This window comes from Sphingomonas eleionomae (assembly GCF_049889035.1).
Taxonomy (GTDB): domain Bacteria; phylum Pseudomonadota; class Alphaproteobacteria; order Sphingomonadales; family Sphingomonadaceae; genus Sphingomonas.
Map to the genome: position 1 here is coordinate 110,551 of NZ_JBLTWP010000003.1, position 55,272 is coordinate 165,822.

Genomic DNA, 55,272 nt, shown 5'->3' on the forward strand with positions numbered 1-55,272 from the left:
CGAGATGGCGGCGACGGATCCCCATCCCGATGTGCGTGCCGCCGCGCGGGCAACTCTGGCCGCCACGCTGCGGCGGGCCGCCTGATGCCGGTGATCCTCGATCCCGGCGCAGGCGATGCCATCGACCTGCCGCAGCTGATCGACGCGCTGGGCCAGACGCGGGTGGACGTGCGGGACGAGGCGGCCTTTGCGTCGCTGGGGCCGATCCTTGCCCGGCTGGGCCGTAACCGGGATTTCCTGGGCGATCTGGCGGTCGATGCGCTGAAGCGGCGCTATCGCGAGGATGCGGCCACAGCGGCAGTGCCGGCGGCAGGTGGATATGGCCCGCAGGTCATGCTGCTGATGCCGCCCGATGGCCGCTATGTCGTGCGCGCCAATTTCTGGCCGGCGCGGGACGATCAGCTCGTCCGGTCAAGCGGCACGGATGCGTTCTTCTATGACCTGCCGCACGATCACAATTTTCCGTTCCTGACCTATGGCTATCTCGGCCCCGGTTACTGGAGCGACTATTACACCTTTGACGCCGATGCGGTGGTCGGCCTGCCCGGAGAGGCGGCGGGGCTGTGCTTTCAGGGGCGGGCGCGGCTGAAGCCGGATCAGCTGATGCTGTACCGGATGCGCCGCGACGTTCATGCGCAGCTGCCGCTCGATGATTTTTCGGTGTCGCTCAACATCCTGGGCGTCGATGCCGAACAGCCATGGGTGAACCAGCATCGGTTCGATCTCTGCTCGGGCCGGATTGCCGCGCTGCTGACGACGACACCGTCGGAAGCATTGCTGCGGATCGCGGCACATCTGGGCGGCAATGGCACCGATCTGGCGGCGGATTTCGCTGTCCGCCACCCCCATCCACGGATGCGCGCGGCGGCCATCCAAGCCCTTGCCGCAGCTGCGGACAGCGCACGGGCGGCCATGTGCTGGCTGGCAACCGGCAGGGCGGACCCGCACCCCTTTGCCGCTGGCATGGCGGCGGCAACGGCGCGGCACATGGCCGACAGTTGCAACCAGAACGGAGCCGGTTGCGCGCCGCAATCCTGTCCGCCCGGATAATCCGGGATCATGGGGGTGGCGGCGATCCGGGATGCGCCAGACGGGCTGGCAGACGCGCTGGCCCGGCGTGGGCATCGGCTGGCGGATGCAGACGCGTCGCACGATCTGGACGGCGTCGGGCTGCTCCTGGCGCGATGGACCCCGGCGGCGCTGCCTGCCGCTGGCCGGCTGGCCGCCTTTCGCGCGCTGGGCTGGCACGGGCCGGTCATGCTGATCCTGACCGCGGGCGGCGGCGATGCTGTTGCCGAGGCGATCGATGCCGGCGCTGCCGACGCGGTGCTGCCCATGGCGGACCCGGCGGAGGTTGCGGCGCGCGCCTCCGCGATCCTGCGCACGCCGCCATCGCCGGTCATCGGGCTGGGGGGGCTGACCATCGATCCGGTCAGCCGGGCCGCCAGCCGGGACGGCCGGCCGCTCGACCTGTTGCCCCGCGAATATGCATTGCTGCTGCACCTGGCGCGCCATGCCGGGCAGTGCATCGAACGCACGGCGTTACTGGCGCAGGTGTGGGGACTGCGCTTCGATCCCGGCACCAACGTCGTGGCGGTCCATGTCTCGCGCCTGCGCGCCAAGCTGGACCGCCAGTTCGACCGGCCGATGCTGCTGACCGAAAAGGGCAGGGGATATCGGCTGGTTGCCGATTGACGCCCCTATTGCTCCAGCTTGATTTCGGCCGCGTAGAAATAGGGCAGGGGGTCCGGCGTCGCGTTCTGGATCCAGAACCCGTCGATCATCCGGTTTGCCGCGCCCAGCTTTTCCAGCGGGATCACCACCTGCGTCCAGCCATTGGCGGTCAGCGTGACCGGATGCCCGGCCTCGTTGATCGGCTTGCCATCCGAAATGGCCACGATCTTCAGCTTCTGTCCGCCGACGCTGCGCCCGTGCAGCAGCATCGATATGCCGCGATAGGGGGTGGTGTCGAACGGATCGTGATGCAGGAACAATGCCTGCCATCCGGCCTGGGGATCGACCAGGATCGGCCGGCGGCTGCTACCGTTCAGTTCGACGCTCAGCTCCGTCTTGGCCCAGCTCCAGTTCTGCCACCCCTCGCCAAGCGCGTTGCCATAAATGTTGGCGACCCCGGTGGCCGGTGCCGGCTGGCCGGACGGCGCTGCCGCCTGTTGCCCGCCCGCGGGTGCCGCTACCGACAGCGATGCCAGTACCGACAGAATGATGATGTGCCTGATCATGGTGCGATGCCCCTCCTTCACCTTTGCCATGCGCCGGTGATCCCGGCTTGCGGCGGGATCATGGCCCGCGCTAGCGATGTCCGCAAGACAGACCGATGCGCGGGAAAGGACGTCTGCAATGGGCGAGGAACGGGTGACGATCGCAGTGCGCGACGGCGTGGCGGATGTGCGGCTGGCACGGCCGGACAAGCTCAATGCACTCGATCCGGCGATGATCGATGCGCTGGTGGCGGCCACGGATCGGCTGGCGTCCGATCGCGGCGTGCGGGCCGTCGTGCTGTCGGGTGAGGGACGCGGGTTCTGTGCCGGGCTGGACATGGCCAGCATGGCAGCCATGGGCGGCGGTATGGACCTGATGGCCCGCACCAACGGGATCGCCAACCGGTTCCAGCAGATGGCATGGGGATGGCGCGCATTGCCGGTGCCGGTGATTGCCGCCGCGCATGGTGTGACGCTGGGCGGGGGACTTCAGATCCTGTCCGGTGCGGACATCCGGTTCGCCGCGCCCCAGACGCGCTTTTCGATCCTGGAAATGAAATGGGGGATCGTGCCGGACATGGGCGGCTTTGCGCTGTGGCGGGGCCTGATCCGCGACGATGTGCTGCGCGAGCTGATCTATACGGCGCGTGAGTTCGACACAGCAGAGGCCAGCGCCTGGGGGTTCGTGACCCGAGTATCGGACGACCCGCATGGCGACGCCATGGCGCTGGCGCGGGACATTGCCGGCCGCAATCCCGATGCGGTGCGCGCTGCCAAGCGGCTGGCCAATGCCATGCCGGATCAGCCGGCCGACGCGCTATTGCTAGCCGAAAGCCGGGAGCAGGCCGGGTTGATCGGCACCCCCAATCAGATGGAGGCGGTGGCGGCCGGGCTGGCACGGCGCAGCCCGACCTTTACCGACTGAACCGTCAGGCGCCCGGGCGCTGCTTGCGCAGTTCCTCAAGGATGTCGCGCAGCAGGACCACGTCGGCCGGATCGGCGGCGGCGGGTGCTTCCGCCTCCACCTTGTCGCGTTCCGCGGCGGCGACGATCCTGTTCACCATGCGGACGAACAGAAAAATGATGAAGGCGAGGATCAGGAAGTTGATGCCGACCGTCACGAACTGGCCATAGCCGAACAGCGGCACGCCCGCGGCCTTCAGCGCGGCGTAATTGGTCGGCGATCCGGCATAGCCCGCCGGAATGTCGCCCAAACGGACGAAGTAGCTGGAAAAGTCGAACCCGCCGAACAGCCAGCCGACCACGGGCATGATGATATCGTCGGTCAGCGATTTGGTGATGGTGGCAAAGGCCCCGCCGACGATCACGCCGACGGCAAGGTCGATGACGTTGCCCCGCGCGATGAAGGTCCTGAATTCGCTCATCATCCCCATGTTTTGGTGTCCCCTGTTCCGATTTCGCTTCAACGCACCGTATCGCTCCGCTAATACGGTGATGCCCGATGGTGGAGGAGGATGGAATGCGGTTCAAGGCGGTGATTGCACTGACGGCGGCGGCGATGCTGTCGGCTTGCGGGCTGAACAGCGTGCCCACGGCAGAGGAAAACGCCAAGGCGCGCTGGGCCGATGTGGAAAGCGAATATCAGCGCCGGGCCGACCTGATCCCCAACCTGGTCAACACCGTTAAGGGGTTTGCCGCGCAGGAAGAGCGCGTGCTGACCGAGGTCACACAGGCGCGGGCACGGGCGACGGGCATCAATGTCAGCGCCGATGACCTGACCGATCCGGCCAAGCTGGAACAGTTCGAGGCCGCGCAGGGAGCGCTGAGCGCGTCGCTGGGCCGGTTGCTGGTGGTCAGCGAAAATTACCCGACCCTGACGTCGAACGAGAATTTCCGCGCGCTGCAGAACGAGCTGGCGACGACCGAGAACCAGATCAATATCGCCCGGCGCGACTATAACAGTGCGGTCCAGAGCTATAACACGACCATCCGCACCTTTCCCGACGCGATCGGTGCCAAGGTCATTTACGGATCCAAGCCGATGGCGACGTTCAAGGCGACGACGCCTGGTGCCGATACGGCGCCCAAGGTGAATTTCGAAGCCAAGTGATCCGCCGGCTTTTCCTGTTCTGGGCGATCCTGTGCGCGCTGGCGATGCCGGCGGCGGCACAGGATTTTCCCAAGCGGACGACCGAACCCGTGGTCGATGCGGCCAATATCATTCCCGACGACGAGGAAGCGGCCCTGTCGGCCGAACTGGACAAGTTCGAGGCGGAAAAGGGCCAGCAGTTCGTGGTGGCGACCATCCCCGACCTGCAGGGCTATTCCATCGAGGATTACGGATACCGGCTGGGTCGCGAGTGGAAACTGGGCCGCAAGGATGTGGATGACGGCGTCATCCTGATCGTCGCGCCCAACGAGCGAAAGGTGCGGATCGAGGTCGGATACGGCCTGACCCCGGTGCTGACCGCCGGCCTGTCCGGGGCGATCATCGGCGATGTCATCACACCGCGGTTCAAGGCGGGCGACCTGCCCGGCGGCATCCGTGCCGGGGCCGACGCGATCCTGGAGCAGCTTCGCCTGCCGGCACCGCAGGCGGAGGCGCGGGCCAAGCGCATCCTGGGTGAAAAGGCGGAGAAGAAGAAGCGCCGGGCCAGCGTGTTCGGCGTGGTGATGCTGGTCTTCTGGATCCTGGTCATCGTGCTGATCGTGCTGCCGTTGGTCTTTGGCCGGGCAAAGGGCACGAAATATCGCGGACGCAGGCGGCGCGGCGGCGGGCCGGTCATCATCTGGGGCCCCGGCTGGGGCAGCGGTGGCGGCGGCGGCTCCTCCTGGGGCGGCGGCTCCTCCTGGGGTGGCGGCGGCGGTGGCGGCTGGGGCGGCGGCGGCGGATTTTCCGGCGGTGGCGGGTCGTTCGGCGGCGGCGGCGCATCGGGGGGATGGTGATGGGTCCGATCCTGAACGAGGCCGATCACGCCCGTGTCACCGCCGCGGTTGCGGCCGCCGAAGCGGGGACGGATGCGGAGATCGTCACGATCGTCGCGCGCCGGTCCGATGCCTATCACGACGTGGCGCTGTATTATGCGGCGGCGGCGATGCTGATCGTGCTGGGCGCGCTGGTCGTCGTGCCGGGCGTGCTGCCGGCAAAGCTCGACTGGCTGGCAGGCGGGTGGAACAGCGAGAGCGTCGATCCGCGCGTCATCCTCGCGGTGCTGTTGGTCGGACAGGCGGCGGCGTTTTTCCTGATCCAGTTCGCGCTGATGCGGGCGGGGCTGCGGGCGCGGCTGGCCCCGTTGCCGGTCCGGTCACGCAGGGTGCGGCGGCGGGCGATCGAGTATTTCCGGGCAAGCGCCGAAAAGCGCACAGTCGCGCGGGTCGGCATCCTGATCTATCTGTCGCTGGACGAACACCGGGCGGAAATCGTTGCAGATGCCGCCATCACGCCGCATGTGACCCCCGAATGCTGGGGAGACGCCATGGAAGTGCTGATCGACGCGGTAAAGGACGGGCGCATCGCCGACGGCATGGCCGGGGCGGTGACGGAGGTTGGCCATGTGCTGGCCCGGCACCTGCCCAAGACCGAGGGGGACCGGAACGAATTGCCCGACCGGCTGATCGAACTGTGACCCTGCCCCCCGATCATGATGCCCCCGCCGAGACGATGTGGGAGGGCCGGTTCATCGTCGCCAAGAAGCAGGGGCGATGGGAATATGTCGCGCGGGCGCGGGGCATCCGCGCGGCGGTGATCCTGGCCGTGCAGGACGGTCATGTCCTGTTGGTCGAACAGTATCGCGTACCGCTGGGCTGCCGGTGCCTGGAATTGCCCGCCGGGCTGATCGGGGACGAGACAGAGGGCGAGGATGCGTTGGAAAGCGCGGCGCGCGAGCTGGAGGAGGAGACCGGCTGGCGGCCCGCACAGGTGGAATCGCTGGGCGAATTCTATTCATCGCCGGGCATGGTGTCGGAAAGCTTCACGCTGGTGCGGGCGAGCGGCCTGACCCGCGTGTCCGATGGCGGCGGGGTGGAAGGAGAGGGGATCACCCCCCATCGCGTGCCGCTGACCGGACTGATCGACTTCATTGCCGGACGCCGCGCGGCGGGTGTGGCGATGGACGTCAAGCTGATGATGCTGCTCGGCCCGCATCTGCTGGGCTGAGGTCGAGCGGGGTCGGTATCGGTCAAGTCAAAGCGCGGCGATCCGGTTAGCCATGCGGCCCCCGTGTAGGACAGCCTATTTGAAATTGTCGGCGTACGCCTGAAGCTTCAGCGTCTTTTCCGGTGCGGGGATGACGCGGGCGGGGATGCCGTAGCGGTCGGCATAGGCCTGGGCCGCGGGCAGATCGGGGAATGTCAGCTTGACCTGTGTCTGCGTGTTGCCGGATCCGGCCCAGCCGGTCAGCGGATCGGGGCGCTGCGCCTCGGCCGGGTCGAATTCCAGCACCCAGCTATTGGTGCGTGCGCGGCCGGACTGCATCGCGTTCTTGGGGCGCTGATAGATGCGGGCGGTGGGCATGGCTTTCGAGTCCTGGCTGAACGGTCACATTCGGTGTGCGACCTAGGGAAAGTGTGGCGGTTCGACAAGCGGGGGATCACCCGCCGCGCCGCCGGGCATCGGCATTTTTCGTGCGCAGCGTGGCTGCCGCCCCGGCCGGATCGTCGGGCCAGGGGTGGCGGGGATAACGGCCGCGCATTTCCTTTGCCACCGCCGCCCAGCTGCCCGCCCAGAAGCCGGGCAAATCGCGCGTCGTCTGAATGGGCCGGCCGGCGGGCGAGGTGAGGCTGAGCACCAGCGGCACGCGACCGCCGCCGACCATGGGATGGGCGGCAAGGCCGAACAGCGCCTGTGGCCGACATTCGACGCGGGGGCCGCCCTCTGCGCCATAATCGATGGCGTGGCTGGACCCGGCGGGGGTTTCCAGCCGGGCGGGGGCGAGGCGATTGATCGCCTGAAGCGCGTCCCAGCCCAGCAGCCCTTCCAGCACCGTCATCAGCGCGCCGGGGGAAACGGCGTCCAGCCGCCGCTTGCCCGCCAGCAACGGGGGCAGCCAGTCGTCCAGCGAGGCGAGCAGCGTCGCATCGTCGATGGCGACGGCATGGCCGCCCTGTTCAGCCGCGAAACGCGCGCGTTGACGCAGCGCCTGTGCCGTGTCCGGCCAGGGGAGCAGGTCAAGCCCATGGCGGCGAACGCCATCGATCAGCGCGGCGGCGATGGCGTCGGCGGGGGCATCGCTGTCCGGCCCGGAGGACAGGCGCAGCGCGCCCAGGCGACGCTGACGGGTGGCGGTGACGCCGCCGGTGGCCGGATCGAAGCGCACATCGCGCACGGTTTCGATGCGGTCGCCATAAAGCTGTTCGATCGTGGCAAGGTCGATCGGGGCGGCGGACAGGATGCGCGCGCCCGCCGCCGACCCCTGGGTTTCGCCCACCGCCAGCCATTCGCTGCCCGCGAGCGACGATGCGGGATCGAGCCGGAACCCCCGTCCGCCGACACTGGCCCATTGTTCGCCCGTGGCATCGCGGCGGCGGGCGATGCGATCAGGGAAGGCGAGGGCGAGGGGGATAGCCGTTCCATCACCGGTTGCACCTCCGTCTGTTCCATCCACCATGGAGGCCCATCTTTTCGCCAGTTTGCGCCCCGATTCGGCTCTTGGGCCGCGTTCGGTGCGCCAGCGGCGCAGGCGCAGATCCAGATCGGGGTCGGCGCCGCCAAGGCCGCGTTCGGACATCAGCACCGCAACCTCAGCCGCGCGCCCGGCCAGGCCAAGCTCGCCCGCAGCGATCAGCATATGCGACAGGCGTGGGCTGAGCGGCAGGCGGGCAATGGCGTGGCCATGCGGCGTCGGGCGGGCATCGCCGTCCAGCGCCCCCAGCGCCGTCAGCCGCGCCCGCGCCTCTGCCACCCCTGCTTCCGGCGGGGGATCGAGCCAGGCAAGGGTGCGCGGATCGGCAACGCCCCAGATTGCGCAGTCGAGCAGCAGCTGACTCAGATCCGCCTCAAGGATTTCGGGCGGATCATAGGGCGGCATCCCGGCGGTGGCCGCGGCCTCCCACAGGCGATAGGCGACGCCCGGCCCCTGACGCGCGGCGCGGCCCGCGCGCTGGGTAGCGGCGGCCTGACTGGCGCGTTCGGTGACAAGCCGGGTCATGCCAGCGGCGCGATCATAGCGGGGCCGGCGGGCAAGGCCGCTGTCCACCACGATCCGGATGCCGTCGAGGGTCAGCGAGGTTTCGGCGATGCTGGTCGCCAGCACCAGCTTGCGCATCCCGTCCGGTTCGGCGGCGATGGCCGCGCGCTGATCGCGGGGGTCAACCTGACCGTGCAACCGGTGCAGGCGGATGCCGGACAGGCCCGCCAGCCGATCCGCCGTCCGTTCGATCTCCGCCACGCCGGGCAGGAAGGCGAGGAGGCCGCCCTCTGCCTCCGCCAGCGCGCGACGGATGGCGGCGGCCATGCTGTCCTCGATCCGCGCTTCTGCCGCCCGGCCCAGATGGACGAGATCGAGGGGGAAGCTGCGCCCTTCGGACCGGATCACCGGCGCATCGCCGAGCATCGCGGCATAGCGCGCACCGTCGAGCGTGGCGGACATCGGCACGATGCGCAGGTCCGGCCGGAACGCAGCCTGCGCATCCAGCGCAAGGGCGAGGCCGAAATCGCTGTCGAGGCTGCGTTCGTGCACTTCGTCGAACAGGACGGCAGAGACGCCCGTCAGTTCCGGATCCGATTGGATGCGGCGGACGAAGATCCCCTCTGTCACCACGGTCACGCGGGTGGCGGCGGACCGTTTGCTGTCCATGCGCGTCGCATAGCCATAGGTACGGCCGACCGGTTCCCCGGCCAGCGCGGCCATGCGTTCGGCGGCGGCGCGGGCGGTAATGCGGCGGGGGGAGAGCAGGATCACCTCTCCGTCGCACCAAGGCCGTTCGAGCAGGGCGGGGGACACCGCCGTCGTCTTGCCCGCGCCGGGCGGGGCGACCAGCACGGCGTTCGATCCGGCATCGAGGGCGGCGACAAGATCGGGCAGGACAGCGTGGATGGGCAGGGTCATTTCAGGCGTTCGCAGGCGCGGAAGGTGGCGAAGGTGATGCCATGTCGGCATGAAAATGCCTGCCGTGCGATCCGCGCACAGGGGTGTACGGGATCGGGCCGGGTGCGGACGGTTCGGGACATGGACGCGCTTATGACGGAATATGCCGGGGCAGGACAGGCCGGGGCGGGCGAACCCGGCCGTCCCCTTCCCCCCTATTTCAGCGGCGGGACCATCACCGGCTTGCCATAGCCAAGCGCCTCCAGCCGCCCGGCCTGGGTCGCGGCATCGCCGACCACGACGACGATCATCTTGTCCGTATCGAGATAGGTCCGCGCAATCCGCTGAACCGTCGGTTTGTCCAGCGCGGCCAGCGCCGCATTTTCCCGCGCGATGTAATCGGCGGGCAGGCCGTCATCGCCGATCCGGGCGAGCAGGCCGAGCTTTGCCGCGGGCGTTTCGAACGATCGCGCCCGCGCCTTGGCCAGCGATTCGCGGGTCAGGGCAAGGTCGGCATCGGTATAGGTCGCGCCATAATCGCGCATGAGGTCGCGCATCAGCGTGGCGGATTCCAGCGTGACGTTCGCGCGGACGGGCGCGCTTAGCTGAACCCGGCCGCCGGTGCTGTCGCCGTCAAACCGCGATCCGGCGGAATAGGTATAGCCTTTCCCCTCCCGCAATTCCTGGGTCAGGCGCGAGGCAAAGCCGCCGCCGCCGAGAATGAAGTTGCTGGCATAGCCGGGGAAGAAATCCGGGGCGCTGCGTGCGACGCCGGGCCGGGCGAACAGGATTGCGGACTGTTTCGCGCCGGGCACGTCATAGAAATAGACCTGCGTCCTTGCCGGTGCGGCAAAGCTGATGCTGCCCAGCGGTTTTGGCGCGGCGGTTGCCGTCCATGCTGCGGCGAGCGGGGCAAAGGCGGCGGTCACCTGACCCTGGGTCACGGCACCCGTCACGCGGATGCGCGATGCGCGCGGCGAATAGGTATCGGCCATGAAGCGTTTCAGATCGTCCATGGTCAGCGCTGCGACCGAGGCGGGGGTGCCACGCACGTCGTTGGCCAGCGCGCCCCGGCCATAGATCACCTGCCGCGCGACCAGTTCGGCCAGTTCCTCCGGCTCTGCCCGCGATGCCTGAATACCCGCGGTTGCAGCGGCCCGGGCCAGCTCCAGCTCCGCCGCGTCCCAGCGCGGCCGGGTGAGCATTTCGCGGACCAGCGCGGCGGTGGCGTCGAAATTGCGGGCCAGCGTCGTGCCGGTGATGACCGTGCGTTCCTGATCCACATCGACGGACAGGCTGGCCCCCAGCGCCTTCAGCGCATTGAGGAATTCCTCGCGCGTCCGGTTCTGGGTCCCGCGCATCAGCATGTCGGCGACCAGGCTGGCCGCACCGGGCTTTGCCGGATCGTCGCGCAGCTGGCCGCCGTCGATCGCGATCTGGAACGCAACGACCGGCAGCTCGCGGTCCTCGATCCCCGATACGCCCATGCCGTTGGCCAGCGTACCGCTCCAGATGGCGGGGGTGGTGACCACGGGCGGCGAGCCAAAGGGCGGCTCCACGCTGCGGTCGATGCGCGACGGAGTGCGGGGCACCTCGGCACGGTCGGCGGTCTGATCCACGGCGGCTTCCGCGCCCTGAACGATCGCCTCCTCCGCCTCCACGACGGCGGTGGATGCGCCGGTCAGGGCCAGCTTTTCCTGCCCCTTTGGCACGGAACCGATTTCCAGCCGGGGGCGGCCGGCGATGTAGCGATCCAGCGCGGCCATGATGTCGGCCGGTGTCGTCGCTTTCAGCCGGGCGAGGTAGCCATCGACCATGTCGGGACGGCGCGACAGGGTTTCGGATTCGGCGATCATCTGAACCTTGCCGCTGACGCTGCCGATCTGTTGGTACAGGCCCGCCTCACGCGTCGCCTTGATCCGCTCCAGGCGTTCGGCGCTGATCCCCTCGCGCTTGAACCGGGCGATCCCGGCGTCGATGGCGGCGGACAGCTTGTCCAGCGGCACGCCGTCGAACCCGCGCGCGATGATGATGGCCATGCCGGCCATCTGATTGTCGAACACAAAGCCGTCGATCGATTCGCTCAGCTTCTGTTCCTCCACGATCGCGCGATAGATCGGGCCATCCGGCGCTTCGGTCAGCGCGGCGAACATCAGCTCGCTGGTGGCGGTGTCCGGCGTTCCTTCGGCCGAGGTGGGCCAGAATACGGAAAGCTGGGGCAGGGGCGCGAAATTGTCGACATGGGTCAGCCGCTTTGTCGCGGGCAGCATGGCAAGCCGCGGCTGCGGAATGTCGGTCGCCTGGCCGCGCGCGATTTCACCGAAATAGCGGTCGACCCAGACACGGACCTGCGCGGGATCGAAATCGCCGGAGATGACCAGGCTGACATTGTTCGGCACATACCAGCGGCGGTAAAAGGCGCGGACATCGTCGATCGTGGCGGCGGACAGATCCGCAAGCGAGCCGATGGTCGTCCAGCTATAGGGATGGTCCGGCGGGAAAAGCGCGGCCTGGGCAATCGGCAGCACCTGACCATAGGGGACATTGTCGTTGCGTTGCCGCTTCTCGTTCTTGACGACCTCGATCTCCTTGGCGACCACGGCGGGGGTCACGGTGTTGATGAAGAAACCGAGCTTGTCCGCCTCGGCCCACAGCATCTTTTCGAGAGCATCGCTGGGCACCGTCTGAAGATAGACCGTCTGATCGAGATTGGTGTAGCCGTTCGCGCCTTCGCCGCCGACCCGCGCCGACAGCTTGTCGAGGCCGCCCGGACCCAGATTTTCGGAATTGAGGAAGAACAGATGCTCGAACAGATGGGCAAAGCCCGTCCGGCCGGGCACTTCGCGCCCCGAACCGACATGGGCGACCAGCGCGACGGCGACGACAGGGTCGGATTTGTCGACATTCATCACGACGCGCAGCCCGTTGGGCAGGGTGTAGCTTTCCGTCGGGATCAGCGCGGAGGTTGCCGTAGCTGCTGGCGGCGTTGCGGTCTGGGCGAGAGCAGGCTGCGCGGCCAGCGCGGCGGCAAGCGCCAGCAGGGCGGCGGAACGACGATAGGACATGAGCGACTCTCCCCTGGCGACCGGTCGCCGATGGCGGGGACGCTATCGGGCGGTTTCGGACAAGTCGAGCAGGGAAGGGGGAATGTCGCCGCGGCAAAGCCGGGCCGTCGATCATTGGCTTTGCCGATGTCGGCCGCATCCGGCGCGCGACACGAAACAGCGTTGCGGTTTCGCTCTCCGGACTGGTGGGCGCTGACGGGCTCGAACCGCCGACCCTCTCGGTGTAAACGAGATGCTCTACCAACTGAGCTAAGCGCCCGGCCGTGCCGGAGGGGCGTCCCTTAGGCCAAGCGGCGTGCGGCGGCAAGATGCCGGGCGGGGATCAGGGGATCGGCAGCCCCTGTTCGGCCAGCGTACCGAGCAGTCGGCGCAGCCGGATGCCCGTATCCGGGCTGAGCGTGATATAGCTGCGCCGCCGGTCAAGGGCATCCGCCTCGCGCACCAGCAGGCCCTGCTGAGTCATCTGGCCGATCCAGCGCAATGCGGTGGTCGACGGGACGGCAGCAGCGATGCACAGGCTGGAAACCGGGACGCGGCGATGCTCCAGCTCCGCCAGCAGCAGGTCGAGCATCATGTCCCATGCCGGATCGCCGAACAAATCGGCCGGAAAATAGCGTTCGCGAAGGCGGCGGGCGCGGATCGCGGCTTTCAGGTCGGATGCGGTGATCGCGCGCACGGGGGCGATATCCGCATCGGGCGGCGGGCCGGCATAGTCGCGCCGCCGGTCGGCCAGCGCGTCGCGTTCCTGAGCCAGGTCGGCCAGCACGCGGGCCATGCGCGCGACCTCTTCATTCAGGCGGCGCAGCTGCGCCTCCATATCGTCGCCGCCTTCGCGAACGGGGGTTCGCCCGTGCCACATGGCCAGCTGGATCGCCGCCATCCGGTCCGCATCGTCCGGATCGCACAACAGGGCAGCGCCGCTGTCCCCCGCCAGCGTCATCATGTGATCGATGGCGTCCAGCGGGGCGGACATTACCCAGCCGCGCCCGGGCGTGCCCGCCATGGCCAGCATCGCATCCGCCGCATCCGGCGACAGCCCGGCAATATCGATGAAACAGGGCGCGCCCGGCGGCACCGGGCCATCGCCCACCGTCCGGGCGACCGCGTCGATCCCGGCACGGGCCAGCAGATCGACGGTCAACCGAACCTCTGCCGACGGGCCAAGGACATGAACCCGATCCGCCGCGTGCAGATCAGCCGCAAACAGGGGCGCACCCCTCATGCGTAGATTTCCGCCAGATCGTCATGGTCGTCGGGCTTTGCCTGAACCAGCGCGTCGGAAATCCCGGCCGCCATCGACACGATCCACGCGGTGCTGACGATGCCGCCCAGCACCCAGGCAATGACACTGACCATGGTGACCGACGAAAAACGCTCGATCAGCAAGTTCTGCATCTGTTGCGGGTCGCTGCCGGGCACCAGCGCGGTCATCAGGCCGCCGAACTGGATTGCGCTGACAATCTGTCCCGCGACGCTAAGGCCGATGACAAGGACCAGCGCGGCCCCGAACATTGGCCAGAACCGCCCCTTTGACAGCCGCCATGCCTCTCCCAGCGCAATCCGCCGATCCGCGACCACCATCGGCCAGGCGAGCGCGAACCGGACGCCGATGAAGATGACGGCGACAAAGGCGAGCAGCATGGCGCCAATAGTCAGCAGCACCGCGCCAGCCCCGGGCGATCCGCCGGACGCGCCGGCAATGCCTGCAGTGATGCCAAGCGGCAGGAAAATGCCGATCATCAGCGCCCCGGAGATCAGCGCCGTGACAATGCCGAGCAGCAGCAGCCGCCCTTCATCCGCGCCAAGGCGCAGAAAGGCAAAGGCGCTGTTTTCGGGATAAAATACCGCGCGATAGGCCGCGGCCCAGATCAGCAGCTGAACGATCATCACCCCGAACTGGACCGCATACAGCGTACCGACACCGCTGAACACCGCCATCGGATCGGCACCCGGATTGCCGGCGGACAGGATCGATCCGAACATCGAAGCCATGCCGAACTGCGAGATTGCCGCCAGCGCGATGTTGATGATGACCCAAATCGCCACCGCAAAAGGCTGTGCCTGAACCAGCCGAAACCCGGCGCCCAAAATCCTGCCGACGTCCATCATTCCCCCCGATGCTGCTGTCCGTCAGGCTAGCAGCAGAGGCGGCCGGGGCAAGCCGGATATGCGCGTCAGTCCAGCGACTTGACGATTTCCTCAACCATCTTTTTCGCGTCAGCCAGCAGCATCATGGTGTTGTCGCGATAGAACACCTCGTTATCCACCCCGGCATAGCCGACGCCGCCCATGCTGCGCTTGATGAACAGCACCGTCTTGGCCTTTTCCACGTCCAGCACGGGCATGCCGTAAATGGGGCTGGACTTGTCAGTCTTGGCAGCGGGGTTGGTGACGTCGTTCGCGCCGATGACAAAGGCGATGTCGGTCTGAGCGAACTCGGAATTGATATCCTCCAGCTCGAACACCTCGTCATATGGGACGTTCGCTTCGGCCAGCAGGACGTTCATATGGCCCGGCATCCGGCCTGCGACGGGGTGGATCGCGTATTTCACGCGGACGCCATGTTCCTTCAGCTTGTCGCCCATTTCGCGAAGGGCATGCTGAGCCTGGGCCACGGCCATGCCGTATCCGGGGACGATGATGACCTGTTCCGCCTGGCTCATCAGGAAGGCCGCGTCCTCGGCGCTGCCGCGCTTCCACGGCCGGTCGACCGCCGCCGCGCCGGCAGGGCCGCTGTCGGTCGCGCCAAAGCCGCCCGCGATCACGCTGATGAAGCTGCGGTTCATCGCCTTGCACATGATGTAGGAAAGGATCGCGCCGGACGAGCCGACCAGCGCGCCAGTGATGATCATGGCGGTGTTGCCAAGGGTGAAGCCCATCGCGGCGGCGGCCCAGCCGGAATAGCTGTTCAGCATCGACACGACGACCGGCATGTCCGCCCCGCCGATCGGGATGATCAGCAGGAAACCGATGGCAAAGGACAGGACGAGGATGGTCCAGAACACCCACTGGCTCTGGTCCTGAGTGAAATAGCCGACCAGCGCGACAATGGCCGCAAGCGTGCCCAGGTTGATGACATGGCGCGCGGGCAGCAGGATCGGTTTGCCGCCCATATTGCCGTTGAGTTTCAGGAACGCGATGACCGAACCGGAAAAGGTGATCGCGCCGATCGCGACGCCAAGGCCAAGCTCGATGCGGCTGACCGTGGCGATCTGACCCGCGGCATCGGCAATGCCGAATGCATCGGGATTGAGATATGCGGCAGCACCGACAAGCACTGCGGCAAGGCCGACGAGGCTGTGGAACCCGGCGACAAGCTGCGGCATGTCGGTCATCGCGATCTTGCGCGCGGTGACGATGCCGATGGCTGCACCGATGCCGATGGCGATCAGGATTTCAGGCAGCGCGGCGACCTCATGCGTGATCAGCGTGGTGACCACCGCGATCGTCATGCCGATCATGCCATAGCGATTGCCCGCGCGGCTGGTCGACGGGCTGGACAGGCCGCGTAGCGCGAGGATGAAGCAGACGCCCGCCACCAGATAGGCGAGCGCGACCCATGGATTGATTGGTGCGGCCTCGTGCATGGGCTCAGCCCTTCTTCTTGTACATGGCGAGCATCCGCTCGGTGACGGCGAACCCGCCGAAGATGTTGATGCTGGCCAGCACCACGCCGAGCAGGCCCAGCCATTTCGCGACCGGCGAACCGGCAGCCGCCGCCGCGATCAGCGCGCCGACGATGATGACCGAGGAGATCGCGTTCGTCACCGCCATCAGCGGCGTGTGCAGCGCAGGCGTGACCGACCAGACGACATAATAGCCCACGAAACAGGCCATGACGAAGATCGACAGGATCGAGATGAAGTCCATGGGCTTTCCTTAATCCTCCCCGGAACGGCTCTGGGCCATGTTGGCGAGATCGATGACAACAGCGTCCAGATCATTCAACACGTCGCAGGCCGGATAACGGATCACTGTCAGGCCGCGTTCTGCAAACCATCGGTCCCGACTGGCGTCGCGTGCCTGACGATCGCCCCGTTCATGAGCTTCGCCATCAATTTCAACGATCAGTTTCGCCTGATGGCAATAAAAGTCCGCAACATAGGGGCCGGACGGATGCTGGCGGCGGAATTTAAGGCCAGCGGGACGTCGCCGAAGCGCCTGCCATAGCAAAACCTCTGGCAGCGACATCTCCCTTCGCAGCGCTGTAGCCCGCTGATTGATTCCGGCTGATCCTTGCAGCACCTTCAAATCCTCCCCTGCAAGGGGAGGTGGCAGGCCGAAGGCCTGACGGAGGGGTATCGCGCCATCGGGAGGGGGACACCCCTCCGTCGCGCTACGCGCGCCACCTCCCCTTGCAGGGGAGGAGTCATGAGGCCAGCAGCCTGTCGTTCACGACCTTGCCGCCCTGGGTCAGGCGGATGGCGGTGCCTATTTCCTCGTCCAGCACGGGCTTGCCGGATTCCTTGTCCCAGAAGGCGGACAGGAAGTTGAACAGGTTGCGGCTGAACAGGGCGCTGGCGTCGGCGGCCAGGCGGCTGGCGACGTTCTTGTGGCCGACGATCTTGACGCCGTGGATCGTCACGACCTCGCCCGGCACCGATCCTTCGACATTGCCGCCGCTTTCCACCGCCAGGTCGACGATGACGCTGCCGGGCCGCATCGACGCGATCTGGGCGTCCGAGATCAGGCGCGGGGCGGGGCGGCCGGGGATCAGCGCCGTGGTGATGACGATGTCCTGCTTGGCGATGTGCGATGATACCAGTTCGGCCTGCGCGGCCTTGTATTCGTCGCTCATTTCGGTGGCATAGCCGCCCGACCCTTCGCCTTCGATACCCTTCACGGCTTCGACAAAGATCGGCTTGGCACCCAGCGACAGGATTTGTTCCTTGGTAGCGGAACGCACGTCGGTTGCCGACACCTGAGCGCCCAGGCGGCGCGCGGTGGCAATCGCCTGAAGCCCCGCGACGCCGACGCCCATCACGAATACGCGCGCGGCCGACACGGTGCCCGCCGCGGTCATCATCATCGGAAAGGCGCGGCCATATTCGGACGCCGCGTCCAGCACCGCCTTGTACCCCGACAGGTTCGCTTGCGAGGACAGGATGTCCATGCTCTGTGCGCGCGTGATGCGCGGCATGAATTCCATTGCCAGCGCCTCGATCCCCAGCGCGGCATAGGCGTCGACGCGGGCGCGCTCGCCAAAGGGGTTGAGGCCGGCGGCAAGCCAGGCACCCGATTTGATGCCCGACAGGCTGTCGGGTGCCGGACCCTGAATGCCCAGCAGAATGTCGGCGTCCGCGATCACGCCCGCCCGCGGGGCCAGGGTGGCCCCGGCATCGGCATAGGCCGAATCGGCAATGGCGGCGCCGTTGCCGGCCCCCTGTTCCACCGTCACCGTCGCGCCGAGGCCGACGAATTTCTTGACGGTTTCAGGCGTCGCAGCAACGCGCGCCTCGCCCGGAGCGGTTTCCCGCAGGACGCCGATCTTCACGTCAGGCGATCAGCCAGACGACGAACGCGGCGATGGCAACGGTGATGCCCGTGCCGATTTTCACCATGCGCATGAACCCGTCATAGGTTTGCTGATGAGCCCCGGTATTGCTGCTGTTTCCAGCCATAGATCATCCCCTAAATCGGTCCGGATGGTTGGTCCTGCGCCTATCCTAGCGGCGCAGTCCGTCCGGCTCAAGGTTCGCCTTGCCGCCCCGCGCCGGCAGCGTCAACCAACCGCTGGGGCAGGTGGGCTTAAGAGCAGCTTTACCCATTGCCCCTAGGGTGATCGTCCTGAACCGGGACAAGAGGGGACCCAACCGGCCATGAATCGCAACGGCCAGCGCCTGCTGATGCTGATCGACGACGAGCCTGCGCAGCGCAGGTTGATCGCCGCAATCGCCGCACGTCGCGGGTGGCGCACGCTGTTTGCGGGCGATCCCGAAACGGCGCTGGCGACGCTGGGCACGCCGGACGGCATGATGCTGGATGCGATCATCATCGACAGCTGGGCACAGGAACTGGATGCCGGCGCGCTGATCGCCGAACTGCGCGCCAACCGGCCGCAACTGCCGATCATGGTGCTGACCGCCAACAGCTCTGTCGCAGCCGCCGTGGGGGCCATGCGGTCGGGCGCGACCGATTTCCTGGTCAAGCCGCTGGCGTCCGAACGGTTGCTGGCGGCGCTGGATGCCGCCGTGGGCGCGCGCACGGCGGGCGAATTGCGCCCGCTGACCGAAAAGCTGTCGGCGCAGCTGGGGTTCGAGGAAATCGTCGGGTCCGCGCCCGCATTCCGTACCGCGTTGGCCATCGCCGCCAAATCGGCCCGGTCGCGCGTCCCCGTGCTGATCGAGGGGGAAAGCGGCGTTGGCAAGGAAGTGGTGGCGGAGGCGATCCATGCCGCCAGCCCCCGTGCGCGCAAGCCGATGGTGCGCGTCAATTGCGGCGCGATCCCCGCCAACCTCGTCGAAAGCGAGCTGTTCGGCCATGAAAAGGGCGCGTTCACCGGCGCGTTCGAACGCAAGATCGGCCGGTTTCAGGAAGCCGATGGCGGAACCCTGTTCCTGGACGAAGTGGGCGAGATGCCGATCGAGGCGCAGGTCAAGCTGCTGCGCGCGATCCAGTCGGGCGAGATCCAGCCGCTGGGCGCGCGGCACAGTTTTGTCGTCGATGTCCGCGTGGTTGCGGCGACCAACAAGTCGCTGCCCGAAGAGATCGAGGCCGGGCGGTTCCGTGAGGACCTGTATTACCGGTTGAACGTGGTTCAGGTGACGATCCCGCCGCTGCGCGAGCGATTGGGCGATATCCCGGCGCTGGCCCGCCACCTGCTGGCGCGGATTGCGGAGCAGCCGGGGCTGCGCCCGCTGGGCATCACGGACGAGGCGCTGGCGCTGCTGGCGACGTATGACTGGCCGGGCAATGTCCGCCAGTTTCAGAACGCACTGTTCCGCGCATCCGTGCTGTGCGAGGGCGATGCGCTGACCCGCGCCGATTTCCCGCAGATCGCGCAGCTGGCTGCGGGTGGCCAGACGGCCCAGCCCGGCCACCGCGTCCATGCCAATTCGGGCGGCGTCACGCTGTTCACCCCGGACGGCAATCTGCGCGCGCTGGAGGAGATCGAGGCGGACGTGATCCGGCTGGCGATCGGCCATTATCGCGGGCGGATGACCGAAGTTGCGCGGCGGCTGGGGATCGGGCGATCGACCCTGTACCGCAAGCTGGGCGAGCTTGGCATCGATCAAAGCGCGGCCTGACCGCGCGTCCCCCTTGACCCGCGCCGATGCGCGGCGACAAAAGCCCCCGATGCGGCGTTCCGCCGATGGGGAGCAGGATCCACAATGAAGCCCGTTTTCATGCTGCTGCTGGGCGCCGGCCTGACGCTTGGCGCGCCGGCCACTGCCCAGCGCGCGGTAACGCCCGATGATATCGCCCGGCTGGCGCGGGTGGAGGACCCGGATGTCGATCCGGCGGGACAATGGGTCGCCTATAGCGTCCAGACGACCGACCTGGACGCGGACCGGACCGACAAGCATCTGTGGATGACCCGGTGGGACGGCAGCGCATCGGTGCAGCTGACCGGGCGCAAGGGCGAGCGGGAATCGAAGCCGCGGTTCAGCCCGGATGGCCGCTATCTCGCGTTCCTGTCCGGCCGCGCGGCAGAGGGGGACAAGGATGGCGATGCCCTGTGGCTGATGCCGCGCGCGGGCGGCGAGGGCGAGAAGCTGCCCGGCATCAAGGGGTCGGTCGATGATTTCGCCTGGTCGCCGGATGGCAAGCGGCTGGCGCTGATCGTCACCGACCCAGAGCCGGAGGTCGATGCCAAGGACGGCAAAACGGACGGCAAGGCGGACGACAAGGCCAAGGACCAGCCAAAGCCGATCGTGATCGACCGGTTTCAGTTCAAGCAGGATTATGTCGGCTATCTGGGCAAGCAGCGGCAGCGGCTGTGGCTGTATGATCTGGCCACTCGGACCGCGCGGCGGCTGACCACCGGCAATTTCGACGAAAGTTTGCCCGCCTGGTCGCCCGATGGCACGCGCATCGCCTTTGCCTCCAACCGCGCGGCCGATCCAGACCGGACGCATGACAGCAACCTGTTCGTGGTGACCGTGGGCGACAAGCCCGCCGAGCCGAAGGTGCTGACGACATATGAGGGCGCGGACGCCGATGTCGGCGGCGACAGCTATCCGGCGTGGAGCCCGGACGGGCGCAGCATCGCCTATATCCAGGGCGGGCCGGTGAAGCTGATCGGTTATGGCGTGCAAGTGCTGGCGGTGGTGCCGTCGGCGGGCGGGGCGGCGCGGGTGTTGACGCCCGCGCTGGACCGCAACGTCACCCGGCCGGTGTGGAGCCCGGATGGTCAGTCCATCCGCTTTCAGGTGGAGGACGACGGCAATGTCCGCATTGCCGAGGTGGCCGCGGCCAGCGGCGATGTGCGCGACTTGGCGCGGGTGACGGGGACGTTCGGTGCGATGGATGCCGGACCGGGCGGGGCGCTGGTCGCGCTGCATTCCAACCCCGCGCTGCCGGACGAGGTGTTCGCGATCGAGGGCGGCAAGCCGCGCCAGCTGTCGCGTCATAACGAGGCGTGGCTGAAATCCGTCAAGCTGGCCCGGGTCGAGCCGACGCGCTTTACCTCAGCCGACGGAACCGAGGTGCACGGGTTCCTGATCACGCCGTCGGACGCGCCAAAGGGCCGCCGCCTGCCGACGATCCTTTATAATCACGGCGGCCCGCAGGCGCAGTTCGACGCCGGGTTCGACATTGGCTGGCAAGTGCTGGCCGGCGCGGGATACGCCATCGTGTCGACCAATCCCCGCGGCAGCACCGGCCGCGGCCAGGCGTTTTCAGCGGCGCTCTATGCCGATTGGGGCGGCCCGGCCGTGCCGGACGCGCTGGCCGGGGTGGATGATGCGGTCAAGCGCGGCATTGCCGATCCACAGCGCCTGTATATCGGCGGCTGGTCCTATGGCGGCATGCTGACCAATTACGTCATCGCCAGCGACACCCGGTTCAAGGCGGCGGTGAGCGGGGCGAGCATTTCCAACGTGCTGGCCGGATATGGCACCGACCATTATATCCGCGATTACGAGACGGAGCTGGGCACGCCCTGGGCCAACACCGACGTGTGGATGAAGAACAGCTATCCGTTCTACAAGGCCGACCGGATCAAGACGCCGACCCTGTTCATGGTGGGCGAAAAGGACCTGAACGTCCCCGCGCTGAACAGCGAGCAGATGTATCAGGCGCTGAGCAGCCTGAAGATCGAGACGCAGCTGATCGTTTATCCCGGCCAGTTCCACGGAATTACCCGGCCAAGTTTCCTGAAGGACCGGATGGAGCGGTGGCTCGCCTGGTTCAAGGCGCATGGCGGGGTTTGACGGCATCCTTTCCCTGACGGCTGACAGGGGAAAGCATGGCCGGGGTGCAGTTTCCATCCATCCCGCTCAGGCTGAGCTTGTCGAAGCATCTTTACGGCAGCTTGGCCGGGGAAGCATCCTTCGACAGGCTCAGGATGAGCGAGCGGGCGAGGCGCTGCCTGCCCTCAGCCCGGCACGCGGTCGCGCCAGGCGGCGACCATGGATTTGACATCAACCCGCGCCCTGAGCCGCGCGGCGAGCAGGGCGGTGCCGCTGATCTTGCGCTGAGCGAACAGGGTTTCGATGGGCGGCAGGTGCCAGACAGCGCGGTCGGCGGCGACGGCCATTCCCTGTTCGCGCAGGGCGTGGACGACGGCGCGGTCGGCAAAGTCGAACGGCCCGTCGCGGCCAAGTTCGCCCATCACCGCGTCGATCATCTGGCGCACCGTTTCGGGATGCCGTTCCACCAGCGGCTGTGACATGAATCCCGCCGCCAGTGACGCCTCGCGCACCCGGTCGGCATCGCCATCCAGTCCGGCCATCAGCATCCGGTGATAGCCGAGCGCCGTGGCCGTCGTCACGGGCCGGGCCGCGCCGAAATCGAGCAGCACCAGCCGGCCCGTTTCCGGCTGAACCCGGTAATTGGCGAAATTGGGATCGGTCTGCATCCAGCCGAATTCGAACAGTTCGCGCAGCACCAGGTCAATGAGGTTGGTCATCAGCCGGTCGCGCACCGCCTGATCCGCATCCTCCATCCGTTCGATGGACACGCCATCGACATAGGTCATGGCGAGCACGCGGTCAGCGGTGAATTCGGTGTCCAGCGCGGGCACGACATAACGGTCGTCGCCGTCGAGCAGCGTGCGGAACCGCTCCATCTGCTCGCCCTCGCGCAGGTAATCCGCCTCTTCATGCAGCTGTCGCTTGGCCTCGGCCAGCAGCATGTCGAGGTCGATCGTGTCGGGCAGCAGGCCGGTCAGGCGCAGCAGGGTGGCGACATTGTCGACATCGCTGTCGATGCTTTCGCGCACGCCGGGATACTGAACCTTGATTGCAAGATCGCGCCCGTCGCGGGTGGTGGCCCGGTGCACCTGACCGATCGAGGCCGCCGCGATGGGCCGCGCGCCGAACCGGGCAAAGCGGGTGCGCCAGTCCCGGCCCCAATGCTGCGCCAGCACTCGCTGAAGCTGTTCGGGTGGCATATGCTGGGCATCGGCCCGCAGCCGGGCAAGGATGTCGGTCAGTTCCTGAGGCAGCACATCGCCCGCGTCCATCGACACGAGCTGGCCCAGCTTCATCGCCGCGCCGCGCAGCTGGGCCAGCTGTTTCGTGACGCGCATCGCGTTGGCGGGGGTGAGCAACAGGTCGGTGCGGCTGGGCCGCTTACCGGCCGCCAGCTGGCGTGCGCCCTCTGCCAGCATCCCGCCCGCGACGCCCCCAGCCAGCGCGCCGAAGCGGGAGAGGCGGGCGATGCGCCCTTGCGGTACTGCGCGGCCGCGCTCGTCAACGGGATTGCTTGCCATGGTGCGGATATGGGGGCCGATCCGCCACCCGCAACACGGGCTTTGTGCCGTGTTGCCGATCAGCCGAACAGCCAGGCCCCCATCATCCGGTCCCCGGCAAAGCTGAACAGCCCGGCCAGGAACAGGCCGCCGAAATACAGGCCAGCAAGGTGAAAGCGGTGCTTGTCGATGCGGCCGGTGCGCGCGGCATGGACGGAGAGGACGGCACCGATGATCGTCATCGGCACGAACAGGTGGATGAAGCTGAAGTCGCCATGATTGACGTGCCGGATGAAGATGGCGGAAATGGCGGTGGCGATCATCAGCATCACCCAGATGCGGCCCAGCTGTTTGTGTAGCGGGCTGCCCTTACGCGCGATCAGGATATACAGGCCGAGGGGAGCAGCGGGCACTACGGTGATGACGTGGATCATCACGGCCAGGCTTTTCCAGGACGAGTGCTCCGGCGCCAGGCCAAGCATCGCCCGGCCGACCGCCGCCAGTGCCATGACGGAGATGATCGTGGCGGAGGCGATCAGGCCCCAGCGGACCAGCGGCGGATAATCCATCGCCGCCGAACGGGCGGTGCGCGGCGTGGCGGGCGAGCGGGAAAGGGCGGTTGCGATCGTCATGGCTTGGCTCCGTCTTGGATGACGGGGCCGGTTTGCCAGCGGGCATTTCACGGGCAAGCGCGGGTCCGCGGATGGTGCAGCGCGTGCGTCAATCGCGCGGAAAAGCGGTGTTTTTCCCCTTCACGAAGCGTGAAATGGCAGCCATGGTCGTGTCATGCCATCGGCCCGCCAGATCCTGATCGACCTGACCATCCTGATTGTGATTGGCGTTGCCATGGCGTTGATCGGACCGTTCGGCAGCTTTCGCGCGTCCTTTGCCTGGCGGCTGGTCTATTGGTGCGGTGTCATCGTTGCCGGTTACGCCTTTTACCGCCCGGCGGGGAGCATCGCTGCATGGCTGTCGCCGCGATTGCAGGTGCCGGAATGGACCATGTGGGTCGCCGCGTGCGTCGTGGGCACCGTGCCGATGTCGGCGGTCGTCTGGCTGACCGGATGGCATGGCGGCACGTTGCGGATGCCGTCGCTGGAAGAGGCGGTGGCTCTGTATGGCCAGGTGCTGGTGATCGGCACCATCGTTACCATGATCTTTTTCCTGATCGCTCAGCAGCAGCGGGCGCGCCGGGCGCTGGCGGGTGTCGACATCGAAGCGTCGCCCGTCGCAGCGCCTGTGCCAGCGTCCCCGGCGCCGCCATCCGGCCCGACCGCACCGTTCCTGGACCGGTTGCCGCCGCGGCTGGGGCGCGTGCTGATCGCGCTGGAGATGGAGGACCATTATGTGCGGGCGCATACCGCCAGCGGCAGCGACCTGATCCTGATGCGGATGCGCGATGCCGTCGCCGAACTGGACGGCATGGACGGGGCGCAGGTGCATCGCAGCTGGTGGGTGGCGCGGGCGGCGGTGACCGGCGTGCGGCGCGAGGGCCGCAACCTGCGCCTGACGCTGACCGGCGGACTGGAAGCGCCGGTGGCGCGGGGCAAGGCCGCGGAGCTGGAGGCGGCAGGCTGGTTCTGAACCGTCAGCCGGGGCGGCCGACCAGCGCATGATCGCGGCATCCGCGCCAGACGCGGACCGCCTGAACCGTTTCCGGCACATCATGGACGCGGAGCAGCTGGCAACCCGCCTCTGCACCCCTGATCGCCAGCGCGACGGAGCCGCCGAGCCGCCGGTCCACGGGCGCCTCGTTATCCAGCGCGCCGATCAGCCGCTTGCGGCTGGCCCCCAGCATCACGGGACAGCCAAGGCCATGGAACAGCGTCAGCCCGTTGAGCAGGGCCAGATTGTCGGTCAGCCCCTTGCCGAACCCGATGCCCGGATCGATCAGGATGTTCGACCGCTGAACACCGCGCGCAGTGACGGCGGCGATCCGCGCCTCCAGCCAGTCATACACCTCGATCAACGGATCGGCATAGCCGGAGCCGCCATGCGGCCCGCTCGCTGGATCGGGTGAGTGCATCAGAATGACGGGACAGCCGGCCGCCGCCACAACTTCGACCGCGCGTTCGTCAAAGGCAAGGGCGGCGACGTCGTTGACGATATGCGCCCCGGCGGCGAGTGCGGCCTCCATCACCGCTGCCTTGCGGGTATCGATCGACAGGGCGGCGCCGGATGCCGCCAGCCGTTCGATCACCGGGACGACGCGCTTGATCTCGTCCCCTTCCCACACGGTGGCAGCGCCCGGCCGGGTAGATTCGCCGCCAATGTCGATCAGCGCAGCGCCCGCCGCGCTCATGTCATAGGCCACCTGAGCCAGGGCGGAGGGGTCATCGCCATGCGCGCCGCCATCGGAAAAGCTGTCGGGCGTGACGTTCAGGATTCCGGCGACCAGCGGCTGATCAAGGCGGAGCATCCGTTCGCCCGCGCGGATGACCGGGCGGGGGGCGGAGATCGCGGCGGCAAGCGCGCGGAGCCGTTCGGCCTGACCATCGGGCAGGCCTGCGATCAGGCCGGGCAGTTCCTCGACACGGACCAGCATCTGCGCGATCCGTCGGCCCTGCTGGACCGCGATCAGATCATAGGCGGAAAACCAGGACAGCCCGCCGGCCAGCCGGGCAACCTGTCCATCCAGCCCGATGGGGCTGTCGATAAAGGCCGTGGGGCGAAGATAGAGCCGCGCATCGGCGGGCAGGCTGTTGAGCGTCATGCCCGCTGCCTTAGCGCAGAGGCAAAGCGTTTCGCCAAGAAAAAGGGGCGGGCCCGATCAGGCCCGCCCCGCAAGCGATCAGTTGCCGCCGCCAAAGGCGATGCGGACACCGCCGCCGACGATCGACTGGCGCGATTCCACGCCCAGCGTCGCGGGCAGCAGCGACACGTCGGTCTGCGCCCGGTCCGGCGTCGCGCGCCAAGTGTACTGGGCGAACACCTCGAGGTTGTTGTTCAGCTTGTAGGTCGCGCCGCCCATCAGCTGATAGGCAAAGCGGGTCTGCTTGTCGTTGACGACCTCGACGCCTGACGGACGATAATCGACATCGACCTGCATCGCTCCCAGACCGACGCCGAAATAGGGCTGGAACCGGCCGGTGCTGTTGATGTCGTAATAGAGGTTGCCGAAGCCGTAGATCGTCTTCACGCTGCCCGGATCGGTGGCGAGGATCGCACCGACGGTCGGGTTGGAGGCCAGAGCGGGGCCCCGGGTCAGCACGGCCACGTTGGCGCCGTCGATCACTGCGCCGCCGGCGGCCAGGTTGCGGTGGCTGTCCACCTTGCTGTCGGAATAGCCGCCTTCGAATTCGATGCGCAGGCCGCCGTCAAAGCGGTAGCCCAGCTGGCCCGACACGTCATAGCCGGTGTTGAAATCCGTTTCCCAGCCCAGCGAGGTGCCGGCGGGAATGGCGCCGAAATCGGTCGTCGCGGGAACGGTGGTGGTGAACTCACCCTGGTTGGTCGAGCTCTGGTCGAGCGTCGCACCGCCGCGGACACCGATATAGACCTGAGCGGCGGCGGGGGCGGCCGGGATCAGGGCGATCGGAGCGGCAAGGAGAAGGAGCTTACGCATGGGACGGGTCCTCTTGTCAGATATGCTTTTGGCGCAATCAGCATTCAGGCGGCCGTTGGCCGGCCAGGCTGATCGAGCGCACAACGACATTCCGACCCGCTGGTTTCACGGATTTTAGCACAAAAGCTGCGCGAGCCACAGCAGCGTGGCTTTGCTGCAACAGTGCCCCTAGGGCTGGGTTGACAGCAAATAATCCTGTCTAATCATATCGATAGGACGCAAGCCCTGCGGTGTATCGACGTGCCAGAACGTCCAGCCGTTGCAGGCGGGGGCATTTTGTACAAGCGATCCGACCTTGTGAATCGATCCCATATGGTCACCGCACGCCAGCGATCCGTCGGCCAGAATGGTTGCCTGCCACCGCCGTTTGGCGTCGGTCAGCACCTGACCGGGCGTCAGCATTCCGTTTTCGATCAGCAGGCCAAAGGCGACGCGCGGCGGCTTGACCGCCGACTTCATCGATTTCAGCGCGCTTTCGTCCAGCGGCAGGGCGGCATCGATGCGCGCCTGTGCGGCCTCGACATAGGTTGCATCGCGTTCGATGCCGATGAACTTGCGGCCCAGGCGGCGGGCGACGGCGCCGGTGGTGCCGGTGCCGAAAAACGGGTCGAGGACGACATCGCCCGGCTGGGTCGTGGCCAGCATGACGCGATAGAGCAGCGCCTCCGGCTTTTGCGTCGGGTGCACCTTGTGCCCCGTATCGTCCTTTAGCCGTTCCTGACCGCTGCAGATCGGGAATTCCCAGTCGGAGCGCATCTGCAGCTCGTCATTCAGCGTCTTCATCGTCTTGTAGTTGAAGGTGTATTTCGCCTTTTCGCCCATCGACGCCCAGATCAGCGTTTCATGGGCGTTGGTAAAGCGCGTGCCCTTGAAATTGGGCATCGGGTTCGCCTTGCGCCAGACAATGTCGTTGAGGATCCAGAAGCCCTGATCCTGAAGCAGATACCCGACGCGGAAGATGTTGTGGTAGCTGCCGATCACCCAGATCGAGCCATTGGGTTTCAGGATGCGCCGCGCCTCCGTCAACCAGGCCTTGGTAAAGCGGTCATAGGCGGCGAGGCTGGAAAACTTGTCCCAATCCTGCGTCACGGCATCGACATGACTGCCATCGGGGCGATGCAGATCACCGCCGAGTTGCAGGTTATAGGGCGGATCGGCGAAGATCATGTCGATCGACGCATCGGGCAGGCCCTGCATCGCGGCGATGCAGTCGTCCATCAGGATGGTGTCGAGCGGCAGGCGGACGGGCGCCTTTTCCACCGTGCGCTGCGCGCGCTTTACCCGTTCCACAACCGCCATGAGATGCCCCCGAATTCGTCAGAGGCCGGACAAGGCCCCAAGTCGGGAGTCCCCGTCAAGCGCGCAATGGTTAACGAAAAGCGCGGGGATTCCATGCGGTTCCGGGCGATTCCTGCCATGATGGCAGATATTGAGTCCGCGGGTTGTCCACAGCCCCAAGGGATTGGGGGTGTGACCGAAAAGACTCAATCGGCGAACAGGAATGATTTTCACAGCAACATCGCCTGGGCAACCGGCGCAAAGCTGCGGCGATGGAGCGGGGAGGGGCCAAGGGTGCGGAGCGCGGCCAGATGCGCGGCGCTGCCATAGCCCTTGTTCCTGGCCCAGCCATAGCCGGGATGGACGGCGTCGGCATCGCGCATCATCCGATCGCGCGTCACCTTTGCGATGATGCTGGCGGCGGAGATGCATGGTTCGATGGCGTCGCCTCCGATGATCGCGCGGGATCGCCAGCGCCAGCCGGGGCAGCGATTGCCATCGACCAGCACCTCTGCCGGATCGACACCAAGCGCGGCGACGGCGCGTTCCATCGCCAGCATCGTCGCCCACAGGATGTTGAGCCGGTCGATCTCCTCCACCTCGGCAATGCCGACGCCCACCGTGCACTGATCGCGGATCCGGTCGAACAGCGTCTCGCGCCGGCGCTCGGTCAGTTTCTTGCTGTCATCCAGCCCGGCGATGCCGCCCGGACACAGGATGACGGCGGCGGCGACCACCGGCCCGGCCAGCGGCCCGCGCCCCGCCTCGTCCACCCCGGCAACAAGGGGGGCGTTCATTCCGGCGTGGCGGCAAGGCGCCAGGGCGGGAAGCGGCGCATTTCCCCCGCCTGATACAGGCAGACGGGGTTGCCGGCGGGATCATTCAGCCGCGCCTCTCGCCAGCCCCAGCGTTCGTCCACCGGCTCCTGCGTCACCTGAACCCCCTGTGCCCGCAGATAGGACAGGGTCATGTCGAGATCGGCGCATTCGAAATAGAGCATCGCGCGCGCGCCCATTTTTTCGGGCCGTTCCAGCGACAGGGTGGTGCCGCCATCGCTTTCGAACCGGGCATATTTGCCGGGGGTCGAGACGATCTGATTGAGGCCGAGCATCCGGTAGAAATGTTCTGCCGTCGCAATATCGGCCACCGGCACCGTGATCTGGTTCATCACCGGAGCATAGGGCGAGGCGCCAAGGTCGAGCCGAACACTGGCATGGCCCATCGGCCCGTGGCCGCCGCCCAGGCCGGGCGCATTCTGCATCGCCAGACGGACGAACAGCCGGGCGCGCTCCACCGCGCGGGGCAGGTCCCATTCCTTCGCCAGTTCGGTCGCCAGTGCGCTGGACAGGGTGCAGCCGGTGCCATGGGTTGCCATGCTGTCGATGCGCGGCGCGGCAAAGGCGATTTCCGGCGGACCGGATGCGGCGGGCTGAAACAACCGGTCGGTGACGGTCGCGCCGTCGCCATGCCCGCCCTTGACCAGAACGGCGGTGCCATGTGCCGCGACCAATGCCGCCGCGTTACCGCCCAGCGCCTTCAGCTCCGGAAGATTTGGCGTGGTGACGCTGGCGACCTGCATCAGCCGTTCGAAGGCGCCGATGGTTGCATCGTCGGCCAGGGCCGCGCCGCTGGTGGCGACCATCACGGGGTCGAAGACGATGGGAATGCCGCGCAGGTCCGCCAGCCGCTGCGCCACCGCCAGCGCGGTGCGGGCCGAGCCGATCATGCCGATCTTGACCGCATCGACGCCAATGTCGCGCACCACACTGTCAATCTGTGCCAGCACCATGTCGGCGGGCACGGCATGGACGGCATCGACACCCAGGGTGTTCTGCGCCGTGATCGCAGTGATGGCGGTCATCGCATGGCCGCCGAGCATGGTGACGGTCTTGATATCCGCCTGAATGCCCGCGCCGCCGCCGCTGTCGGACCCGGCGATGATGAGGATGCGGGGGATGCTCATCGGGTGACAGTTTTGACAGAGTGATGGTGGTTTTCGAACGACGCGCCAGTGACGCGACGGTCAGGCGACAGCGGCGCGATGCCAGCAATGGCGGCACGCGACGGGCAGGGCAGAGGCAAGGACATGGTCAAGCCATGCCATATCGGGGCGGGGGTAGGAAAGGGTGAGCGGACGGGAAGCCGGTTGTCACGGCTTGCGTTGGGATGACCCCGCGATAGGCTTTGGCCGATTACTCTTCCTGTTACCGGAGATCCGCATGATTCTGCGTGCCTGCATCCCTGCCGCTGTTCTGATGTCCGTCGGCTGTCCGGTTACTGCGATTGCCCCGGAGGCGGAGCGGCGGGCAATCGAGGTGCGCAGCGGCGAGACGGTGGAAATGACGGTCAATGGCCAGCCGGTGCGGTTTCGCATGGTGCCAGAGGCGATTTCGGTGCCCACCGTGAATGCCGATACGGCCCAGCGCATTGCGCTGAAGCCCAGCCTGATCGGATATATCTATGTCATCGGGCCAGAGCGCATCGGTTTCAACACCGACAGGGTCCGTTACGGGGAGGGCGAGGGGGCGTTCCGCGTCCGCACCGCGTTCAGCCAGCGGCAATTGGTGACGGGCGCGGACGGGATCGCCGGGCCGGAGACGTTTCCGTTCGGCAGAACCCGGTTCATCCTGCGCGACCCGCAGCCCGGCGACCGGGCGATCACCTTTCTCCTCGACCGCAAGATGGGGGACAGCCAGACCAGCGTCCGCATCGATGTGGGCGGCCGCCCGGTCTATGCCGCGTTCAGCATCGACCGGGCCGAAAGCCTTGTCACTGCAACGGGCGGCCGGTGGATCGCCGATGCCAATGGCGGGTTTTTCGACGGCGATGCGCGTGCCGCACCGATCCTGTATGGCGTATCGCGGCCGGTCCGTTCGCTGAAGCTGCAACGCCCGCTGATGCTGGGCGAGCTTGAGGTCCGCAATCTGGCCGTGCGGGTGTCGGACATCGGCAATGCGCGCGGGATTGCAGAGGGTGCGGCACCGGAAGAGGACCCGAACGAGATCGTCGTTGTCGGCGACAGCAAGCGCAAGGTGCCCAATCAGCGGCTGTATATCGGCATGGATACGATCGGGCATTGCGCGTCGATCGATTACGACTTTGCCGCGGGCACCGTGACGCTGATGTGCCCGCCCCGTTCCTGAACGCCGGGCGAGGCGATCGCCCGCCGGGTCATGCCGGACACAGGGCCACCCGGCTGCTGCGCTGATCGATCAGCAGGGTGAAGCGTTGAAGCGCGTGGGCGCCGACGAGCAATTCGGGGAAGCGGTCCGACACGCGCACCTCGACATCCGACAGGGTGGCGGCGCCGATGCGGAACGGCCCCTTCATCATGGCGCGGCTGGTGCTGATCGACCCGTTGGTCAGCCGCCCTTCGCCAGCCGCCGTCACGGTGCCGCCGTCGATGCGGTCGAACAGCGGCTTTGGCAGGACGAAGGCGACGTTCGCGCCGGTATCCAGATTGCCCTCCACTACCGTGTCGCCGATGCGGACGGGGACGCGGAACGCGCGTTCGTATCGCAGAACGCCCGGATCGTCCGAACCCAGGGACAGGGAGCGGGTGAAGGTCAGGCGGCGGGCCGGATAATCGATGATCAGTAACCCGTCCTCGAAAAAGCCTCGGCCGAGGATGCCGGCAAAGGCGGCGTCCGCGCTCATCCGGCTGGCATAATCGCGGGTGATGACTTCGATGTCGCGGCGGACCAGGCCCCCCAGCTCGACCGAGGCGAGGCGGACGGTGTCGACCGACGCCGTGGTCACCCCGTCCGACGACTGGCCCGATCCGGTGACAGGCAGGCCGAGGTCACGGACCAGTGCGGCATCGGCGCGGCCCATGCCGCTGGCCCCGGTATCGACCGCGAAACTGTGCGGCCCGGTGCCGTTGACCATGGCCGAGACATAGATGCGGCCATCGACGACGCGGAACGGCACGCTGAACACGGCATCGGCGGTGGCGGCGCGGGCCGGGGCGCAGGCGGCGGGCGGGGCGGTGGGTTCCGCGCGCGGCGGCTGATCCTGAACCAGTGCGGCGAGCGCCGCGCCCATGTGGAACAACGTGCCGACCATCCGTCCCCTCCGCCCAATGTGTGTTACCTGAACAATACACAAAGGGTGCCGGGACGCAATGGCGGGCGGCGCTTAGGCCTTGAAGTGGCGGGTGGTGCTGGCCGGATGGCGTTTCAGCGCATCGCCGGTGCGCGTGGGGCGATCCATCAGTTCGCCGCCGCAATTCGGGCAGCGTTCGTCCAGTGCATCGGCACATTCGGTGCAGAAGGTACATTCGAACGAACAGATGAACGCGCCCGGCCGGGCGGGTGGCAGATCGGTGCCGCAGCGTTCGCAATCGGGGCGCATGTCGAGCATGGGGTCAAGAATAGGGCAAATCCGGAACGACGAGAAGAACGAAGAAGGCCCTCACCCAACCCTCTCCCGCAAGCGGGAGAGGGCTATGGCTGGCGGCGTGGACTGTCCGCAAAAGCCCTCTCCCGTTTACGGGAGAGGGTTGGGTGAGGGTGTTTTCTTTGACCCCTCGAGCTTGGCGAGAATCGTCGCAAGGACGCCGTCCGGGTTCTCCAACACGTCGTGGTTCCAGAAGCGGAGCAGCGCGTAGTCTGCTGCTTCCAGTGCCTTGGAGCGGGCTGCGTCGCGTTCGGGGCTGTGCTGGCCGCCGTCCAGTTCCACGATCACGCGATGTTCGGCGCAGAGAAAGTCGACGATAAACGGGCCGACCGTCGCCTGACGCCGGAACTTGTAGCCGCCAAGCTGCCGGTTGCGCAGGGATTGCCAGAGGCGTTGTTCCACATCGGTCGCTTCGCGGCGCAGGCGGGCGGCGTGGGGACTGGTCGGGCCGATCGCGGGCATCGACAAATGGTATAGGGAAGAAGGCCCTCACCCAACCCTCTCCCGCAAGCGGGAGAGGGCTTTTTTTGGACGAGCGGGTGACGGTTGGCTTACGCCGCGGCCGATCGCACGGCGTCGCAGATGCGGTCGACCACCGCCTCGACCTGGGCGGCGTCGTCGCCCTCTGCCATCACGCGGATGACGGGTTCGGTGCCGGACGGGCGGATGACCAGGCGGCCCTTGCCGGACAATTCGGCCTCTGCCGCGGCGATGATCTCGCGTACGCTGGCCGCCTCCAGCGGCTTGCCGCCGGAAAAGCGCACATTCTTGAGCAGTTGCGGCACGGGTTCGAAGCGGTGCAGCACCTGGCTGGCCGGGGCGCCGGCGCGCTTGAGTTCGGCCAGCACCTGAAGCGCGGCAACCAGGCCGTCGCCGGTGGTGGCATAATCGGACAGGATGATGTGGCCGGATTGTTCGCCGCCGACATTGAAGCCGGACCCGCGCATCTCCTCAAGCACATAGCGGTCGCCGACCCGCGTGCGGGCCAGTGACAGGCCGGACCGGTCGAGGTGCCTTTCCAGCCCCAGGTTCGACATGACCGTGGCAACAAGGCCGCCGCCCGCCAGCCGACCGTCGCGCGACCAGCCATCGGCGATGGTCGCCATCAGCTGATCCCCGTCCACAACATGACCCTGTTCGTCGCACACGATCAGCCGGTCGGCATCGCCGTCCAGCGCAATGCCGATATCCGCGCCGGACGCGACGACGGTTTCGCACATCGTCTGCGGATAGGTGGAGCCGATGCGGTCGTTGATGTTCTTGCCATTCGGATTGACGCCGATGGCGATGATTTCCGCGCCCAGTTCCCACAGGGTGGTGGGCGCAACCTGATAGGCGGCACCATTGGCGCAATCGATCACGACCTTAAGCCCGTCGAGCGTCAGCGTGTCGGGAAAGGTCGCCTTGGCAAAATGGATATAGCGGCCGCGCGCATCCTCGATCCGGCGGGCGCGGCCGATTTCGCTGGACGCGATCAGCGGAATGTCGCTGTCGATCAGCGCCTCGATCGCCAGTTCGTCGGCATCGGACAGTTTATAGCCGTCCGGCCCGAACAGCTTGATCCCGTTATCGGCATAGGGGTTGTGGCTGGCCGAGATCATCACGCCCATGTCGGCGCGCATCGACCGGGTCAGCATCGCCACTGCGGGCGTGGGCATCGGGCCGACCATCACGACATCGGTGCCCATGCTGGTAAAGCCTGCGACCAGCGCGCTTTCCAGCATATAGCCGGACAGGCGCGTATCCTTGCCAATCACGACCCGGTGGCGGTGATCGCCGCGGCGGAAATGCGCGCCGGCCGCCATGCCGACCTGCATCGCCATCCGCGCGGTCATCGCGCCTGCATTGGTTGCCCCCCGGATTCCGTCAGTGCCGAAATATTTCCTTGCCATCGCGCGAGCCTGCTCCACCTTGCCGCCATGCGTTGCGGTGCGTCATAGCGCGCACATCGGTAAAGGGCGAGTATGTCACAGGCGACACGAATATTGGCGGCGCTGATCCTGGGCCTGGTGCTTGGCGTGTTCATGGCGGCAGAGGCACCGGGCGGTGCGGCGGCGGTCAACAGCGTGGCCGAGCCGGTGGGCCGGGCGTGGCTGAACGGATTGCAGATGACGGTCGTGCCGCTGGTCATCGCCCTGTTGGTCACGGGCATTGCAGCGACGGCGGAGGCGGCGAAGGCGGGCCGGATCGCGGCGCGGACCATCGTAACCTGCGTCACCCTGCTCTGGCTAAGTTCGTCGGTCGGCGCGGCCGTGACGCTGGGCCTGTTGAAGCTGTTCCCGCTGGGCGAGACGGCGGCGGCGGCGCTGAAATCCACCTTTGCCGGGGCGGAGCCGGTGGGCGATGTGCCGCCCTTTTCCGAGTTTCTGGTCGCCATCGTGCCGACCAATGTGCTGGGCGCGGCGGTGAATGACGCGTTCCTGCCGCTGATCCTGTTTACCACCGTCTTTGCCTTTGCCGTCACGCGGTTGCCGGAGCCGCCGCGGCTGACGTTGACCGGGTTTTTCCAGGCGGTGGCGGACACGATGCTGATCATGATCGGGTGGGTGCTGTGGCTGGCCCCGATCGGCGTTGCGGCGCTGGCGTTCCGGGTCGGCGCGACGGCGGGCACGGCGGCGGTCGGTGCGCTGATCCATTATGTGCTGATAGTGGGCGGTACCGGCCTGATCCTTTCCCTGTTCGCCTATCCGCTGGCGATGTTCGGCGGGCGGATGAAGCTGGGCAGTTTTGCCCGCGCGATCCTGCCCGCGCAGGTCGTCGCGCTGTCCACCCAGTCGTCGCTGGCATCGCTGCCCGCGATGCTGCGCGCGTCGGAAGGGCTGGGCATTCCCGTGGCGCGGTCGGGCGTCATCCTGCCGCTGGCGGTCGCGATTTTCCGCTATACCGGGCCGTGCATGAACCTGGCGGTCGCGATCTATGTCGCCCATGTGTTCGGCGTCGAGCTGACCCCCGCGCAGCTGGCGGCGGGGATCGCGGCGGCGGCGATCACCACGATGGGGGCGGTCAGCCTGCCCGGCACGATCAGTTTCATCAGTTCGATCGCGCCGATCGCGGTGGCCATGGGCCTTCCGGTCGAGCCGCTGGCGCTGCTGGTCGCGGTCGAGATGCTGCCCGATATCGTGCGGACCATCGGCAATGTGACGGCGGACGTGGCCGTGACGGCGACGGTCAGCGCGCGCGCGGGCGGTGCGGAGGATAGCGGCGAACGGACCGAGGCGGACGCAATCCTGGCGGGGGGATAGCGGCTGTCCCCTGGCAAGGGCGGCAGCGTCCTTCGACAGGCTCTGGACGAGCGAAGGTGGGGGCGTGGTGCCCGTTCAGCGCATCAGCACCAGTTCCTCGGCCATCGTCGGGTGGATGGCGACGGTTGCGTCGAAATCCGCCTTGGTCAGCCCCGCCTTGACTGCGACGGCCGCGGCCTGAAGGATTTCGGGGGCATCCGGGCCGATGATGTGGATGCCGAGGATGCGGCCGCTCTCCGCCTCGCAGATCATCTTGTACAGCGCGCGTTCGTTGCGGCCGGCCAGCACATTCTTCATGGCGCGGAAGTCGCTGGCATAGACCTTGACCGTGCCATATTTCATCTTGGCCTGGCTTTCGGTCAGGCCGACCCCGGCAATGGGCGGATGGCTGAATACCGCGCTGGGGATACAGTCATAATCCACGCGGGTGGGCTTGTTGCCGTAAAAGCTGTCGGCAAATGCCTGACCCTCGCGGATCGCGACGGGGGTCAGCTGAACGCGGTCCGTCACATCGCCCACCGCAAAGATGCTGGGACAGGCCGTGCGATTGTCCGCATCCACCGGAATCGCCCCGTTTTCGGCGAGGGTGATGCCGACGCCTTCCAGCCCCAGCCCGGCCGAATTGGGGACGCGGCCCGTGGCGAACATGACGCAATCGACGTCGATATCGGGATGGCCGCTCATGCTGACGCGCAGGGTGCCGTCGGCCAGTTTCTCGATCCCCCGGAAGCTGGCGTTGAAGCGGAACTGGATCCCCTTCATCATGCTGATCTGCAAGAGCCGGTCGCGGATCTGTTCGTCATAGCCGCGCAGGATCATGTCGGAGCGGTTCATTAGCGTGACCTCCGCCCCGAATTCGTTGAAGATGCCGGCAAATTCATTGGCGATATAGCCAGCACCGGCGATCAGGATGCGGCGGGGCACGGCGGGCAGATGAAACGCCTCGTTCGAGGTGATGCCATGTTCGGCGCCCGGGCAATCGGGCACGTGCGGGCGCGCGCCGACCGCGATCAGGATGCGTTCCGCCGTAATCGTGCGGCCCGAGGCGAGCGTCACTTCATTGGGGCCGGACACGGTGGCGCGTTCGCCGATCACCGTCACCTTGTTGCTTTCCAGCGTGGTCGTGTAGGCGCCGTTGATCCGGTCAACCTCCTTGAACACGTTCGCGGTCAGCCGTTGCCAGTCAAAGGCCACGTCCTTTGGCACGTCCCAGCCAAATTCGCGGGCATCGCGCAAATCCTCGGCAAAATGCGCGCCGTAAACGAGCAGCTTTTTGGGCACGCAGCCCCGGATGACGCAGGTGCCGCCGACGCGATATTCCTCGGCAATCGCGACGCGCGCGCCATAGGCGCCGGCAACGCGGGCCGCCCGTACGCCGCCCGAGCCCGCGCCGATGACGAAAAGGTCGTAGTCGAATGCCATGGATTGTCCCCGGTGGATAACGCCCGGCACTTAGGGTGCCCGGTGCCCGTCCGCTACCCGTCAGCCCAGCGCGCGGGCAATCAGGGCGTTGGTGCTGGCGTCGAAATCAAGGTCGCCCGCATCGGCGGCCTTGGCCATTTCCTTGCCCAGCTCCACCCCGAACTGGTCGAACGCGTTGATGCCGAGCAGCACGGCGTTGACGAAGGTGCGGTGTTCGTAAAACGCGATGAGCGCGCCCAGCGTGCGCGGGTCGAGCGTATCCAGCAGGATGGTCGAGGACGGCCGGTCGCCGGGATAGGCACGCGCGGCATCGGCATTGGCCCGGCCTGCCATCAGCGCGGCCCCTTGGGCAAAGCAGTTGAGCAGCAGCTGGCGATGATGCGCCTCTGCCAGCGTGTCGCCCGGTTCGATGACCGCGATGAATTCGACGGGCACGATATGCGTGCCCTGATGCAGCAACTGGAACACCGCGTGCTGGGCATCGGTGCCGACCCCGCCCCAAGTGATGGGCGCAGTGGCGCGGGTGACGGGCGTGCCGTCCGCCGTCACGCCCTTGCCATTCGATTCCATCTCAAGCTGCTGAAGATAGCTGGGCAGCAGGCGGAGCCGTTCGTCATAGGCAAAGACCGCGCGGGTCGCGCAGCCCTTGACCTGTGTATAGTAAAGGTCGGCAATGGCGGCGAGGACGGGGGCGTTGCGTTCCACCGGGCTGAGGCGGAAATGGCGGTCCATCTCGGCCGCGCCCTCCAGCAGTTCCTCGAACGCGGTCCAGCCAAGGCCGAGCGCGGCAGGAAAGCCGAGCGACGACCACAGCGAATAGCGGCCCCCCACGCTTTCCGAAAAGGGCAGGATGCGGGTTTCATCGACGCCCCAGGCAACCGCCTTGTCCGGCGCGGCGGTCAGCGCGATGACCCGGCCATAGGGATCGGCGACCCCGCCCTCCGTCATCCAGCCAAGCGCGCTTTCGGCGTTGAGCAGGGTTTCGGTGGTGGTGAACGTCTTTGACGCGACCAGGATCAGCGTGGCGGCGGGATCGAACCGCTTCACCGCCTCTTCCAGCGCAAGGCCGTCGACATTGGACACGATGGCAACGTCATAGCGACCGGCATCGCGGCCAAGCGCATCGACGATCAGGTCCGGGCCAAGGGCCGAACCGCCAATGCCGATGTGCAGGATGTGGCGGACGGGGCCGAGCGCCTCTGCCTCGATCGCGTCGATCAGCGCGCGCATCCGGGATTGGAACCCGCGTGCGCGTGCCACGCTGTCGGGATTGCCTTCGCCGCGTTCGGCGGTGTGTTCGACGGCGCGCCCTTCCGTCACGTTGACGACCGCGCCGCTGAACAGCGCATCGCGCGCCGCCGCCAGGCCGGCGGCGTCGGCAAGCGCGGCAAAGGCGGACAGGGCGGCATCGTCCAGATGCGTTTTGGACCAGTCGAAATGGAGGCCGGCGACCCCGAGGCTGAGATGGTCGACGCGCGCCGGATCGGCGGCGAACAGATCGGCCAGCGGACGCGGCGAAAGCGCGTCGACGGCGGCCCAAGCGGAATCGGTCATGTCGGTCCCTTCCATTGTCCGAGCGCGCCTTAGCGTCGGCTTGCGCGGCTTTCCACCGGAAAGGCGGCTTGACGCACCGCCGCCCGCCCGCGATGGAGGGCCATGCCGCACGCATCCCGATCCGCCGCCGTCCGGGCGGGCAAGCGTTCCGAACTGGTCGATACGCTGTTGTTCCTGATCAAGCTGATCGTGCTGGTCGTGATCGTGCGCAGTTTCCTGTTTTCGCCGTTCAGCATTCCGTCGGGATCGATGCTGCCGCGGCTGCTGGTCGGCGATTACCTGTTCATCACCAAATGGAACTATGGCTATTCCCGCTATTCACTGCCCTATGGCGTGCCGCTGATTTCCGGGCGCGTCCTGGCGACCATGCCGGAGCGGGGCGATGTGGTGGTGTTCAAGGCACCGCCGCTGGCCAAGGATGACTGGATCAAGCGGGTCATCGGCCTGCCCGGCGATACCATCCAGATGCGGGGCGGCACCCTGATCCTGAACGGACGGGCGGTGCCAAAGGACCGGATCGCCGATTTCACCGTGCCGGTCAGCCCGAACAGTCCGTGTGCCGCGCCGATGCTAGACAGCGATGCGACAGGGCGGCAATTCTGCCGATATCCGCAGTTTCAGGAAACCCTGCCCGGCGGACGCAGCTATCGCGTGCTGGATCAGGGCTATGCCCCCGCCGCCGACGATACGCCCGTTTACACCGTGCCCGCGGGTCACGTGTTCCTGATGGGGGACAACCGCGATGATTCGATGGACAGCCGGTTTGCCAGCGGGATCGGGTTCGTGCCGCTGGAAAACCTCGAGGGGCGGGCGGCCGTCACCTTCTGGTCCACCGACGGGTCGGCGGAGTGGATCAAGCCATGGACCTGGTTCAGCGCCGCCCGCTTCGAGCGGATCGGCGAGGGGTTCTAGACCGTGGCAAGCGCGGCGGAATGGATTGCCGAAACCTTTGGCGTTGCGGACAGGCTGGCCGATTTCGAGCGGGCGCTGACCCATGGCAGCCAGGCGGCGGCGAATTACGAACGGCTGGAGTTTCTGGGCGACCGGGTGCTGGGGCTGGCGATGGCGACGTGGCTGTATGAACGCTTTCCCGCCGAGCCGGAGGGGGCATTGTCGCGGCGGTTCAATGCGCTGGTCACGGGCGCTGTCTGTGCCGATGTGGCGCGCGGGCTGGGCGTCGTGCCGCATCTGAGGCTGGGCAAGCAGGCGCGCGACGATGGCGCGGCGCAGAGCGACAATGTGCTGGGCGACGTGATGGAGGCGCTGATCGGGGCGCTGTATCTGGCACGCGGGTTCGATGCGGCGGCGGCGTTTGTCCGGGCCGCATGGGCCGACCGGATCGAAACGCAGGTCAAGGCGCCGCGCCATCCCAAGTCGGCGTTGCAGGAATGGGCGGCGGCGCATCAGCGGCGGCCGCCGGAATACAGCCTGGTCGAGCGCAGCGGGCCGCAGCACGCGCCGCGGTTCATCGTCCGGGTGACCATCGGCAAACTGGCCGAAGCGACGGGCGAGGGGACGAGCAAGCAGGAGGCGGAAACGGCCGCTGCTGCTGCGCTGTTGGCCGAGCTGGAACAAGAATGATGGATATCGATGGAATCTGAACAGAAATGCGGCCTGGTGGCCGTGCTGGGTGCGCCCAATGCGGGCAAATCGACGCTGGTCAACGCGCTGGTCGGCCAGAAGGTCGCCATTGTCAGCCCCAAGGCGCAGACGACGCGCGCCCGGTTGATGGGCATCGCCATCGAAGGATCGACGCAGCTGATCCTGGTCGACACGCCCGGCATCTTTGCCCCCGAACGCCGGCTGGACCGGGCGATGGTCGCCGCGGCATGGGGCGGGGCCGAGGGGGCGGACGCCATCGCGCTGGTCGTCGATGCCAAGGGCGGCCTGCCCGAACGGGTCATGGAGATCGTGGACGGCATCGCCGCGCGGCCGGAGCCAAAGATCCTGGTCCTGAACAAGGTCGACATTGCCGACAAGCCGCGATTGCTGACCCATGCCCAGCGGCTGAACGAGCGGCTGGCGTTCGACGAGACGTTCTTTGTTTCCGCCACCAGCGGCGACGGGGTGGCCGAGATGAAGGCCGCGCTGGCCGCCCGGATGCCCGAGGGGCCGTGGCATTTCCCCGAGGACCAGGTGTCGGATGCCACCGACCGGATGCTGGCCGCCGAGGTGACGCGCGAGCAGCTGTACCTGCAACTGCACGCCGAACTGCCCTATGCCAGCGCCATCGAGACCGAGAAATATTCGGAGCGCGAGGACGGATCGGTCGAAATCCACCAGCAGATCTTTGTCGCCCGCGACACGCAGCGCGCCATCGTGCTGGGCAAGGGCGGGCAGCGGATCAAGGAGATCGGCGCGCGCGCCCGGGCCGAGCTGGAGCGGATCATGGGCGTTCGCGTTCACCTGTACCTGCATGTCAAGGTGAACCCCCGGTGGGAGGAGGACCGCAGCCTGTACCGGGACATCGGGCTGGACTGGGTGGATTAAGGGCCGGTTGAGAGCTGTTTCAGCCAGGCTGAAACAGGTGCGGCGCCGGCCCGCTCCCCCACCCGGCCACCCATAAGATACTGCCGTTGGGTGGCCGGGTGGGGGAGTGGGCCGGTGCCGCTTCAGCAAAGTCCTTCCTATCCCGCGGCGAAGAACATCAGCATCACCAGCCGGCCATTATCCGCTCGGTCGCCAAAGCCGGGCGCGCTGTTGTGGAACATCCAGGGCGAGAACAGGATCAGCCGGTTGTAGCGCATGGGCGCGGTGAACGTCTTTTCCCACTTTGCCGGTTTCAGCGTGTCGGCATTGACCACGCGTTCCACCAGATCGTCGGGATGGGCAAAGCCAGCGCGCACCACCCCGTCCAGTGTCGGCGGCACCCGGTCCAGCCCCGTGCGGCGGTGGCGAAAGAAATCGGTGCCGCCCCGGCAATCCTGATCCCGGCTGAGATAGAGGATGCCGGAATAGAAGCACGGATCGACATGGACGCCCGACAGCCCGCGATCCCCGCGCAGCGTCAGGCGGCAATGCCCGTGGCTGGTCCCCGGCGCAGGCCGGACGGGCGCGCCGATCGTGCGCCCCACCGTGTCGTCCAGCCCCGGAATGGCAAGCGCCCGGTCGGACAAGAGGCCGGGATAATTCCCGTCCTTTCCCGCCGGATCATAGCCAAGCCGCAGCGCAGCCGCGCGCGCATCGTCCGGATTGGCGAGGAAATCGTCGATGATGAGGAAGGAGGGCAGGGTCACGGCCATAGACCTATCGCGGCCAGCGAAGCGAGGGAAGAGCGCAGCTGTGCCTGACAGTTTTGACAGAACAGGAGGGGTTCGGGGGGAAGGCGCCAGCGATGCGGCGGCAAAGCACCCACAAGGCGGCGCAGACGCGACAGGCAGGCGACATCCATGCTCCAGTCGAGCCACACGTGGGCGACGGACCCGCGACACCGAGGGAACCGATCCGGACGATACCGCGACATTGATGCGCCGTCCGGGTGACACAGAAGCGACGAACAGGGGCCGTAGAGTGTGGGTGCGGCGAAGGACAGCCATCATCGGCGCGGCCCGAGGGGCGGGCTGGGTGTCGGTGCGATGCTGGGTCATGCGGGGCGTGTGGCATGGGACGGGGTGTGTAGGACAGGGGGCGGGGCTTTGGTGCGCCAACCCTCTTGCCCGAGCGGAAGGTCAGGGCGGATTCTGATACCTTGGTTGGCCGGGCCGTCGATGGGCAACGCTGAACGAGATGCCGACCATGAGCCGGAGCCGCAAGAAAACGCCGATCATCGGTTTCACCTGCGCCAAGAGCGATGAACCGTGGAAGGCCAAGGCGGCACGGCGCTTTCGTCAGGCGGCCAAGCAGGCATTGGCCGGTGACGATGGAGAGGCTCTGTTACCGGAGCGCCGTTGGGCGGAGGTCAACCCGTGGGATGCGCCAAAGGATGGCAAGCAGTGGGTTGGCGGTGGCCCGGCGCGCTGGCTTTGGAAATGAACGCGCCGCCTTGGCAATTCTAGCGCAAAATCGTATACGATTTGCATGGCACAGATGAACATCTCGCTTCCCGAAAAGCTGAAAGGCTGGGCCGAACGGCGCGTCGCTGAGGGACGATACAGCAGCACCAGCGATTATGTGCGCGACCTGATCCGGCGGGATGAGGCGGAAGAAGCGATCCGCGAGCGTGAACGAGCGCGATTGGCGGCGGCCTGGCATGAGGGGATGGCGAGCGGCGAGCCGCAAACGGTATCCGACGATTGGGCGGATCAGGTAGTTGAGCGCGGCCGGTCACGGCTGAATCCGTCATCCGAGGCATGATGCGTGTCACGATCCGGCCGCAGGCGGATCGCGATCTGGACGAGATTTACGACTGGATCGCGCGGGATGATCCCGCGGCGGCGGAGCGACACGTCCGGCGGCTGGTGACCGCGGCGCTGGCCCTTAGCGACTTTCCGGAACGCGGGCCGATGCGCCCCGATATCGCCGAGGGCGCGCGCAGCATCGTCGTTGGCCGGTATCTGGTTCTGTATGCCATTGTCGGCGAGACGGTGGAGATTGTGCGCTTCCTGCACGGTGCGCGGGATATGGGACGGGGGCTGAAGAGTGATTGAGGTGGGGCGCTCGGCGTAAGCAGGCAGCGAAGCTGCAAATCCCTCAAGCAATTAGGTATACTGTCCCCGGAATTCCTTCACAGCGAATCAATAAGGAACATCGGCTGGTGTATCGCGTGGCCGCAGGGAGCGGGAAGGATCAGACACTGCAGGTGGCGGGGTATCAGTATCATCGTTGAGAAAATGCCATAGACTAGCTACCGAGTCTTTATGCCATACATGTCTACTTACCCGCCGCCACCGAAATCAAAGCGTGAGGTCAATCGCGCTGGAAAGGCTATTGGCGATGGAAAAGGTACAGAGGATGATAAGGCGCTAGTCGATCAATGGCGCGCTTCGCACGGCTACGTCATCAACACCTTCCAAATATTCTTCAAACGCCGAATTCAAAAGATCAATTCAAGCATAGAGTTTGCTCAGCGCTTGAAGCGCCGACATACAGTCATCGACAAGATCACGCGCCGACACCCAGATGGTCGGCCACTGATGTCCGACGTCACCAGCATGCAGGACTTTGCCGGATGTCGCTTAATCTTCGACACACTCGAGGATCTTAGACGATTCCGCGATTACGTACATTCCAGTAAGTCGATGGAGCACGTTGCGCATAAGCTTCGACACGATCCGTCGAAGTACGATTATATACATCACCCCAAGTCGAGCGGATACAGGGGAATCCACGACGTCTATGCTCATCACCCCCGCGCTCACAGGCGCGGTCGAAAGGATTCCGAGCCGTGGCAAGGTTTGTTGGTTGAAGTTCAGTACAGGACACGTGTCCAGCATGCATGGGCAACCGCGCTAGAGATTTCTGATATCGTAGACGGACAAAAAACAAAATTCGACTTGAATGACAGTGAACGCGTCCGTTTTTTTGCGCTAGCTAGCGAAATATTGGCTAGATTCCACGAGGGTATAGCTAATGCTATGGTCGATTTGGAGACGGATGCTCTTTGCAAAGAATTTAGTAATCTTGAAAGAAGTCTCGGGATTTTACAGCGATTACACGCGCTAAAAGTCTCAGGTGGGTTCGACAAATTCAAGCGTCACAACGTCTTAAATGTCTATAAGGACGATAGAGGCGATTTAGGGTTAGAAATTTTCACGTTTTCAAGTCCAGCTGACGCAATCGAGAAAGCTTCCCAACTCGAAAGCGACCCTGATAGCTTAAACGCCGTTTACGTTCGAGCTGACAACCCCAGCCAAGTACGCAGCGCCTATCGGAACTATTTTAATGACGCTATAGATTTCGTCAAACTTGTCAGAGAAGCATTAGCCAGTCATGGAGTTAATCCTGATCTATAATGAGACCGGGTTCGACCATCATTTGCCTCAATCCCGCTCCCTGTCCCCAACACCCAGATACAGCTCCCGCCCCATTTCCTCGTACTTGCGGCTCATTTCGGCCATGCCGGCCACGGCTGCGGCTTTGTTGGCGGCGGCGGTTTCTGTGCCAGTGGGGCCGGTGGCGATGAAGCTTTTGCCGACTTGACGGTCACCGAAAGAAGCGGCCGTCCCCCACCCGTGGTTCACCCGCCGTCCTACCCCTTCGGCTCCGTTGGTTCGGCTACATCGAGGTCGCGTTCCCAGCCTTCGTTCTGGAGGACCAGGGTCTGGATGGCGACGGCGTTTCCGTTGGCGTCGAGGTCGGGCATGGCGGTGTATTCCGAGGGCCAGCAGCGATAGAGGCGATAGGCGGTGGCGACCTGGCCCGCTTCGTTCATCAGTTCGATGACGATATCCTTGCGGAAGTCGGCCAGCGCCATTTCGTCGCCCGTGCCGGTATCGAGCCGGTGGACGCGATTGGCCCATGCCTCGAACTCCGTATCATGGGTGACGCCGCGTTCGATGGTGACGGGTTCGTACCGGGTGATGCCGGGCGAGCGGCGGGGGCGGGACGGATCGCCGCCCTCGCGGTGCTCGACCACTTCGGTGATTCGGCGCAGCGCGCTGATTTTCGAGATGCCGGCGACGACGCGCCCGTCCCATTTCACGCGGAACTTGAAGCCCTTGTACGGATCGAAGCGGTTCGGATTGACCGTGAACTGCGGCATGAGCCCCCCCTTGTGCTGCGGTTGCAGCGGGATGAGGCGTCAGGTCGTCGGCCAAGTCAATCGCGGACGATGGGGAGCGGCGGCGCTGCGCCTTGCGGCGCATGGAGCCGGATGCCACCGACGGACAAGGCGAGCCAGGGGTGCAGCGGAACCGGCCCGAGCGTCGACCAGAGCGCGGTGACCGTTTCAATGGGCAAAGGCTCGATCGCAAGCGGCGGGGCGGCGGCGATGCACGCATCCCCTTCGCCAGTGGCGAGGACGGGGTGGTCGTTGATCGCCAGCGCCAGGGCACCGAGCGCGTGGTGCGCATCTGCCTGATCCGGGCCGGTCACGCTCAACAGATAGTGCGCGGTCAGGAACAGGCCGGGCTGCGTCGGATCGGCCGGACCGACCCGACGCACGTTGCGGGCGTTCGCGTCCGGATCCACCCGGTAAAGCCAGAGGGCAACCGACAGGTCATTGCCGGTGGCGGCGGCGGGCGGGCCGATGCGGACGTCCGCACGGGGCACCGCCGCGCGGACTAGATCGGCCAGTGCCAGGCTGGCGGTGGCGATGCCGGTGGTCATGGCTGGCGCCGGTTCCGTTGCCGATGGATCAATCGTGTTCGCGCCCGCCGCTGCCGAGGTAGAGTTCCCGGCCCATTTCCTCATACTTGCGGCTCATTTCGGCCATGCCGGCAAGGGCTGCGGCCTTGCTGGCGGCGGCGGTTTCCGCGCCGGTGGGGCCGGTGGCGATGAAGCCTTCGACGCTCTGGTTCTGTTTCGATGCGAAGTCGCGCACTTCCTGACTGATCTGCATGGAGCAGAATTTCGGCCCGCACATGGAGCAGAAATGGGCGGTCTTGGCGCCTTCGGCGGGCAGCGTCTGATCGTGATACTGTTCCGCCGTTTCGGGATCGAGCGACAGGTTGAACTGATCGCGCCAGCGGAATTCGAACCGCGCTTTTGACAGGGCGTTGTCGCGCATCTGCGCCGCGGGGTGCCCCTTGGCGAGGTCGGCGGCGTGGGCGGCGAGCTTGTAGGTGACGACGCCGACCTTCACATCGTCGCGGTCGGGCAGGCCCAGATGCTCCTTGGGCGTGACGTAGCAGAGCATCGCCGTGCCGTACCATCCGATCATTGCCGCGCCGATGCCGCTGGTGATGTGATCGTAACCGGGCGCGATATCGGTGGTGAGCGGGCCAAGGGTGTAGAAGGGCGCTTCGCCGCACACCTCCAGCTGCTTGTCCATATTCTCCTTGATCTTGTGCATGGGGACGTGGCCCGGCCCTTCGATCATCACCTGAACATCGCTTTTCCACGCGCGATGGGTGAGTTCGCCGAGCGTGTAGAGCTCGCTGAACTGCGCCTCGTCATTCGCATCCGCGATGCTTCCGGGGCGAAGGCCGTCGCCGAGGGAATAGGCGATGTCATACGCCTTCATGATTTCCGTGATCTCGTCGAAATGCTCGTAGAGGAAGCTTTCCTTGTGATGCGCCAGGCACCATTTCGCCATGATCGAGCCGCCGCGCGACACGATGCCGGTCACGCGCTTTGCCGCCATCGGGATATAGGCCAGGCGGACGCCGGCATGGATGGTGAAGTAATCCACGCCCTGTTGCGCCTGTTCGATCAGGGTGTCGCGGAAGATTTCCCAGGTCAGTTCCTCGGCAATGCCGCCGACCTTTTCCAGCGCCTGATAGATGGGGACAGTGCCGATCGGCACGGGCGAGTTGCGCAGGATCCATTCGCGGGTGTCGTGGATGTTGCGGCCCGTGGACAGGTCCATGATCGTGTCCGCGCCCCAGCGGGTGGCCCAGACCATCTTGTCCACTTCCTGTGCCACGTCGGACGCGACGGCGGAGTTGCCGATATTGGCGTTGATCTTGACCAGGAAATTGCGGCCGATCGCCATCGGTTCGGTTTCGGGGTGGTTGATGTTGTTGGGGATGATCGCGCGGCCGCGGGCGACCTCGTCCCGGACAAACTCCGGCGTCACATAGTCGGGGATGGCGGCGCCGAAGCTTTCGCCGTCGCGCAGATATTCGCGCAGGCGTTCCCGGCCCAGATTTTCGCGGGTGGCGACATATTCCATTTCGGGCGTGACGATTCCGCGGCGGGCATAGTGCATCTGGCTGACGTTCATGCCCGGTTTCGCGCGCAGGACGCGGCGGCGGACATTGGGGAAGGGCTGCACCCCGCCGGAACGGTCCGGGCCGAGCTGGCCGTTGTCCTCTGGCCGCACCTCGCGCTGTTCGACCTCCTCCACATCGCCGCGCGCGCGGATCCAGTCGCGGCGCAGTTCGGGCAGGCCGGCCATGATGTCGATGGTGGCGGCGGGATCGGTATAGGGGCCGGAGGTGTCATAGACGCGCAGCGGCGGCTCGCCGGAGGACGGCTCAAGGTCGATCTCGCGCATCGCGACGTTTAGGGGGCCGACATGCACCTTTCGGCTGCCGCGAATAGGGCCTGTCGTGACGCGCAGTTCGGTGCGGGCGGGAATATCAGCCATCGTGTCTCTCCTCTGGCGGGGGAGGGATGGCCTGAGGGATCAAGCGCTCCGCTCCCTACGCCGGTGTCAGCCGGATCAGGTTCAGCGGGTCGATGGCTGCTTTGGGTCCCATGAAAGTAATACTTTCATGGGTGCCCGCCATCCTCTCAAGCGCGCATCAGCGCTCCCCCGGGGATGGCATGGCTTGTAGCAGAGCGATGGCGGCGGCGTAAGGGGTCAGCGCAGGATCTTGTCGGCCAGGATCCACGCCCAGACGAGCAGCGTGGTCGCCCCGCCCGCCACGGTCCAGCGGACGGCGCGGCCAAGGAGCAGCGTCTGGCCGTCGATCGAGCGGACATAGGCGGCGAGCATCCGCTGTCGCAGCGCCTCTCCCTCCAGCCCGTCGCCGTCCACTTCCTCGCCGATCAGGACCGCGCGCAGGACAAAGACGCTGGAGATGACGAGCGGCAGGATGCCGATCAGCGAGACGATGGTTTCGACCGGCTGGCTGGCCGCATCCAGGCTGAGCGGTGCGCCGGGCGAGGCGCTGACCGGATGGGTGCCGATGGTGATCATCAGCGCGTTGAAGGCGAGCATGGCGCCCAATCGCACCGACAGGTCGAGGTCGCGGCCCTCAAGATAGCGCAAATCCGCCTGAAACCCGTCGGCGCAATCCTCCTCCCGCATCGACTGGAAGGCGCGGAGGGGCGTGCGGATGCTGGTCGGGCGACGGGCCATGCCGCCCGATTAGCAAGCCGGGATCAGAAGGTATAGGTGAGGCCGAGGCCGGCGATCCACTGATCCGCCTTGCCCGCCTCTGCAACGATGGGCGAGCGTTTGAAATCGCCCAGCATCTGATAGCGGCCGACCACGCCGACCAGGCTGAGCCCTCCAGTCAGGTCGCCGGTCAGCGACTGGACGGCAAGCGCGTTGACGCCCCAGCGTTTCCAGCCCGAACCCGACTGGCTGTAGGGGGACAGGCCGCTGGCGGCGGCACCCGCCTGGCTGATGTCGAAATAATAGTCGCCATAGCCCTTGCCCACATAATCGGCGAGGACGGAGATGCCGACAAAGTTCTTGGTCGACAATGGCGTGCCATATTCGATGGTCGGGGTAACGATGTAGCTGCCATGCGAGCCGGCGACATCGGTGGCGACCGAGACGCGGGCGGAAAGGATGTCATAATCCGACGTGATGACGCCCGTTTTCGTGACGCCGACCCATCCGCCGAGTTCCACCGCGGTCTTGAGCTTGCCCAGCGCCTCGACCTGCGGATCCTTGATCAGCGTGGTGCGGTCAAGCCGCAGGCCGAGCGTCGGCCCGGCGCCGATATCGATACCGTTCGGATTGCCCTGATCCCGGATGGCGTCGACGAACAGCATCGGTCCGCGCGAGAAGAACGAGAATCGCGACACCTGACCCCGCAGCACGAATTCGGGGATGACGATGTTTTCGTCCGACCCTTCATAGCTGGGGACGGTGATGATGCCCGTACCGATCGACAGGGTGTCGCGATTCGGATCGAGGTCGGATCCGCCCGCGCCGCCTTCCTGAGCAAGAGCGGGGGCAGCGGACAGGATCAGCGCGCACAGCGCACCGGACAGGGCGACCTTCATGACGGGAAAAGACTCCAACGGTTTCAGGCGCGTAACGCCCCGCACTGCACCATGGTTCCGCGCGACGCGTCAGAACATGTAACGGATGCGGATATCCTGTTCGTTGCGGGTGCCCGTCGCCAGTTCGAACTGAGCCGAGGAAAAGCGCGGCGGGCCGAACCGGATGGCGGGATTGCGCGAAAAGCCGAACCCTTCGCGCGGGATGCCGGCAAAGGTATCCAGTTTCGCATTGCCGTTTTCATCGTGGATGACCGACAGCGCATAGCGGCCGCCCGACAGGCCGTCGAACCGCACCGAGCGTTCGGAGGCCGCGACGCTGCGCGTCACCGCATTCTTGTCATCAAGGCAGCCGGGAAAATTGTCAGGATCGGCGGTCAGGCACAGGCGCAGCATCCCCTTTTCCGAGCGGAGCTTGCCGATTTCCACGTCCAGACGGCCCACGGGCGATGCGCCGGGCAAGAGGCTGACCAAAATCAGCGCCGCCCCCGCGCGGCGTGCCAGCCGGTGTCCAAATCCGGCTTCAGCCCATTCCCGTCCCAATTGCGCCCCCATCATTCCCAGACGCCGCCATCCCCCGACGCGGTGTCCGCTGTTTGAACTCACCCAGGCCGTGATCCGTGCCACAGAGCCGGTCCCAGAACCTGAAGTATAATCCGTAATTGCAACCATATCGTTCATGATGCCGCTGGTGATGTGAAGCCGTGATCAGCCACTTCCCCAATGGCCCATCCCAGATGAACCGGGGGAAAACCTCCCAGCCCATGTGATTGGTGACGCCCATAACGGTCATGATCGACAGCACAAGCGCCAGCGCGCCGACATGGATCGGAATTGCGAAGACCAGTGCCGGAATCACGATGGCCCCGGTCAGCGCCTCAACGGGATGAAAAGCCATTGCGGCCCAGGCAGTTGGCGGGCGGCTTTGATGATGGACGGCATGGGCGATGCGGAACCATTTCGGCTGGTGCATCCAGCGATGGGTCCAGTAGAACCAGGTGTCGTGCGCGAACAGATAGGCAAGCACGCTGACCGGCAGATACCAGAGCGGGTAATCGGCCACGTCCGTGTAAATCCGCGTCCAGCCGCGATTTTGCCAGCCCCAGGCGACGATGCCCGCCGGCACGCCGTATATGGCGGCCGAGGCCAGCGACCATTTGATTTCCTTGACGATCTGTTTGTCGAGGCCGGCGTAAAGACCGGGAAATTTGAGCCGCGTCGCCAGCGCAAATCCGCCGGACGCGGCCAGATAGCGCAGCCCGACAATGACCGTCATGGCAAGCGCGGACAGAAAGATGGCGAGCGCAATCGACATTGCACGGTAGCATAGCGCCGCAACCAGCGCGATGCCATGCCCATCTGATGCGATAACCAGCCGCTATGACGGTCGTTGCAAATGACAGGGGATTGTTCCCCCATCCCCGAACAACCTGATCCAGACCAAATGCCGCAATAATGAATTAAAAATAAAGGATAATGCACGGGAAGGTTCGATCGGAAATCGACGGATGAACAACGATACGCAATCTGCGATTCACGTAATAGGCTGTCGAACGGTTCTTTAACCGGCTTTTTGCATCATGACCGCACCATCATGAGGAACGGCCATGTTCAACGTTCTGGAGTGTATTGGCGTACAGCATGACCAGCGGCTGGTGGCCGTTGCGGCGGGCATCTGGATCATCGGCAGCATCACGTTGTTCCTGTTGCTGCGTCGTTCGGCGGAATGCGTCGAGCGGCGGCGGCGGCAATGGGTCGCGGTTGCCGCACTGGCAGCGGGGGTCGGCATCTGGGCGACGCATTTCGTCGCCATGCTAGCCTATCGCGGCATCGTGCCCGTGGGCTATAATGTGGGCATCACCGCGCTGTCGGTGGGGGTTGCCGTCGCATTCTTCTGGACCGCGCTTAGCGTACTGGGCCGACGGCCGACCGGCGGGCGGTCATTCATGGCCGGACTGATGGCGACACTGGGCGTCGCGGCGATGCACTTTACCGGCATGGCGGCGATCATTGCACCGGTCCGCATCGCCTATGACCCCGTGCCGATCGCGGTGGCCGCCCTGGTCGGGACGGCGGCGTTTTCCGCATCCTTCATCGCCTTTGCCCGGATGAGAGGCTGGTGGCGGATCACAGTGCCGGCGGCGGGCGCGATCCTGGCCGTCGTCGCGCTGCATTTCACCGCCATGTCGGCGACCGTCATGTCCCATGACCCGGCAAGGGGACACATCGTCGCGCCGCAGGATGTCGCATGGCTGGTCCCCGCCATCGTGGCGGCGACGCTGGGCCTGATCCTGATGGTCCTGGCCGGTGCGCTGGTCGACCGGTTGCTGACCGACATGCATGGCCTGACCGAGGCGAGCCTGGAGGGGCTGGCCATCGTGTCGCGCGGGCGGATCGTCGAGGTGAACCGCAGGCTGGCCCAGATGATGGGCGACAGCCCGCGGGCGATGATCGGCACCGCGCCCGACCACTGGCTGGAGGCGGCGGACGGCCATCCGATCACCGCCGAACGCGCGGCCAGTTTCGAGGGGCGGGCGCTGACCGCGCAGCACCCCGACGAGGTGCTGGAAATCGCGGTGCACGGCATCGAATATCGCGGGCGGCCGTGCCAGGTGTTCGCGGTACGCGACCTGACCGAGCGCAAGCGGTCGCAGCGTCAGATCGAGCATATGGCATCGCATGATTCGCTGACCGGACTGCCCAACCGCGCGCATCTGGAGCGGGTGCTGGACGAACGGATCGCGCGGGGCGAGGGCGGCTTTGCGCTGCTGGCGCTGGACCTGGACCGGTTCAAGGCGGTGAACGACGTGTTCGGCCATGCGGCAGGGGACGAGGTGCTGCGCCGGGTGGCGGCGATCCTGCGCGATTGTGCGCGCGACGGCGACCTGATCGCGCGGATCGGCGGCGACGAATTCGTGATGCTGCAGGCCGATACCGAGCGCGAGGCGGATGCCCATGTGCTGGCCCGCCGGGTGCTGAAACGGTTTGCGTCCGACATGGACCCGGCGCGCGATCCGATGGCGGTGGGGGTCAGCATCGGCGTGGCGATGTTCCCCGGCGACGGCGACGCGGCCGAAAGCCTGCGCAACAATGCCGATGTCGCGCTGTACCACGCCAAGGAGGGCGGGCGCGGACGCGTGTGCTTTTTCAACGGCGAGATGGACAAGATGGTGCGCGAGCGCCGCCAGCTTGAGCACGACCTGCGCCAGGCGATGGTGCAGCATCAGTTCCGGCTGGCGTTCCAGCCGCTGGTATCGACCACGCGCGGGCTGGTGATGGGGTATGAGGCGCTGATCCGGTGGGACCACCCCGAACGCGGCGAGGTGCCGCCCGAAACCTTTATCCCCGTGGCCGAGGAAATCGGCGCGATCGTGCCGATCGGCGAATGGGTGCTGCGCGAGGCGTGCCGACAGGCCGCGACCTGGGAACAGGACCTGACCATCGCGGTCAATGTGTCGCCCGTGCAGTTTCAGCTGGCCAACCTGGCCGGGGTGGTGCGCGATGCCGTGTTCCAGGCCGGGCTGGACCCCAAGCGGCTGGAGCTGGAGGTGACGGAAAGCGCGCTGCTGCGCAACCGGGCGACGACGCTGGCCACGCTGCACGAGATCAAGGCGATGGGCGTGCGGATCGCGATGGACGATTTCGGCACCGGCTATTCGTCGCTGAGCAACCTGCAGAGCTTTCCGTTCGACAAGATCAAGATCGACCGGAGTTTCGTGTCCAGCGTCACCGACGACGATGCCGCGCGGTCGATCGTGCGGGCGATCGTCGGCCTGGGCCGCAGCCTCAATCTGCCCGTCGTGGCGGAAGGCGTGGAGACCGAGGCGCAGCGCCGGATGGTGATGGAGGAAGGCTGCCCACAGGCGCAGGGGTTCCTGTATGGCGAGCCGACCAGCGTGCCCGGCGCACGGATGCCGCAACTGCGCGTGGTGAGTTGAAGGGGGCCGCTCGCGTCCCCGTGTCCGCCCTAGTTCCCCATGCCTGCGAAGGGGTTCTGGCCGGCCTCCAGCATCATCGCGGCGAGCGCGCCGAGGTCGAGGCGGGCGACGAGGGCCATCAGGCCGCCGGCGACCTGGGGGTCGGACAGGCGTTCCTGCAGCGCAAGCTGGGCGATGCGGGAAAAGCCCTGTTGCAGCGCGGCCTGACCGCCGGTGCGGACGGCGGCGGTCATTTCCGCCTTGCAATCGGTGAAGGCGAGCCGGTTGAACACGACCGCTGCCGCCTGGGTCGCGGCCTCGCGCCGGGCGGGCGTCACCTGCGCCAGATCGGCAAGATCGGGGCTGAGCGAGGCGACGGCGAAGGTCCAGCGGACCATGGCGGTGCGATCCGCCCGCGTCGTTTTTGCCGACAGGCAGCGGTCGAGCGCCGCTGCCTGCTGCCCCTGCGCGGCGGCAGGGGTGGCTGATGCCAGCGCCAGCGCCGCCCCGATGGCGCCCGCTATCGTTACGCCTTTGCCGATGCGATCCATGCGTTCACCTGTTCTTCCAGCACATCCAGCGGCACGGCGCCGCCGGACAGGATCACTTCATGGAAGTCCCGGATGTCGAATTTGGGGCCGAGCTGGGTTTCCGCTTTCTTGCGCAGCTCGGCGATCTTGAGCTGGCCGATCATGTAGCTGGTCGCCTGACCCGGATTGTTGATGTAGCGGTTCACCTCGCGCTCGACATCGCCCTTTGAGATGGAGCTGTTGTCGAGGAAATATTGAACCGCCTGTTCGCGGGTCCAGCGTTTGGAATGAAGGCCCGTGTCAGTGACCAGGCGGATGGCGCGCCACATCTGAAGCGAGAGCATCCCGAATTCGGAATAGGGGTCGGTATAGCCGCCCATCTCCTTGCCCAGCCGTTCGGTGTAGAGGCCCCAGCCTTCGGAATAGGCGGAATAGCCGCCGAACAGGCGGAAACGGGGCAGGCCGGCAAGCTCCTGCTGCCGGGCGATCTGGAAGTGATGGCCCGGCGCGCCTTCATGGACGGAAATCCCCTCCATCTGGATCTTCTGCGTCTGGGTCATGTCGACCAGGTTGACGTAATAGATGCCGGGGCGCGAACCGTCCGGGGCAGGGCGGTTGTAAAAGGCGGTCGAGGCCGTCCCCTCGCGCCATTTTTCCACCGCACGCACCTCCAGCGCCGCCTTGGGCAGGGTGCGGAAATATTCCGGCGCCTTGGCCATCATCCGCGCGATGACGGCGCGGGCGTCGGCCAGATACTGGTCACGGCCGGCCTGATCGTTCGAATAGCGGAACTTGGGATCGGTGCGGATATATTCGAAAAACGCCTTGAGATCGCCGGTAAAGCCGACGCGGGTCTTGATCGCCTCCATCTCCTTGCGGATCGCGGCGACCTGATCGAGGCCGATCTGGTGGATCTGATCCGCCGTCAGGTCAGTGGTGGTGTAGGCGGACAGGCGCGCGTCATAATAGGCCGCGCCGTTGGGCAGGCTCCACGCGCCGTTATTGCCGGTCGCCTTGGGCTCGATTTCGTCGAGCACCGCGAACAGCGTGTCGAAACCGCGCTTGAACGGGCCGGTCAGTGCGGCGGACGCATCGGCGATCAGCTTGTCCTTTTCCCCCTGAGGGATGGACAGTGCCGTCACCTTCTTGCGGAAATCGGCCAGCACGGTGCTGTCCTCTCCGCTGGCGAAGGGCGCGCCGACCAGCACCTTTTGCGCATCGGCGCGGGCGGGGGCGAACACCATCTGCGGCGGCACGATGCCCTTTGCCGCCTGATCCCGCATTTCGGCCGCAACCTCGCGCATCACGCGATCGGTCTCCGCAATGCGGGCGATATAGGCGCGGGCGTCAGCGGCGGTGTCGATGCGGTGGTTGTTGATCAGGAACACCGGGATCTGGCCCGCGGGCGAGCCATTGGTGCTGACCGGAAAACCATAGTCGCGGAACTGATATTGCCGCCGCTGATTTTCGACCGACTTTTCATACAGGCGATAGGACAGGCGGCCCTGCGGCGACAGCT

Annotated in this window: 58 protein-coding genes and 1 tRNA gene (2 of these 59 cut by a window edge); 22 read left to right on the forward strand and 37 right to left on the reverse strand. The window is 66.3% G+C overall.

From position 1 onward, the window contains the following. The 3 genes in view from ACNI3Q_RS08700 to ACNI3Q_RS08710 are tightly spaced (at most 15 nt apart) and all read left to right on the forward strand, a layout consistent with a single transcriptional unit that may run on beyond the window. Positions 1-85 carry the end of a hypothetical protein gene (locus ACNI3Q_RS08700; RefSeq protein ID WP_426275835.1) on the forward strand. The gene continues 830 nt to the left of window position 1, outside the view, so 85 of the gene's 915 nt are visible here — the last part of the coding sequence; its start codon lies off the left edge, out of view; the stop codon is at positions 83-85. Next, complete coding sequence (locus tag ACNI3Q_RS08705) at positions 85-1,050, forward strand: transposase (protein WP_426275837.1); 966 nt, start codon at positions 85-87, stop codon at positions 1,048-1,050. Before ACNI3Q_RS08700 ends, ACNI3Q_RS08705 begins: the two co-directional genes overlap by 1 nt. 15 nt (positions 1,051-1,065) lie before the next feature. Next, positions 1,066-1,695 (forward strand): winged helix-turn-helix domain-containing protein, encoded by a 630-nt coding sequence (locus tag ACNI3Q_RS08710; protein ID WP_426275839.1) that lies wholly within the window; start codon positions 1,066-1,068, stop codon positions 1,693-1,695. Positions 1,696-1,700: 5 nt separating this feature from the next. Here the strand turns inward: ACNI3Q_RS08710 and ACNI3Q_RS08715 are convergent, their stop codons facing one another. Then, positions 1,701-2,270: a hypothetical protein gene (locus ACNI3Q_RS08715; protein ID WP_426275841.1), complete on the reverse strand. Its 570-nt coding sequence runs from the start codon at positions 2,268-2,270 to the stop codon at positions 1,701-1,703. 88 nt (positions 2,271-2,358) lie between these two features. On the opposite strand from ACNI3Q_RS08715, the gene ACNI3Q_RS08720 reads away from it, so the two are divergent. Then, positions 2,359-3,144, forward strand: coding sequence for a crotonase/enoyl-CoA hydratase family protein (locus ACNI3Q_RS08720; protein WP_426275843.1), 786 nt, complete (start codon positions 2,359-2,361; stop codon positions 3,142-3,144). A gap of 4 nt (positions 3,145-3,148) precedes the next feature. Here ACNI3Q_RS08720 and mscL read toward each other — a convergent pair whose 3' ends face one another. After that, positions 3,149-3,613 (reverse strand): large conductance mechanosensitive channel protein MscL, encoded by a 465-nt coding sequence (mscL, locus tag ACNI3Q_RS08725; RefSeq protein ID WP_426275845.1) that lies wholly within the window; start codon positions 3,611-3,613, stop codon positions 3,149-3,151. An 86-nt stretch (positions 3,614-3,699) separates the two neighbouring features. Here mscL and ACNI3Q_RS08730 point away from each other — a divergent pair, with 86 nt between their 5' ends. From ACNI3Q_RS08730 to ACNI3Q_RS08745, 4 genes are read left to right on the forward strand one after another with little or no spacing between them, the layout of a single operon-like run. Then, positions 3,700-4,290 carry a LemA family protein gene (locus tag ACNI3Q_RS08730; RefSeq protein WP_426275847.1) on the forward strand — a complete coding sequence of 197 codons (591 nt, stop codon included), beginning with the start codon at positions 3,700-3,702 and terminating at the stop codon, positions 4,288-4,290. Next, positions 4,287-5,126, forward strand: a complete 840-nt coding sequence (locus tag ACNI3Q_RS08735) for a TPM domain-containing protein (RefSeq protein ID WP_426275849.1) — start codon at positions 4,287-4,289, stop codon at positions 5,124-5,126. The genes ACNI3Q_RS08730 and ACNI3Q_RS08735 overlap by 4 nt, the downstream gene beginning before the upstream one ends. Then, the gene (locus ACNI3Q_RS08740; RefSeq protein ID WP_426275851.1) at positions 5,120-5,806 is read left to right on the forward strand and encodes a TPM domain-containing protein; all 687 of its coding nucleotides are present in this window, start codon (positions 5,120-5,122) and stop codon (positions 5,804-5,806) included. Before ACNI3Q_RS08735 ends, ACNI3Q_RS08740 begins: the two co-directional genes overlap by 7 nt. A gap of 35 nt (positions 5,807-5,841) precedes the next feature. Then, positions 5,842-6,336 carry an NUDIX hydrolase gene (locus ACNI3Q_RS08745; RefSeq protein ID WP_426276658.1) on the forward strand — a complete coding sequence of 165 codons (495 nt, stop codon included), beginning with the start codon at positions 5,842-5,844 and terminating at the stop codon, positions 6,334-6,336. Positions 6,337-6,411: 75 nt separating this feature from the next. Here ACNI3Q_RS08745 and ACNI3Q_RS08750 read toward each other — a convergent pair whose 3' ends face one another. The 11 genes from ACNI3Q_RS08750 to ACNI3Q_RS08800 all read right to left on the reverse strand — a co-directional run bounded on the left by ACNI3Q_RS08750 (position 6,412) and on the right by ACNI3Q_RS08800 (position 17,891). Then, entirely contained in the window at positions 6,412-6,693 is a 282-nt protein-coding gene (locus ACNI3Q_RS08750) for an ETC complex I subunit (protein WP_426275853.1), read from the reverse strand. Positions 6,694-6,769: 76 nt separating this feature from the next. Continuing rightward, a complete protein-coding gene (hrpB, locus tag ACNI3Q_RS08755) occupies positions 6,770-9,226 on the reverse strand; it encodes an ATP-dependent helicase HrpB (RefSeq protein WP_426275855.1) in 2,457 nt (818 codons plus the stop codon). A gap of 194 nt (positions 9,227-9,420) precedes the next feature. Next, positions 9,421-12,270 (reverse strand): M16 family metallopeptidase, encoded by a 2,850-nt coding sequence (locus tag ACNI3Q_RS08760; protein ID WP_426275857.1) that lies wholly within the window; start codon positions 12,268-12,270, stop codon positions 9,421-9,423. A 183-nt stretch (positions 12,271-12,453) separates the two neighbouring features. Continuing rightward, positions 12,454-12,529: transfer RNA gene (locus ACNI3Q_RS08765), tRNA-Val, on the reverse strand. 63 nt (positions 12,530-12,592) lie between these two features. Continuing rightward, positions 12,593-13,492, reverse strand: coding sequence for a hypothetical protein (locus ACNI3Q_RS08770; RefSeq protein ID WP_426275859.1), 900 nt, complete (start codon positions 13,490-13,492; stop codon positions 12,593-12,595). Further along, the gene (locus ACNI3Q_RS08775; protein ID WP_426275861.1) at positions 13,489-14,376 is read right to left on the reverse strand and encodes a hypothetical protein; all 888 of its coding nucleotides are present in this window, start codon (positions 14,374-14,376) and stop codon (positions 13,489-13,491) included. The genes ACNI3Q_RS08770 and ACNI3Q_RS08775 overlap by 4 nt, the downstream gene beginning before the upstream one ends. Positions 14,377-14,444: 68 nt before the next feature. After that, positions 14,445-15,857 carry an NAD(P)(+) transhydrogenase (Re/Si-specific) subunit beta gene (locus ACNI3Q_RS08780; protein WP_426275863.1) on the reverse strand — a complete coding sequence of 471 codons (1,413 nt, stop codon included), beginning with the start codon at positions 15,855-15,857 and terminating at the stop codon, positions 14,445-14,447. Between the two features lie 4 nt (positions 15,858-15,861). Next, positions 15,862-16,140: a proton-translocating transhydrogenase family protein gene (locus ACNI3Q_RS08785; protein ID WP_426275865.1), complete on the reverse strand. Its 279-nt coding sequence runs from the start codon at positions 16,138-16,140 to the stop codon at positions 15,862-15,864. Between the two features lie 9 nt (positions 16,141-16,149). Beyond that, on the reverse strand, positions 16,150-16,515 hold the full coding sequence (locus ACNI3Q_RS08790; protein WP_426276660.1) for an endonuclease domain-containing protein: 366 nt from the start codon (positions 16,513-16,515) through the stop codon (positions 16,150-16,152). A 124-nt stretch (positions 16,516-16,639) separates the two neighbouring features. Continuing rightward, positions 16,640-17,764 (reverse strand): NAD(P) transhydrogenase subunit alpha, encoded by a 1,125-nt coding sequence (locus ACNI3Q_RS08795; RefSeq protein ID WP_426275867.1) that lies wholly within the window; start codon positions 17,762-17,764, stop codon positions 16,640-16,642. Between the two features lies 1 nt (position 17,765). Then, positions 17,766-17,891 (reverse strand): aa3-type cytochrome c oxidase subunit IV, encoded by a 126-nt coding sequence (locus ACNI3Q_RS08800; protein ID WP_260021820.1) that lies wholly within the window; start codon positions 17,889-17,891, stop codon positions 17,766-17,768. A gap of 198 nt (positions 17,892-18,089) precedes the next feature. On the opposite strand from ACNI3Q_RS08800, the gene ACNI3Q_RS08805 reads away from it, so the two are divergent. Continuing rightward, positions 18,090-19,517, forward strand: a complete 1,428-nt coding sequence (locus tag ACNI3Q_RS08805; protein ID WP_426275869.1) for a sigma-54-dependent transcriptional regulator — start codon at positions 18,090-18,092, stop codon at positions 19,515-19,517. Between the two features lie 84 nt (positions 19,518-19,601). Beyond that, on the forward strand, positions 19,602-21,644 hold the full coding sequence (locus ACNI3Q_RS08810) for a S9 family peptidase (protein WP_426275871.1): 2,043 nt from the start codon (positions 19,602-19,604) through the stop codon (positions 21,642-21,644). A gap of 164 nt (positions 21,645-21,808) precedes the next feature. Here the strand turns inward: ACNI3Q_RS08810 and ACNI3Q_RS08815 are convergent, their stop codons facing one another. Together ACNI3Q_RS08815 and ACNI3Q_RS08820 are read right to left on the reverse strand one after the other, a co-directional pair. Then, positions 21,809-23,146: an ABC1 kinase family protein gene (locus ACNI3Q_RS08815; RefSeq protein ID WP_426275873.1), complete on the reverse strand. Its 1,338-nt coding sequence runs from the start codon at positions 23,144-23,146 to the stop codon at positions 21,809-21,811. A 59-nt stretch (positions 23,147-23,205) separates the two neighbouring features. Next, the gene (locus ACNI3Q_RS08820) at positions 23,206-23,757 is read right to left on the reverse strand and encodes a DUF2306 domain-containing protein (protein ID WP_426275875.1); all 552 of its coding nucleotides are present in this window, start codon (positions 23,755-23,757) and stop codon (positions 23,206-23,208) included. A 154-nt stretch (positions 23,758-23,911) separates the two neighbouring features. Here ACNI3Q_RS08820 and ACNI3Q_RS08825 point away from each other — a divergent pair, with 154 nt between their 5' ends. Continuing rightward, positions 23,912-24,709, forward strand: a complete 798-nt coding sequence (locus tag ACNI3Q_RS08825; protein WP_426275877.1) for a LytTR family DNA-binding domain-containing protein — start codon at positions 23,912-23,914, stop codon at positions 24,707-24,709. 4 nt (positions 24,710-24,713) lie between these two features. Here ACNI3Q_RS08825 and folP read toward each other — a convergent pair whose 3' ends face one another. The 5 genes from folP to thiD form a co-directional block, all read right to left on the reverse strand. After that, positions 24,714-25,838, reverse strand: a complete 1,125-nt coding sequence (folP, locus tag ACNI3Q_RS08830; protein ID WP_426275879.1) for a dihydropteroate synthase — start codon at positions 25,836-25,838, stop codon at positions 24,714-24,716. Positions 25,839-25,916: 78 nt separating this feature from the next. Then, positions 25,917-26,690, reverse strand: a complete 774-nt coding sequence (locus ACNI3Q_RS08835; protein WP_426275881.1) for an outer membrane protein — start codon at positions 26,688-26,690, stop codon at positions 25,917-25,919. Between the two features lie 168 nt (positions 26,691-26,858). Beyond that, positions 26,859-27,989, reverse strand: coding sequence for a site-specific DNA-methyltransferase (locus tag ACNI3Q_RS08840; RefSeq protein WP_426275883.1), 1,131 nt, complete (start codon positions 27,987-27,989; stop codon positions 26,859-26,861). Between the two features lie 209 nt (positions 27,990-28,198). Next, on the reverse strand, positions 28,199-28,765 hold the full coding sequence (locus ACNI3Q_RS08845; RefSeq protein WP_426275885.1) for a ribonuclease HII: 567 nt from the start codon (positions 28,763-28,765) through the stop codon (positions 28,199-28,201). Next, positions 28,762-29,931, reverse strand: coding sequence for a bifunctional hydroxymethylpyrimidine kinase/phosphomethylpyrimidine kinase (gene thiD / locus ACNI3Q_RS08850; RefSeq protein ID WP_426275887.1), 1,170 nt, complete (start codon positions 29,929-29,931; stop codon positions 28,762-28,764). The genes ACNI3Q_RS08845 and thiD overlap by 4 nt, the downstream gene beginning before the upstream one ends. A 256-nt stretch (positions 29,932-30,187) precedes the next feature. On the opposite strand from thiD, the gene ACNI3Q_RS08855 reads away from it, so the two are divergent. Further along, positions 30,188-31,111, forward strand: coding sequence for a hypothetical protein (locus ACNI3Q_RS08855; RefSeq protein WP_426275889.1), 924 nt, complete (start codon positions 30,188-30,190; stop codon positions 31,109-31,111). Positions 31,112-31,139: 28 nt separating this feature from the next. Here ACNI3Q_RS08855 and ACNI3Q_RS08860 read toward each other — a convergent pair whose 3' ends face one another. The 4 genes from ACNI3Q_RS08860 to glmM all read right to left on the reverse strand — a co-directional run bounded on the left by ACNI3Q_RS08860 (position 31,140) and on the right by glmM (position 34,258). Further along, a complete protein-coding gene (locus ACNI3Q_RS08860; protein ID WP_426275891.1) occupies positions 31,140-32,033 on the reverse strand; it encodes an aspartyl protease family protein in 894 nt (297 codons plus the stop codon). A 72-nt stretch (positions 32,034-32,105) separates the two neighbouring features. Beyond that, positions 32,106-32,330 carry a DUF1272 domain-containing protein gene (locus ACNI3Q_RS08865; RefSeq protein WP_426275893.1) on the reverse strand — a complete coding sequence of 75 codons (225 nt, stop codon included), beginning with the start codon at positions 32,328-32,330 and terminating at the stop codon, positions 32,106-32,108. Positions 32,331-32,456: 126 nt separating this feature from the next. After that, positions 32,457-32,828 (reverse strand): endonuclease domain-containing protein, encoded by a 372-nt coding sequence (locus ACNI3Q_RS08870; protein ID WP_260021837.1) that lies wholly within the window; start codon positions 32,826-32,828, stop codon positions 32,457-32,459. Between the two features lie 89 nt (positions 32,829-32,917). Next, positions 32,918-34,258 carry a phosphoglucosamine mutase gene (gene glmM, locus ACNI3Q_RS08875; RefSeq protein WP_426276662.1) on the reverse strand — a complete coding sequence of 447 codons (1,341 nt, stop codon included), beginning with the start codon at positions 34,256-34,258 and terminating at the stop codon, positions 32,918-32,920. 72 nt (positions 34,259-34,330) lie between these two features. Here glmM and ACNI3Q_RS08880 point away from each other — a divergent pair, with 72 nt between their 5' ends. Next, on the forward strand, positions 34,331-35,608 hold the full coding sequence (locus tag ACNI3Q_RS08880; protein WP_426275896.1) for a dicarboxylate/amino acid:cation symporter: 1,278 nt from the start codon (positions 34,331-34,333) through the stop codon (positions 35,606-35,608). Positions 35,609-35,683: 75 nt separating this feature from the next. Here the strand turns inward: ACNI3Q_RS08880 and gorA are convergent, their stop codons facing one another. Further along, positions 35,684-37,030 carry a glutathione-disulfide reductase gene (gene gorA, locus ACNI3Q_RS08885; RefSeq protein WP_426275898.1) on the reverse strand — a complete coding sequence of 449 codons (1,347 nt, stop codon included), beginning with the start codon at positions 37,028-37,030 and terminating at the stop codon, positions 35,684-35,686. 60 nt (positions 37,031-37,090) lie between these two features. Further along, a complete protein-coding gene (gene pgi, locus ACNI3Q_RS08890) occupies positions 37,091-38,584 on the reverse strand; it encodes a glucose-6-phosphate isomerase (RefSeq protein WP_426275900.1) in 1,494 nt (497 codons plus the stop codon). Positions 38,585-38,686: 102 nt separating this feature from the next. Between pgi and lepB the strand changes: the two genes are divergently transcribed. The 3 genes from lepB to era are packed head-to-tail and all read left to right on the forward strand — an operon-like array spanning position 38,687 to position 41,074. Continuing rightward, positions 38,687-39,496, forward strand: coding sequence for a signal peptidase I (gene lepB / locus ACNI3Q_RS08895; RefSeq protein ID WP_426275902.1), 810 nt, complete (start codon positions 38,687-38,689; stop codon positions 39,494-39,496). A 3-nt stretch (positions 39,497-39,499) separates the two neighbouring features. After that, positions 39,500-40,165 carry a ribonuclease III gene (gene rnc, locus ACNI3Q_RS08900; RefSeq protein WP_426275904.1) on the forward strand — a complete coding sequence of 222 codons (666 nt, stop codon included), beginning with the start codon at positions 39,500-39,502 and terminating at the stop codon, positions 40,163-40,165. A gap of 9 nt (positions 40,166-40,174) precedes the next feature. Then, positions 40,175-41,074 (forward strand): GTPase Era, encoded by a 900-nt coding sequence (gene era / locus ACNI3Q_RS08905; RefSeq protein ID WP_426275906.1) that lies wholly within the window; start codon positions 40,175-40,177, stop codon positions 41,072-41,074. Between the two features lie 137 nt (positions 41,075-41,211). Here the strand turns inward: era and ACNI3Q_RS08910 are convergent, their stop codons facing one another. Continuing rightward, complete coding sequence (locus ACNI3Q_RS08910) at positions 41,212-41,826, reverse strand: DUF6445 family protein (protein ID WP_426275907.1); 615 nt, start codon at positions 41,824-41,826, stop codon at positions 41,212-41,214. Positions 41,827-42,319: 493 nt separating this feature from the next. Between ACNI3Q_RS08910 and ACNI3Q_RS08915 the strand changes: the two genes are divergently transcribed. Genes ACNI3Q_RS08915 through ACNI3Q_RS08935 form a run of 5 tightly spaced genes read left to right on the forward strand, consistent with a single transcriptional unit; the run spans position 42,320 to position 44,475 of the window. Continuing rightward, positions 42,320-42,556 carry a hypothetical protein gene (locus tag ACNI3Q_RS08915; protein WP_426275909.1) on the forward strand — a complete coding sequence of 79 codons (237 nt, stop codon included), beginning with the start codon at positions 42,320-42,322 and terminating at the stop codon, positions 42,554-42,556. A 45-nt stretch (positions 42,557-42,601) separates the two neighbouring features. Then, entirely contained in the window at positions 42,602-42,877 is a 276-nt protein-coding gene (locus ACNI3Q_RS08920) for a type II toxin-antitoxin system ParD family antitoxin (RefSeq protein WP_426275911.1), read from the forward strand. Beyond that, complete coding sequence (locus ACNI3Q_RS08925) at positions 42,877-43,170, forward strand: type II toxin-antitoxin system RelE/ParE family toxin (RefSeq protein ID WP_426275913.1); 294 nt, start codon at positions 42,877-42,879, stop codon at positions 43,168-43,170. Before ACNI3Q_RS08920 ends, ACNI3Q_RS08925 begins: the two co-directional genes overlap by 1 nt. Further along, entirely contained in the window at positions 43,167-43,349 is a 183-nt protein-coding gene (locus tag ACNI3Q_RS08930; protein WP_426275915.1) for a type II toxin-antitoxin system YoeB family toxin, read from the forward strand. The genes ACNI3Q_RS08925 and ACNI3Q_RS08930 overlap by 4 nt, the downstream gene beginning before the upstream one ends. A gap of 31 nt (positions 43,350-43,380) precedes the next feature. Continuing rightward, positions 43,381-44,475, forward strand: a complete 1,095-nt coding sequence (locus ACNI3Q_RS08935) for a RelA/SpoT domain-containing protein (RefSeq protein ID WP_426275917.1) — start codon at positions 43,381-43,383, stop codon at positions 44,473-44,475. Between the two features lie 27 nt (positions 44,476-44,502). On the opposite strand, the gene ACNI3Q_RS08940 is transcribed toward ACNI3Q_RS08935, so the two are convergent. From ACNI3Q_RS08940 to ACNI3Q_RS08975, 8 genes are all read right to left on the reverse strand, one after another. Further along, positions 44,503-44,703: a hypothetical protein gene (locus tag ACNI3Q_RS08940; protein WP_426275919.1), complete on the reverse strand. Its 201-nt coding sequence runs from the start codon at positions 44,701-44,703 to the stop codon at positions 44,503-44,505. 8 nt (positions 44,704-44,711) lie between these two features. Next, positions 44,712-45,224, reverse strand: coding sequence for a phage tail protein (locus ACNI3Q_RS08945; RefSeq protein WP_426275921.1), 513 nt, complete (start codon positions 45,222-45,224; stop codon positions 44,712-44,714). A 56-nt stretch (positions 45,225-45,280) separates the two neighbouring features. Continuing rightward, on the reverse strand, positions 45,281-45,790 hold the full coding sequence (locus ACNI3Q_RS08950; protein ID WP_426275923.1) for a Pvc16 family protein: 510 nt from the start codon (positions 45,788-45,790) through the stop codon (positions 45,281-45,283). A gap of 28 nt (positions 45,791-45,818) precedes the next feature. Further along, entirely contained in the window at positions 45,819-47,714 is a 1,896-nt protein-coding gene (gene thiC / locus ACNI3Q_RS08955; RefSeq protein ID WP_426275925.1) for a phosphomethylpyrimidine synthase ThiC, read from the reverse strand. A 216-nt stretch (positions 47,715-47,930) separates the two neighbouring features. Then, positions 47,931-48,431 carry a hypothetical protein gene (locus ACNI3Q_RS08960; protein WP_426275927.1) on the reverse strand — a complete coding sequence of 167 codons (501 nt, stop codon included), beginning with the start codon at positions 48,429-48,431 and terminating at the stop codon, positions 47,931-47,933. Between the two features lie 23 nt (positions 48,432-48,454). Then, entirely contained in the window at positions 48,455-49,309 is an 855-nt protein-coding gene (locus ACNI3Q_RS08965) for a MipA/OmpV family protein (protein WP_426275929.1), read from the reverse strand. Positions 49,310-49,378: 69 nt separating this feature from the next. Next, positions 49,379-49,768, reverse strand: coding sequence for a DUF2141 domain-containing protein (locus ACNI3Q_RS08970; protein WP_426276664.1), 390 nt, complete (start codon positions 49,766-49,768; stop codon positions 49,379-49,381). Positions 49,769-49,829: 61 nt separating this feature from the next. Then, complete coding sequence (locus tag ACNI3Q_RS08975) at positions 49,830-50,615, reverse strand: sterol desaturase family protein (RefSeq protein ID WP_426276666.1); 786 nt, start codon at positions 50,613-50,615, stop codon at positions 49,830-49,832. A gap of 298 nt (positions 50,616-50,913) precedes the next feature. On the opposite strand from ACNI3Q_RS08975, the gene ACNI3Q_RS08980 reads away from it, so the two are divergent. After that, positions 50,914-53,244, forward strand: a complete 2,331-nt coding sequence (locus ACNI3Q_RS08980; protein WP_426275931.1) for a bifunctional diguanylate cyclase/phosphodiesterase — start codon at positions 50,914-50,916, stop codon at positions 53,242-53,244. 29 nt (positions 53,245-53,273) lie between these two features. On the opposite strand, the gene ACNI3Q_RS08985 is transcribed toward ACNI3Q_RS08980, so the two are convergent. Together ACNI3Q_RS08985 and ACNI3Q_RS08990 are read right to left on the reverse strand one after the other, a co-directional pair. Then, entirely contained in the window at positions 53,274-53,774 is a 501-nt protein-coding gene (locus ACNI3Q_RS08985) for a hypothetical protein (protein ID WP_426275933.1), read from the reverse strand. Beyond that, positions 53,750-55,272, reverse strand: partial view of a DUF885 domain-containing protein gene (locus tag ACNI3Q_RS08990; protein WP_426275935.1) — the 3' portion only. The gene runs 295 nt beyond the window's last position; the window shows 1,523 of its 1,818 coding nt (coding positions 296-1,818); its start codon lies off the right edge, out of view; it ends in the stop codon at positions 53,750-53,752. Before ACNI3Q_RS08990 ends, ACNI3Q_RS08985 begins: the two co-directional genes overlap by 25 nt.

Coding starts and splice junctions, on each gene's coding strand:
- thiD (WP_426275887.1), bottom strand. CDS start 29,931: ATGAGCATCCCCCGCATCCTCATCATCGCCGGGTCCGACAGCGGCGGC.
- ACNI3Q_RS08910 (WP_426275907.1), bottom strand. CDS start 41,826: ATGGCCGTGACCCTGCCCTCCTTCCTCATCATCGACGATTTCCTCGCC.
- ACNI3Q_RS08935 (WP_426275917.1), top strand. CDS start 43,381: ATGCCATACATGTCTACTTACCCGCCGCCACCGAAATCAAAGCGTGAG.
- gorA (WP_426275898.1), bottom strand. CDS start 37,030: ATGGCATTCGACTACGACCTTTTCGTCATCGGCGCGGGCTCGGGCGGC.
- ACNI3Q_RS08950 (WP_426275923.1), bottom strand. CDS start 45,790: ATGACCACCGGCATCGCCACCGCCAGCCTGGCACTGGCCGATCTAGTC.
- ACNI3Q_RS08920 (WP_426275911.1), top strand. CDS start 42,602: ATGGCACAGATGAACATCTCGCTTCCCGAAAAGCTGAAAGGCTGGGCC.
- ACNI3Q_RS08715 (WP_426275841.1), bottom strand. CDS start 2,270: ATGGCAAAGGTGAAGGAGGGGCATCGCACCATGATCAGGCACATCATC.
- ACNI3Q_RS08780 (WP_426275863.1), bottom strand. CDS start 15,857: ATGCACGAGGCCGCACCAATCAATCCATGGGTCGCGCTCGCCTATCTG.
- ACNI3Q_RS08985 (WP_426275933.1), bottom strand. CDS start 53,774: ATGGATCGCATCGGCAAAGGCGTAACGATAGCGGGCGCCATCGGGGCG.
- pgi (WP_426275900.1), bottom strand. CDS start 38,584: ATGACCGATTCCGCTTGGGCCGCCGTCGACGCGCTTTCGCCGCGTCCG.
- glmM (WP_426276662.1), bottom strand. CDS start 34,258: ATGGCAAGGAAATATTTCGGCACTGACGGAATCCGGGGGGCAACCAAT.
- folP (WP_426275879.1), bottom strand. CDS start 25,838: ATGACGCTCAACAGCCTGCCCGCCGATGCGCGGCTCTATCTTCGCCCC.
- ACNI3Q_RS08805 (WP_426275869.1), top strand. CDS start 18,090: ATGAATCGCAACGGCCAGCGCCTGCTGATGCTGATCGACGACGAGCCT.
- ACNI3Q_RS08800 (WP_260021820.1), bottom strand. CDS start 17,891: ATGGCTGGAAACAGCAGCAATACCGGGGCTCATCAGCAAACCTATGAC.
- ACNI3Q_RS08965 (WP_426275929.1), bottom strand. CDS start 49,309: ATGAAGGTCGCCCTGTCCGGTGCGCTGTGCGCGCTGATCCTGTCCGCT.
- ACNI3Q_RS08925 (WP_426275913.1), top strand. CDS start 42,877: ATGCGTGTCACGATCCGGCCGCAGGCGGATCGCGATCTGGACGAGATT.
- ACNI3Q_RS08870 (WP_260021837.1), bottom strand. CDS start 32,828: ATGCCCGCGATCGGCCCGACCAGTCCCCACGCCGCCCGCCTGCGCCGC.
- ACNI3Q_RS08845 (WP_426275885.1), bottom strand. CDS start 28,765: ATGAACGCCCCCCTTGTTGCCGGGGTGGACGAGGCGGGGCGCGGGCCG.
- ACNI3Q_RS08750 (WP_426275853.1), bottom strand. CDS start 6,693: ATGCCCACCGCCCGCATCTATCAGCGCCCCAAGAACGCGATGCAGTCC.
- ACNI3Q_RS08945 (WP_426275921.1), bottom strand. CDS start 45,224: ATGCCGCAGTTCACGGTCAATCCGAACCGCTTCGATCCGTACAAGGGC.
- ACNI3Q_RS08770 (WP_426275859.1), bottom strand. CDS start 13,492: ATGAGGGGTGCGCCCCTGTTTGCGGCTGATCTGCACGCGGCGGATCGG.
- lepB (WP_426275902.1), top strand. CDS start 38,687: ATGCCGCACGCATCCCGATCCGCCGCCGTCCGGGCGGGCAAGCGTTCC.
- ACNI3Q_RS08825 (WP_426275877.1), top strand. CDS start 23,912: ATGCCATCGGCCCGCCAGATCCTGATCGACCTGACCATCCTGATTGTG.
- ACNI3Q_RS08980 (WP_426275931.1), top strand. CDS start 50,914: ATGTTCAACGTTCTGGAGTGTATTGGCGTACAGCATGACCAGCGGCTG.
- ACNI3Q_RS08915 (WP_426275909.1), top strand. CDS start 42,320: ATGAGCCGGAGCCGCAAGAAAACGCCGATCATCGGTTTCACCTGCGCC.
- ACNI3Q_RS08835 (WP_426275881.1), bottom strand. CDS start 26,690: ATGCGTAAGCTCCTTCTCCTTGCCGCTCCGATCGCCCTGATCCCGGCC.
- era (WP_426275906.1), top strand. CDS start 40,175: ATGGAATCTGAACAGAAATGCGGCCTGGTGGCCGTGCTGGGTGCGCCC.
- ACNI3Q_RS08815 (WP_426275873.1), bottom strand. CDS start 23,146: ATGGCAAGCAATCCCGTTGACGAGCGCGGCCGCGCAGTACCGCAAGGG.
- ACNI3Q_RS08775 (WP_426275861.1), bottom strand. CDS start 14,376: ATGGACGTCGGCAGGATTTTGGGCGCCGGGTTTCGGCTGGTTCAGGCA.
- thiC (WP_426275925.1), bottom strand. CDS start 47,714: ATGGCTGATATTCCCGCCCGCACCGAACTGCGCGTCACGACAGGCCCT.
- ACNI3Q_RS08820 (WP_426275875.1), bottom strand. CDS start 23,757: ATGACGATCGCAACCGCCCTTTCCCGCTCGCCCGCCACGCCGCGCACC.
- ACNI3Q_RS08740 (WP_426275851.1), top strand. CDS start 5,120: ATGGTGATGGGTCCGATCCTGAACGAGGCCGATCACGCCCGTGTCACC.
- ACNI3Q_RS08720 (WP_426275843.1), top strand. CDS start 2,359: ATGGGCGAGGAACGGGTGACGATCGCAGTGCGCGACGGCGTGGCGGAT.
- ACNI3Q_RS08760 (WP_426275857.1), bottom strand. CDS start 12,270: ATGTCCTATCGTCGTTCCGCCGCCCTGCTGGCGCTTGCCGCCGCGCTG.
- ACNI3Q_RS08745 (WP_426276658.1), top strand. CDS start 5,842: ATGTGGGAGGGCCGGTTCATCGTCGCCAAGAAGCAGGGGCGATGGGAA.
- ACNI3Q_RS08860 (WP_426275891.1), bottom strand. CDS start 32,033: ATGGTCGGCACGTTGTTCCACATGGGCGCGGCGCTCGCCGCACTGGTT.
- ACNI3Q_RS08810 (WP_426275871.1), top strand. CDS start 19,602: ATGAAGCCCGTTTTCATGCTGCTGCTGGGCGCCGGCCTGACGCTTGGC.
- mscL (WP_426275845.1), bottom strand. CDS start 3,613: ATGGGGATGATGAGCGAATTCAGGACCTTCATCGCGCGGGGCAACGTC.
- ACNI3Q_RS08960 (WP_426275927.1), bottom strand. CDS start 48,431: ATGGCCCGTCGCCCGACCAGCATCCGCACGCCCCTCCGCGCCTTCCAG.
- ACNI3Q_RS08705 (WP_426275837.1), top strand. CDS start 85: ATGCCGGTGATCCTCGATCCCGGCGCAGGCGATGCCATCGACCTGCCG.
- ACNI3Q_RS08785 (WP_426275865.1), bottom strand. CDS start 16,140: ATGGACTTCATCTCGATCCTGTCGATCTTCGTCATGGCCTGTTTCGTG.
- ACNI3Q_RS08855 (WP_426275889.1), top strand. CDS start 30,188: ATGATTCTGCGTGCCTGCATCCCTGCCGCTGTTCTGATGTCCGTCGGC.
- ACNI3Q_RS08880 (WP_426275896.1), top strand. CDS start 34,331: ATGTCACAGGCGACACGAATATTGGCGGCGCTGATCCTGGGCCTGGTG.
- hrpB (WP_426275855.1), bottom strand. CDS start 9,226: ATGACCCTGCCCATCCACGCTGTCCTGCCCGATCTTGTCGCCGCCCTC.
- ACNI3Q_RS08840 (WP_426275883.1), bottom strand. CDS start 27,989: ATGGCGGTTGTGGAACGGGTAAAGCGCGCGCAGCGCACGGTGGAAAAG.
- ACNI3Q_RS08865 (WP_426275893.1), bottom strand. CDS start 32,330: ATGCTCGACATGCGCCCCGATTGCGAACGCTGCGGCACCGATCTGCCA.
- ACNI3Q_RS08730 (WP_426275847.1), top strand. CDS start 3,700: ATGCGGTTCAAGGCGGTGATTGCACTGACGGCGGCGGCGATGCTGTCG.